Origin of the sequence: Bradyrhizobium nitroreducens (assembly GCF_002776695.1) — a bacterium.
GTDB lineage: Bacteria > Pseudomonadota > Alphaproteobacteria > Rhizobiales > Xanthobacteraceae > Bradyrhizobium > Bradyrhizobium nitroreducens.
This window is the reverse complement of record NZ_LFJC01000003.1, coordinates 4566739-4623229: the sequence shown is the minus strand read 5'-3', so window position 1 is coordinate 4623229 and position 56491 is coordinate 4566739. Positions and strand designations below refer to the sequence as shown.

52 protein-coding genes, 1 tRNA gene and 1 pseudogene (2 of these 54 running past the window's edge) are annotated in these 56491 nt (G+C 63.9%); 20 read left to right on the top strand and 34 right to left on the bottom strand.

Annotation, left to right across the window (positions count from 1 at the left end):
* A protein-coding gene (locus TSA1_RS22305; protein ID WP_100178208.1) for a hypothetical protein crosses the window boundary here: on the top strand, positions 1-827 show its 3' portion. It extends 217 nt beyond the left edge of the window; 827 of the gene's 1044 nt are visible here — the last part of the coding sequence; its start codon lies off the left edge, out of view; the stop codon is at positions 825-827.
* A 362-nt stretch (positions 828-1189) separates the two neighbouring features.
* On the opposite strand, the gene tenA is transcribed toward TSA1_RS22305, so the two are convergent.
* Positions 1190-1864, bottom strand: a complete 675-nt coding sequence (gene tenA, locus TSA1_RS22300) for a thiaminase II (RefSeq protein WP_100178207.1) — start codon at positions 1862-1864, stop codon at positions 1190-1192.
* Positions 1865-2181: 317 nt separating this feature from the next.
* Between tenA and TSA1_RS22295 the strand changes: the two genes are divergently transcribed.
* The 4 genes from TSA1_RS22295 to TSA1_RS38965 all read left to right on the top strand — a co-directional run bounded on the left by TSA1_RS22295 (position 2182) and on the right by TSA1_RS38965 (position 4905).
* Positions 2182-2679: a mobile mystery protein A gene (locus TSA1_RS22295; RefSeq protein WP_245448391.1), complete on the top strand. Its 498-nt coding sequence runs from the start codon at positions 2182-2184 to the stop codon at positions 2677-2679.
* On the top strand, positions 2676-3278 hold the full coding sequence (locus tag TSA1_RS22290; RefSeq protein ID WP_100178205.1) for a mobile mystery protein B: 603 nt from the start codon (positions 2676-2678) through the stop codon (positions 3276-3278). The genes TSA1_RS22295 and TSA1_RS22290 overlap by 4 nt, the downstream gene beginning before the upstream one ends.
* A gap of 119 nt (positions 3279-3397) precedes the next feature.
* Complete coding sequence (locus tag TSA1_RS22285; RefSeq protein WP_100178204.1) at positions 3398-4354, top strand: restriction endonuclease; 957 nt, start codon at positions 3398-3400, stop codon at positions 4352-4354.
* A 281-nt stretch (positions 4355-4635) separates the two neighbouring features.
* Positions 4636-4905 (top strand): hypothetical protein, encoded by a 270-nt coding sequence (locus TSA1_RS38965; RefSeq protein WP_145984357.1) that lies wholly within the window; start codon positions 4636-4638, stop codon positions 4903-4905.
* On the opposite strand, the gene TSA1_RS22280 is transcribed toward TSA1_RS38965, so the two are convergent.
* From TSA1_RS22280 to TSA1_RS22260, 5 genes are all read right to left on the bottom strand, one after another.
* Positions 4880-5587 carry an HNH endonuclease gene (locus TSA1_RS22280; protein ID WP_145984356.1) on the bottom strand — a complete coding sequence of 236 codons (708 nt, stop codon included), beginning with the start codon at positions 5585-5587 and terminating at the stop codon, positions 4880-4882. The genes TSA1_RS38965 and TSA1_RS22280 overlap by 26 nt on opposite strands.
* Positions 5588-5746: 159 nt before the next feature.
* Positions 5747-6244 carry a hypothetical protein gene (locus TSA1_RS22275; RefSeq protein ID WP_100178202.1) on the bottom strand — a complete coding sequence of 166 codons (498 nt, stop codon included), beginning with the start codon at positions 6242-6244 and terminating at the stop codon, positions 5747-5749.
* 419 nt (positions 6245-6663) lie between these two features.
* A complete protein-coding gene (locus TSA1_RS22270) occupies positions 6664-7218 on the bottom strand; it encodes a DUF1488 family protein (protein WP_100178201.1) in 555 nt (184 codons plus the stop codon).
* A gap of 132 nt (positions 7219-7350) precedes the next feature.
* Positions 7351-7427: transfer RNA gene (locus tag TSA1_RS22265), tRNA-His, on the bottom strand.
* A 423-nt stretch (positions 7428-7850) separates the two neighbouring features.
* Positions 7851-8285 carry a phasin gene (locus tag TSA1_RS22260; protein WP_100178200.1) on the bottom strand — a complete coding sequence of 145 codons (435 nt, stop codon included), beginning with the start codon at positions 8283-8285 and terminating at the stop codon, positions 7851-7853.
* 675 nt (positions 8286-8960) lie between these two features.
* Here TSA1_RS22260 and TSA1_RS22255 point away from each other — a divergent pair.
* Positions 8961-12395, top strand: coding sequence for a PAS domain-containing sensor histidine kinase (locus TSA1_RS22255; RefSeq protein ID WP_174719018.1), 3435 nt, complete (start codon positions 8961-8963; stop codon positions 12393-12395).
* Positions 12396-12528: 133 nt separating this feature from the next.
* On the opposite strand, the pseudogene TSA1_RS22250 reads toward TSA1_RS22255, so the two are convergent.
* The 4 genes and pseudogenes from TSA1_RS22250 to TSA1_RS40935 form a co-directional block, all read right to left on the bottom strand.
* A pseudogene (locus TSA1_RS22250) lies at positions 12529-14503 on the bottom strand (methyl-accepting chemotaxis protein).
* Positions 14504-14657: 154 nt separating this feature from the next.
* On the bottom strand, positions 14658-16214 hold the full coding sequence (locus TSA1_RS22245) for an FAD-dependent oxidoreductase (protein ID WP_100178198.1): 1557 nt from the start codon (positions 16212-16214) through the stop codon (positions 14658-14660).
* A gap of 289 nt (positions 16215-16503) precedes the next feature.
* A complete protein-coding gene (locus TSA1_RS22240) occupies positions 16504-17676 on the bottom strand; it encodes a thiolase family protein (RefSeq protein WP_100178197.1) in 1173 nt (390 codons plus the stop codon).
* A gap of 118 nt (positions 17677-17794) precedes the next feature.
* Complete coding sequence (locus TSA1_RS40935; protein WP_283814406.1) at positions 17795-18268, bottom strand: GntR family transcriptional regulator; 474 nt, start codon at positions 18266-18268, stop codon at positions 17795-17797.
* A 241-nt stretch (positions 18269-18509) separates the two neighbouring features.
* Here TSA1_RS40935 and TSA1_RS38955 point away from each other — a divergent pair, with 241 nt between their 5' ends.
* Positions 18510-19511 (top strand): alpha/beta hydrolase family protein, encoded by a 1002-nt coding sequence (locus TSA1_RS38955; RefSeq protein WP_145984355.1) that lies wholly within the window; start codon positions 18510-18512, stop codon positions 19509-19511.
* Positions 19512-19593: 82 nt separating this feature from the next.
* Here the strand turns inward: TSA1_RS38955 and TSA1_RS22225 are convergent, their stop codons facing one another.
* Positions 19594-20073 (bottom strand): MarR family winged helix-turn-helix transcriptional regulator, encoded by a 480-nt coding sequence (locus tag TSA1_RS22225; RefSeq protein WP_100178195.1) that lies wholly within the window; start codon positions 20071-20073, stop codon positions 19594-19596.
* 509 nt (positions 20074-20582) lie between these two features.
* On the opposite strand from TSA1_RS22225, the gene TSA1_RS22220 reads away from it, so the two are divergent.
* Positions 20583-22154 carry a porin gene (locus TSA1_RS22220; protein WP_100178194.1) on the top strand — a complete coding sequence of 524 codons (1572 nt, stop codon included), beginning with the start codon at positions 20583-20585 and terminating at the stop codon, positions 22152-22154.
* A 188-nt stretch (positions 22155-22342) separates the two neighbouring features.
* On the opposite strand, the gene serA is transcribed toward TSA1_RS22220, so the two are convergent.
* The 10 genes from serA to TSA1_RS39815 all read right to left on the bottom strand — a co-directional run bounded on the left by serA (position 22343) and on the right by TSA1_RS39815 (position 32191).
* Positions 22343-23932, bottom strand: coding sequence for a phosphoglycerate dehydrogenase (gene serA / locus TSA1_RS22215; protein WP_100178193.1), 1590 nt, complete (start codon positions 23930-23932; stop codon positions 22343-22345).
* Positions 23933-24102: 170 nt separating this feature from the next.
* Entirely contained in the window at positions 24103-25275 is a 1173-nt protein-coding gene (locus TSA1_RS22210; RefSeq protein ID WP_100178192.1) for a phosphoserine transaminase, read from the bottom strand.
* Positions 25276-25354: 79 nt separating this feature from the next.
* Positions 25355-25561 carry a hypothetical protein gene (locus TSA1_RS22205; RefSeq protein WP_100178191.1) on the bottom strand — a complete coding sequence of 69 codons (207 nt, stop codon included), beginning with the start codon at positions 25559-25561 and terminating at the stop codon, positions 25355-25357.
* 158 nt (positions 25562-25719) lie between these two features.
* The gene (locus tag TSA1_RS22200) at positions 25720-26184 is read right to left on the bottom strand and encodes a GNAT family N-acetyltransferase (protein WP_100178190.1); all 465 of its coding nucleotides are present in this window, start codon (positions 26182-26184) and stop codon (positions 25720-25722) included.
* Positions 26185-26200: 16 nt separating this feature from the next.
* On the bottom strand, positions 26201-26791 hold the full coding sequence (locus TSA1_RS22195; protein ID WP_100178189.1) for a glutathione S-transferase family protein: 591 nt from the start codon (positions 26789-26791) through the stop codon (positions 26201-26203).
* Positions 26792-26862: 71 nt separating this feature from the next.
* Positions 26863-27723 (bottom strand): outer membrane protein, encoded by an 861-nt coding sequence (locus tag TSA1_RS22190; RefSeq protein ID WP_100178188.1) that lies wholly within the window; start codon positions 27721-27723, stop codon positions 26863-26865.
* A 168-nt stretch (positions 27724-27891) separates the two neighbouring features.
* Positions 27892-28722: an outer membrane protein gene (locus tag TSA1_RS22185; RefSeq protein WP_100178187.1), complete on the bottom strand. Its 831-nt coding sequence runs from the start codon at positions 28720-28722 to the stop codon at positions 27892-27894.
* A gap of 228 nt (positions 28723-28950) precedes the next feature.
* Complete coding sequence (locus tag TSA1_RS22180) at positions 28951-30201, bottom strand: MFS transporter (RefSeq protein ID WP_100178186.1); 1251 nt, start codon at positions 30199-30201, stop codon at positions 28951-28953.
* 257 nt (positions 30202-30458) lie between these two features.
* Complete coding sequence (gene glmM, locus TSA1_RS22175; protein ID WP_100178185.1) at positions 30459-31802, bottom strand: phosphoglucosamine mutase; 1344 nt, start codon at positions 31800-31802, stop codon at positions 30459-30461.
* Between the two features lie 221 nt (positions 31803-32023).
* A complete protein-coding gene (locus TSA1_RS39815; protein WP_174719017.1) occupies positions 32024-32191 on the bottom strand; it encodes a hypothetical protein in 168 nt (55 codons plus the stop codon).
* 116 nt (positions 32192-32307) lie between these two features.
* Between TSA1_RS39815 and TSA1_RS22165 the strand changes: the two genes are divergently transcribed.
* Positions 32308-33444 carry an alpha-hydroxy acid oxidase gene (locus TSA1_RS22165; RefSeq protein ID WP_100178183.1) on the top strand — a complete coding sequence of 379 codons (1137 nt, stop codon included), beginning with the start codon at positions 32308-32310 and terminating at the stop codon, positions 33442-33444.
* A gap of 214 nt (positions 33445-33658) precedes the next feature.
* On the opposite strand, the gene TSA1_RS22160 is transcribed toward TSA1_RS22165, so the two are convergent.
* The 7 genes from TSA1_RS22160 to TSA1_RS22130 all read right to left on the bottom strand — a co-directional run bounded on the left by TSA1_RS22160 (position 33659) and on the right by TSA1_RS22130 (position 41934).
* Entirely contained in the window at positions 33659-34285 is a 627-nt protein-coding gene (locus TSA1_RS22160; protein WP_174719016.1) for a hypothetical protein, read from the bottom strand.
* 65 nt (positions 34286-34350) lie between these two features.
* Positions 34351-35190 carry a shikimate dehydrogenase gene (locus tag TSA1_RS22155; RefSeq protein ID WP_100178181.1) on the bottom strand — a complete coding sequence of 280 codons (840 nt, stop codon included), beginning with the start codon at positions 35188-35190 and terminating at the stop codon, positions 34351-34353.
* 78 nt (positions 35191-35268) lie between these two features.
* Positions 35269-37011, bottom strand: a complete 1743-nt coding sequence (locus TSA1_RS22150) for a SulP family inorganic anion transporter (RefSeq protein ID WP_100178180.1) — start codon at positions 37009-37011, stop codon at positions 35269-35271.
* 89 nt (positions 37012-37100) lie between these two features.
* Positions 37101-37373: a helix-turn-helix domain-containing protein gene (locus TSA1_RS22145; protein WP_100181278.1), complete on the bottom strand. Its 273-nt coding sequence runs from the start codon at positions 37371-37373 to the stop codon at positions 37101-37103.
* Between the two features lie 313 nt (positions 37374-37686).
* Positions 37687-39735 (bottom strand): elongation factor G, encoded by a 2049-nt coding sequence (locus TSA1_RS22140; RefSeq protein ID WP_100178179.1) that lies wholly within the window; start codon positions 39733-39735, stop codon positions 37687-37689.
* 212 nt (positions 39736-39947) lie between these two features.
* Positions 39948-40427: a DUF992 domain-containing protein gene (locus TSA1_RS22135; RefSeq protein ID WP_063197192.1), complete on the bottom strand. Its 480-nt coding sequence runs from the start codon at positions 40425-40427 to the stop codon at positions 39948-39950.
* A 304-nt stretch (positions 40428-40731) separates the two neighbouring features.
* Complete coding sequence (locus TSA1_RS22130) at positions 40732-41934, bottom strand: pyridoxal phosphate-dependent aminotransferase (RefSeq protein WP_100181277.1); 1203 nt, start codon at positions 41932-41934, stop codon at positions 40732-40734.
* Positions 41935-42513: 579 nt separating this feature from the next.
* Between TSA1_RS22130 and TSA1_RS22120 the strand changes: the two genes are divergently transcribed.
* From TSA1_RS22120 to TSA1_RS22100, 6 genes are all read left to right on the top strand, one after another.
* On the top strand, positions 42514-43164 hold the full coding sequence (locus TSA1_RS22120; protein ID WP_100178178.1) for a glutathione S-transferase family protein: 651 nt from the start codon (positions 42514-42516) through the stop codon (positions 43162-43164).
* A 157-nt stretch (positions 43165-43321) separates the two neighbouring features.
* Positions 43322-43498 (top strand): hypothetical protein, encoded by a 177-nt coding sequence (locus TSA1_RS39810; RefSeq protein ID WP_174719015.1) that lies wholly within the window; start codon positions 43322-43324, stop codon positions 43496-43498.
* A gap of 72 nt (positions 43499-43570) precedes the next feature.
* Positions 43571-43729: a hypothetical protein gene (locus TSA1_RS22115; protein WP_100181276.1), complete on the top strand. Its 159-nt coding sequence runs from the start codon at positions 43571-43573 to the stop codon at positions 43727-43729.
* A 128-nt stretch (positions 43730-43857) separates the two neighbouring features.
* Positions 43858-44682 carry a PAS-domain containing protein gene (locus TSA1_RS22110; RefSeq protein WP_100178177.1) on the top strand — a complete coding sequence of 275 codons (825 nt, stop codon included), beginning with the start codon at positions 43858-43860 and terminating at the stop codon, positions 44680-44682.
* A gap of 72 nt (positions 44683-44754) precedes the next feature.
* A complete protein-coding gene (locus TSA1_RS22105; RefSeq protein ID WP_097657589.1) occupies positions 44755-45210 on the top strand; it encodes a GNAT family N-acetyltransferase in 456 nt (151 codons plus the stop codon).
* A gap of 245 nt (positions 45211-45455) precedes the next feature.
* Positions 45456-46397 carry an aldo/keto reductase gene (locus tag TSA1_RS22100; protein WP_100178176.1) on the top strand — a complete coding sequence of 314 codons (942 nt, stop codon included), beginning with the start codon at positions 45456-45458 and terminating at the stop codon, positions 46395-46397.
* 16 nt (positions 46398-46413) lie between these two features.
* On the opposite strand, the gene hmuQ is transcribed toward TSA1_RS22100, so the two are convergent.
* The 3 genes from hmuQ to TSA1_RS22085 form a co-directional block, all read right to left on the bottom strand.
* On the bottom strand, positions 46414-46728 hold the full coding sequence (hmuQ, locus tag TSA1_RS22095) for a heme-degrading protein HmuQ (RefSeq protein ID WP_097657587.1): 315 nt from the start codon (positions 46726-46728) through the stop codon (positions 46414-46416).
* 245 nt (positions 46729-46973) lie between these two features.
* Positions 46974-48191: a DUF1501 domain-containing protein gene (locus TSA1_RS22090; RefSeq protein ID WP_174719014.1), complete on the bottom strand. Its 1218-nt coding sequence runs from the start codon at positions 48189-48191 to the stop codon at positions 46974-46976.
* Between the two features lie 2 nt (positions 48192-48193).
* Complete coding sequence (locus TSA1_RS22085) at positions 48194-49750, bottom strand: DUF1800 domain-containing protein (protein ID WP_100178174.1); 1557 nt, start codon at positions 49748-49750, stop codon at positions 48194-48196.
* Between the two features lie 115 nt (positions 49751-49865).
* On the opposite strand from TSA1_RS22085, the gene TSA1_RS40695 reads away from it, so the two are divergent.
* Entirely contained in the window at positions 49866-50084 is a 219-nt protein-coding gene (locus TSA1_RS40695) for a cysteine-rich CWC family protein (protein WP_100178173.1), read from the top strand.
* Between the two features lie 64 nt (positions 50085-50148).
* Here TSA1_RS40695 and TSA1_RS22075 read toward each other — a convergent pair whose 3' ends face one another.
* The 3 genes from TSA1_RS22075 to TSA1_RS22065 form a co-directional block, all read right to left on the bottom strand.
* Positions 50149-50847 (bottom strand): glutathione S-transferase family protein, encoded by a 699-nt coding sequence (locus TSA1_RS22075; RefSeq protein ID WP_100178172.1) that lies wholly within the window; start codon positions 50845-50847, stop codon positions 50149-50151.
* Between the two features lie 105 nt (positions 50848-50952).
* The gene (locus TSA1_RS22070; RefSeq protein ID WP_100178171.1) at positions 50953-51183 is read right to left on the bottom strand and encodes a hypothetical protein; all 231 of its coding nucleotides are present in this window, start codon (positions 51181-51183) and stop codon (positions 50953-50955) included.
* Entirely contained in the window at positions 51180-51959 is a 780-nt protein-coding gene (locus TSA1_RS22065; RefSeq protein WP_100181275.1) for a sulfite exporter TauE/SafE family protein, read from the bottom strand. The genes TSA1_RS22070 and TSA1_RS22065 overlap by 4 nt, the downstream gene beginning before the upstream one ends.
* A 278-nt stretch (positions 51960-52237) precedes the next feature.
* Here TSA1_RS22065 and TSA1_RS22060 point away from each other — a divergent pair, with 278 nt between their 5' ends.
* From TSA1_RS22060 to uvrB, 4 genes are all read left to right on the top strand, one after another.
* On the top strand, positions 52238-53152 hold the full coding sequence (locus TSA1_RS22060; RefSeq protein WP_100178170.1) for a LysR substrate-binding domain-containing protein: 915 nt from the start codon (positions 52238-52240) through the stop codon (positions 53150-53152).
* A 142-nt stretch (positions 53153-53294) separates the two neighbouring features.
* Entirely contained in the window at positions 53295-53519 is a 225-nt protein-coding gene (locus TSA1_RS22055; protein ID WP_100178169.1) for a hypothetical protein, read from the top strand.
* A 59-nt stretch (positions 53520-53578) separates the two neighbouring features.
* The gene (locus TSA1_RS22050) at positions 53579-53809 is read left to right on the top strand and encodes a hypothetical protein (RefSeq protein ID WP_100178168.1); all 231 of its coding nucleotides are present in this window, start codon (positions 53579-53581) and stop codon (positions 53807-53809) included.
* Between the two features lie 93 nt (positions 53810-53902).
* Positions 53903-56491, top strand: partial view of an excinuclease ABC subunit UvrB gene (uvrB, locus tag TSA1_RS22045; protein WP_100178167.1) — the 5' portion only. It continues 345 nt past the right edge of the window; the window shows 2589 of its 2934 coding nt (coding positions 1-2589); the start codon lies at positions 53903-53905; the stop codon falls past the right edge of the window.

The following is a 56491-nucleotide window of genomic DNA, read 5'->3' as shown; positions in this document are numbered from 1 at the left end:
CGGGACCAAGTGTCGCTCTACTGAACGTTGTATCCGTACCCAGAATGTCGGCCGACCAAGCGTTCAAGAACCTTGAAGACAACGCCGAAGTGAAGAGAGTCGTCCGCCTGATCGCCTATGATCCAGCGGAGGAGCCCGGTCTCGCGCTCGATCGTCTTACCAAGCTAGGACCTTCCGATCAGCTCTACTCCTTCGTCGCAAGCTATGATGAGTTGGTCGGCTACAAGGTAGCTGACGCCTTGGCCAAAGTCGGCCAAAGCAAGAAAAACATTAAACGAGTTTCAGCGATCATCTTTCCTTTGAACACAGGACTATTCCCTGCCAATTCGCGGGGCCTGATACAAGTGATCAAGGAAATCGAAGATCGCAGAGAGATACAGACGCAACTTACCAGAAAATTCTTCGATGGCACGAATGCGCTGGACCCCAACGAACAGCAGGATCTCGCGAATACCAGCATCCCGTCGTATAGATTGGATCGGTATGCGGACAAATATCCACACTACTGCTCTTTGACCTATAAGTTCGCCTGCAAGAATTCCGCGTACTCCGCGCATGCGTTCGTCGGAAATATTTCCAATGACTGGAACCCTCTCGGCTTCTCGCAGCAAACGAACGAAGACCGCTGCGGGCTATCTCCCACAAAATACTGTGAGTACACCAACTGGGATGCGGCTAGGCAAGAATATCGCAACAAGTTCGGAGCACGTGCATTCTTGATTAGAAATCTCGAGATCAACAAAATACCGGGGCGCGTGATGATAGATTTCGATAGGCCATACGACCAGACGCTTCCCAATGTGGGAAGCGAATACACTCAACGCTAATATCTGCAAATTGACTTCCCAAGGCGTGCGGCTCGACGCCGCTCCGCCTCGACGATTGCTTCTTCGGTCAGCGCAGGCCGATGAATGACAGCACCGCACCGATTACGACGACGAGTCCGACGAGATAAATAAGTCCGTTCATGTCTCAGCTCCCTTGCTTCATCCTGCCGCAGTTCCAAACACGCAAGCGGCCGAAAAGGTTCGGCGGGAGCAGTTGCTGTTTTCTGCTGAATAGGCGGAACGAAAACCAACAATGCCGCCGGCGTCTCAAGCCCTCGCGCCATCGCTGGGCGGGCTGCTGGCGGCAGTGACGCTGCCAAGTGGTGGCGGGACGGACGGACGCCTGACGATGGCCGAAACCGCTATTCGACACCCTGGCCCATGCGCCAGCCCATCTCCCAGAAATCCGCCTCGAGCCGGGTGGCTTCCTTGAAGATCTCAATCAGCTCGGCCTCGCGGGCCGGCGTGGCGTAGCGATCGGCGAGATGCTCCATATGCGCCTGCGCTTTGGCCGCGACCTCCTGGTACGGCGCGCCGGCGTATTCGGCGATCCAGACACGATAGGCGTTCGTCGCAGCATCCGCACCGGGCAGCGTGCCAAGCCGCGTTGCAATCTCCGCGTACCCGATCACGCAAGGCGCAAGCGCCACCTTGAGCGCCAGCAGATCGCCGCGCATGCCCGCATCGAGCACGTAGCGCGTATAGGCCAGCATCTCGGCCGCCGGAGGGGCGTGTTCAAGATCGCTCGGGGACAGGCCCCAACCGGCGCAGAGTTTGACATGCAGGTCCATCTCGACATCGAGGATGGCCGACAGGCCGGAAGCGGCCTCACGCATGTCGGCAAGCCCGGGCGACTTGTAGACCGCGAGCGCATAAGCGCGCGCAAACTCGATGAGGAACAGATAGTCCTGAACGAGGTAGTGCCGAAACGCAGTTTCGGGGAGCGAGCCGTCTGCCAATCCGTTCGTGAAGGGATGCTCGGTGTAGGCCCGCCACTCGACGGATGCTGCTGTCTTGAGACGCTCGAAGAAACTCACGATGTTTTCCGCCTGGCTTGCTTGTCCGTGAACGTCCCTGGCTTGCTAGCGATAGAGCATTGCGAACCAGGGAGCTACGGTGACCGCGAACATCGCGGGATCCGAGCGACCTGCCGATGGGGCACTCCGCGGCGAGAGTTTTTGAACTATCACCGGATCGCAGGGTGACGCTTGTGATCCCGCGGGCCCGACAGGCCGGGACAACCTGAATGTAAAGCCAGAGATTTTGCGGCCCGGAACCGGATACTTAAGTATATCACATTTACCAGATTTTGGATATATATTGGTATACATTATTTGCCTGTTAGGATATAAATATGTATCTTTCCGGCCAGCCGAGTCGACCAATGAGCGTCAAAAGAATCGTTCAGCTGCAGTACCGCAACATCGTCGACGCCGCTGCCGCAAGCCTTGCCGGCGTGAAAGCGCCGCCTGAAGGCTGGCTGCGCACAGTCCGCACCGCGCTCGGCATGTCCGGCGCCGACGTCGCGAAGGCGATGGGCGTGACGCGCGCGCGCGTGACCACCGCCGAACGCGCCGAACTCACGGGCGGCATCACCCTGAAATCAATGCAGGCGACAGCCGAGGCGATGGGATGCCGCTTTGTCTATGCGATCATTCCGGCATCAGGAGATGTCGAGGATCTCATTGCTGCCCAGGCTCGAAAAAAGGCCGCGGCCATCGTCGACGCGGCCAGCAAGCACATGGCCCTCGAAGACCAGCAACTGCCGGACGACAAGATCGCCCAGCAGGTCGACCGTCTCGCCCGTGAGCTCGCATTGGAAATGCCTCCGAATTTCTGGCGCGATCCATGATCGGAAATCTCCACTACCCCGAGGGCGCGACGCCGCTCGATCCCAACGAGCTTGACGGGCTGAAGCATAGGCACATCACGACGCAAGGCGAACTCGATCAGCTGGAGCAGGCCAACATCGTGTCCGGCCTGCTCTGGCTCGGTCGACAGAGGGCACACGTTCTGACCGACAACTTCGCCGTCACCTTGCACAAGCGCCTGTTCGGCGACGTCTGGGACTGGGCGGGTACGTTCCGAACGACCGGAAAGAACATCGGCGTCGATCCCGTCCACATTCCGGTCGAGCTTCGAACCCTCATGGACGACGCCCAGTATTGGGCCAACAACAAGACCTATCCGCCTTCCGAAGCCGCTATCCGGCTGCACCATCGCCTCGTCAAGATTCACCCGTTTCCCAACGGCAACGGCAGGCACGCCCGTATCATGGCGGATGCAGTGCTGGTCCGCGTCTATCATGCGAAGCCGATCGATTGGGCCGGCGGACATGATCTTCAGAAGATGAACGAGCGGCGTGCCGCGTACATCGCGGCGCTCAAGGCGGCGGATCGGGATGACATTGGGCCGTTGATGGAGTTTGTGGGGCGGAGAGATGATCTCTAGTTCTGGAGTTATGCGCAGTTCGCGAAATGAGCATAGCGCTCTCTTTCGCTCTCCTTGGAGTTTTATGCACTATCACCGCAAATACTAGGCTACCACGCTAATACATACCGGCGGGAACCATGACCGAGAAACCATCCACGACCTTCGAAAGACAAGTCGAGCGCATTCATCGGTTGCTCGAACCTCGATATTCGAAGGTTGTTTGGAACGACAGGATGCCTGACCCCGACAATCCTGATCAGTCACGGCAAATTGACATAAACATCGATCGAGACGGCGAGAAGATTCATGTTGAGTGCCGCGTCCACAAAAATCCTCAAGATGTAAAATGGATCGAAGAGCTAATTGGCCGTCGGGCGAGCCTTCGCCCGGACGCCATGATTGCGGTTTCGTCGTCTGGCTTTACGGAAGGCGCGATCAAGAAGGCTGCGGCATTCAGCATCCACCTGCGAACGTTGTCGACATTGACCGATGATGAAATTCGCCTTTGGGTTGATCCAGCAAGAGCACTGCTGGTCTTTTACGAATTCATCGATTGTCGACTGTCGATTGAGATCTTAGACGTGGCTCCTCCAGAGCCCACAGTCATTACTCAAGAGGATGGTAGCGCGGTTGACTGGCGCTCCTTGTTTGAACCGGCCATGGCGCGCTTCGATAAGAGCCCTGAACTCGACCATGAAACAAGACCCTTCGCGCTCGAAGGCCTCGCGGCCATCCTTGTTAATGGGAAAAGGCCGAATCGGATGAAATTGACTGCGCGAGCGCGGAGGGTCAAGCGACCACTGCCACTCAGCGCCATCCTCCAGTACGCTGATCCTCAGTTAAAGGTGAGCGATGTTGCAAGGGTCCAAAAGCATGCCAACGATGTCTTGGAGATAATCCAGTCGTCTGATCAGGTAGCGGTCGTATTCAACCCTGCCAGCATTGCGGTGCCGCCAAACTGCTTCTTTCACAACATCGCGATGGACTTTAGTGACCCTGTAAGCATGAATTGGGTGAAGCTTGCGAGTGCTCAAGTCCCCACACAATCACCGATCGAGATCGACGTCATGATCGGATATAATCCGAGAGAATAGTCGCGGAAGCAGATCACTAACACTTCAACCAAACTGCGAAGCGGATCGCGATCTATTCAAGATCATTGGTACAGTTGGGTGGGTACTGCCAACAGCCAACTTCAGCTTTGAAAAACCTAGCGAATTTGCGCGTCCTTGTGCCGGCTTTGCACCAACGTTTTGTATTCCTTGGAAGCCCTCACCAGGAGCAAGCACGACCTGGATACGGGCTTGAAACTGAAACACGGTGGCCTCATCCTCTCCTCATGTGACGTTGAGATTCGTTAGCGCAAGAGAAGGCCATGTCTTGGATCAGAAAGGAAATCCTAGATCGTATCCCAGAGTTGCCTGGCCGAGTCGATTTTGACGATTGGGAAAAGGAACGGGGCCTCGTCAACCTTCTCTCAGTGAAGAAGAAGTCGAAGCCGTGGCTGCCTGCTGGAGTTTACAAGAGGGTCAAGGGCGGCAAGCTGTGCGTTTTAGATGTTGGTCGAACGCTGAAGGGGGTCGCTCCATCTGTCTGGCTGGAAAGCCCCAAGGTCCGCGTTAAAGCCCAAACACAAACGATCTAATTTCTGTCCGCGTGCGCTTCATTGAGCGCATCTTGGCTCTCAGGAGGTATGCCTGCGCGACACCGGAATCAATCAGATCGAACGCCGTCATCTTTGCTTCGAGAACGGACCCAAACCGCTTCTTTCCAGTCTTACCGTTCATGCAGAGCTTATAGTTCGCTCCCTCCGGAACAATCGATAGCGCAACGCCTTTCTGTAGGATTGAAGCCGTTCCGGATTTGCCCTCAGCCCAGCGGCAAGAGAACACAAAACGAGTGCGGCGTTTGATATGTCTGATTTGGGTGACGGCATAGTTGCTTGAGGTCAGGTGGTCGCAACAGTGCTCCCCAACCTCCATCGCCCCCCAATTCGAGTGATGAACAGGAAAGACGTAGCGAATAGCGGTGCCACAAAGCTCACACTCACCATCAAGACCGCCAAGGTCAACAAAATCGTCGAAGTGCTCCCACCCGGTTTGCGGCATGATCTTCCCATGCTCTTCAGCGTGGCACCCCTTGCACAATGCCTCGCATGCTTCGTACGGGTACTGCCAAGGCATGCGCTTCGGTAGGTAGATTTTGTGGTGGACCTGAAGCGTCACTCCGTCGTCAGGCCCGCGTTCGCACCGATTGCAAACGCCATCATGGAGACGAAGGACTTCAGCTCGGAAGGCACGCCATTCAGGCCGGTTGTAGTGCTTCATCGGAGCGTCCGCTGCGAATCAATCGTGGAGACCGGTTTGCGAGAGCGGAGCTTACCAACAGGGTCACAGTTATGAAAGCGCCCTTAGTGCCACGGCCATTACACTTCTACGGTCTGACGCTTCACCATTTTCAACTGCCCAGACCGCCACTTTGATCTTCTACACTGGAGAGGCCGCAGACTTCGCCAACGCACGATTAGCAAGGCGCAGCACAGCGGCCAATCTTCGGAGCGTACGCTCGCCTTCTATGGAGTTCGGTGCAATGAATATGTCTTGCAGACCAGCATATCGCAGAAAATGTTTGGAGTAGAGATTGCTCAGGGCTTTAACCTCTGCATCAAGCGCGGGGCGCAAGGGATGAAGGTGGTAGCCCTCGATTGCCGCACAGATGACCTTGTTTAGGTCGTGGCCGAGTTTTCTTTGGAGCTTGTCGTACTTTTTATAATCGAGAAACAACAGCAGCGCTTTGAGGATGATTTCGAGGCCCTGGCAGAGAAGGTGTAAGACCACGTATTCGTCACCTCCGTTTTTCCGCAGGAGAATTGACGCCCCCACAAAGCTTCGCCCTTTTGAATATAGGGCGCTGGCGATGAGCTTTCTTCCGTGGTCCGTCAGATTCGACGCACCAAATTCAACGGCAGCAGAGGCGACAGCCATTTAGCTTTGTTCCTATGCAAGTTTCGAGGTTGAAAGATAGAGGCATCGAGACGCAAACCCAAGCCATGCAATTCGGAATCCCTTCGATTCCAAAATGCCAATACTCACTCCGCAAGCTACCCTGTTACAAATTGATCTAACGTTCGTAGCGACGTTCTGTAACACGGAGCATCTAGGTGGCTGTTCCGGCACGACATCCGCGCAGCACTGGCCGTCTAAGCGCTGTACTCACTCCATCTACCGCTGCCTTCTTCGGCGAGCCCCTAAACGAGGCGTTCAGCGAAGCGCTCTGCGAGATGGTCGATACGGTGTTCTCGGCGGAGGGCAAAGTGCCGCGGCTGGGGGCGAGGAAGTAGGCGGCGGACGCGTGGGCGGTCTCCATGAGGTCGCTCTAGCTCCGCCGCCGTTGCTCTAGGCGATCATATGCAGCGAATGTCGGGAAGATACTTATCTTCTACGTCAATGTTGCGGATCACGATGGTGCCGTTCTCGATATCATTGGCGTCAAACTTCCGCTGGGCGACTTCATAGAATGTCGACGCGTGATCTTGGAAATAGTTCAAGACGTTCTTGAACGGGCTAGACGGCACTCGGTCGTCTAGTACTTCCCGACTGAGGAAACAGCGAACAGGGCGGCCAGTCCTAGTGTGGAGGGCGAAATGCAACCCCCAACTATCTGGCATCGGAACAGCATTTGTGATCGGCTGAAGCTGCGACGCGTTAATCAGCTTGACCATCTCCTCGTCGAAATATTTGATCGTCAGCCACTGGCCTTGCGCATATTCGTGAATCTCGCGCCAGATGCCCGGCGGGATGGGATCTTCGCCGGAGGCCCACCGGCGCATGGTCCGATCGGCGACATTAGTCAATTTGGCGAGTTCCGCCTGCCAGGAAGAGCCGAAAAGGACTTCGCCAACTTGGCGAAGCAAAAGCGACTCAGCGGTGGGGCGGCTTTGGGGGATCTGTGACGTCATTTGAAGAGGACCTTTCGCCCAAGTTCGAGTTCGGACCGGGACAACTCCACGGGCCAAAAATAATATGGGTAATACTAGGCCGCGTTTTCAAGTGCTGAACTGCGCGACCCCGCAATGTCTGCATGCTGGAACTGGTACAGTTGGGTGGGCTCGAACCACCGACCTCCTGTTCCACAGACAGGCGCTCTAACCAACTGAGCTACAACTGCATCCTTGCGAGCCGCGCCTTGGGGGCCTGAAAAGGCATTGCCGAGGGGGCTGGACGGGGCGGAAACTAGGTGCAACGGCCCGGTTTGGCAAGGCCGCAATGGGGTGAAAAACCGGGTGAAATCACCGGTGGTGCGGAGAAATCGCGCTTGATGGCGGGCATCACCGGTTGGGCTCCCCCTCCTCCGCTCGCGGAGGAGCTTACCCGCGTATGCCTCCGACGCTTAGGCCGCTCAAGCTTCCACATCGTCATGGCCGGGCTTGTCCCGGCCATCCACGCCTTCGTGCCGCAGCTGAGAACGTGGATGCCCGGGACAAGCCCGGGCATGACGACCCTCGTGGCTATCAGCATACCCAAGCGCTGGAGGCGACAAAAAACCCGGGCACTTGGCCCGGGTTTCGCGCATTCAAACCTGCCTCAGCGCTCAGGCGGCGGGCGGCATGTACTTGGAGGCGCTGGCCTTGATCGGCTCGGCGGTCTCGGCGGCGACGCGCTGGGTGAGCTCGACCAGCTCCTTGGCCTGGGACTGCAGGGTCTCGAACTGCTTGCGGGTGTGGCCGGTCCACAGCTCCAGCGCTTCCGCCGGCGACTTCAGGCCGAACAGCTGCTGGGCGAAGTCCAGCTGGGCGCTGGTGTTGGCCTTCATGAATTCCACCAGCTTGGCAGTGTACTCGCTCGCGCCCTTGCTGGCGGAGGTGAACACGGCCTCGACCGTGCCGTTGTGGCTCTCGGCCGCGTCCTTGAACTTGGCGTAGTTCTCGCGGGCCTGCGCGGCGCCCTTTTCGGCGAACGCACGCATCTGCTCGGGGACCTCGAACGGAATGATCGAGGCAGAAAACGGATCAGTCGCACCTGTCATGGTCGTCCCTCACGATAATGAAAAAAATGGAGTGAGCCTTCTGGCGCGCCCGCCGGCCAACCGGGGCCTTGTCTTCGCTTTCAAGACTGGCGGGAACGGAGACTGGAAACGCGAAACAAACGAGATGGCTCGCCCAGCGCCAGCATTATTGCTGCCTATCATGTCAAGATTGTGCAGCGCAACGCGTCAGGGGCGTGCATTGCGAAATTTAATCTCGGTAAGGGTGAGGTTCCCCGGCGGGGGAACCGGGGGTTGAGGGGGGGGGCTGGCGGCCGAAGTCGTGCGACGTAAGTGGTGCCCATCCTCCCCTGGAGGGGGAGGATGGGTTCGCATGAAGCAAAGCGCAATGCGAACCGAGGTGGGGTGACGGTCCCTCCATGGCGCACACTGTGCGAATGGAAAGATCACCCCACCCCGGCTCACATCGCTGACGCGCTGCGAGCCGACCCTCCCCCTCCAGGGGAGGGTAAGAAGCCGCCGCGGATAGACTCCGAATCCCTTGGATGCAGCCGGGCGGCGGCTTGCGGGGGTGGCGGGTTAAGGTTATCGCGGCTTTGGGGACCCTCGCGGAGGGGGACCCGTGGACCTGCGCGCGGACGCGGGCGATACTAACCCTTTCTTAAGGCTGTCATTCCGGCAGCCGCCAGCTTCATGCGTGAGACACAAGCCGGTCGGATGAAGAGTTCGGATTTCCAGTTGCGAGGTGTGGGCGATCCCCGGCTGGCCGTGCATGCGACCTCGCAGCTCGCGACCTGGCTGTGGTCGATCGACGGCGCCCGCGTGCTGTGGGCCAATCCGGTCGGCGCGAGACTGTTCGGCGCCGCGCATGGCGCAGCGCTCGCGGCCAGGATTTTCGGCCCCGCCGACCCCCATCGCCGCCAGGTCGCCCGGCTCGCGCGCCAGCTGCCCGCGAACGGCACCGTGCGGCTCGAACGCCTGCGCGGCTTCGGCGCCCGGTTCGGCACGCTGATGACCTGCGCCTGCAGCCGGCTCGATTTTGCCGACGGCGGGCACGCGGTGCTCGTCACCGCGATGGACCCGGGCTTGCGCGCCATGCCGCTGATCGAGCGGCTGCATCGCCTGGTGGAAGGCGCCGACATGCCAATGGCGGCGTTCGCGCCCGACGGCCTGTTCGTCGGCGCCAGCGAAGCCGCCCGCACCCTGCTCGGCTTTCGCGATCTCGGCGAGGCCGGGCTCGAACAGGCGCGCAACGATGCGCTGCGCGAGGGCCGCGCCGAGATGGGAATCGGGATCGGACAGATGGTGCTGCAACGGGTCGGCCGGGGCGCCGATATCGGCCTGATCGCGCTGATCGAGCCGGCCGCCGCTGCCCAGGCAAAGCCCGCCGAGGCCGTGCCCGAGAGCACCGCGGATGATGTGCGTGAGGCGCCGGCCGAGCCCGCGCAGCAAGCCGTGATCGTGCCGAGCGAGCCGCCGCCACCGCAGGACGGATCGGCGGGGATAGCAATGTTCGATGCGTTCGCCGAGCCGGCTGAAGCAACCGGGACGCTCGCGTCCGGAGCGCAGGACAGTGCGACGGCCGAGCACGCGACCGGGGAGCCTGTGGAAGGGCCCGTTCGCGAAACCGCTCACGAGCCGCCCGACCAGAGCACCGCCAGCGCGGCAAAGACTCCGGTTGAAAACCCGCATCCAGCCATCGTGTCGCCGCAGGCGGCGCCGATCACGCCCCCCATGGTCGAGCCGCCGTCGGGTCCCACAGAACCGCCCGCACCGCGTCAGCATCCGCTGCGTTTCCTCTGGCAGGTGGATGAAGAGGGCCGCTTTGTGCTGCTCTCCGACGAGTTCATCCACCTGATCGGCGCACACACCGCGGCCGGCTTCGGCCGCCCCTGGCACGAGATCGCCGCGGCGTTCTCGCTCGATCCCGATGGCCGCGTGGCGCAGGCGCTGGCCAGCCACGACACCTGGGCCGGCATCACCGTGAACTGGCCGGCCGACGGCGGCGAGCATCTGCCGGTCGAGCTTGCGGGCCTGCCGGTCTACGACCAGTCGCGCAATTTCGCCGGCTTCAAGGGCTTTGGCGTCTGCCGCGATCTCGACGCGCTCAACCGGCTCGATGCGCTCAGGCGCTTCGCGCTGTCCGCGGAGCCGCCGGCGCAGCACGATCCGACCGCCGATGTGGTCGAGGCTGAGCCCGAGCCGGTGGTGGAGGCGCCGCCTCCGCCGATCGAGCCGCCTGAAGCCGAACCTTCGCCCGAGCCCGCAGCCGAAACACCCGAACCCACCAGCGACGCGAATTCACACCCAACCGAGCCGGACACACCAGTGGAAACGCCCGTCGAAACCCCTCTCAATGTCGTGCCGTTCCGCCCGCACGGCGATGCCAGGTCACTCAGTGATCAGAGATCGCCGACGCTGACGCCGGTCGAGAACAGTGCGTTCAACGAGCTCGCCCGGCAATTGTCCGAACGGCTGGAGCGCGAGCGCGAGACGATCGCGGCCGATGGCGCCGAGCCCGCGGCGGAGATCGAGCCCCCGGCGCCCGAGCCCGCGCCGCCGCAAGCCGCGGCCGAATGGCTGGCCGAGCCCGCCCCGCCGCCACGCGGGACGAGCGCGCGCGACCGCACGCTGCTCGATCTGTTGCCGACCGGCATCCTGATCTATCGGCTCGACCGCCTGCTCTACGCCAATCCCGCCTTCCTCACCCGCATGGGCCATGCCAGCATCAACGCGCTGGAGGATGCCGGCGGGCTGGATGCGCTCTATGTCGAACCGGGCGTGTCCGCGGCGAGCAGCACCTCGCAAGGCGGCACGCCCGTCACGATCAGCGCGACGATTGCGAACGGCGAGGCGCCGCTTGCGACCACGGACGCGCATCTGCACACGATCGACTGGGACGGCGAGAGCGCGCATGCGCTGATCTGCGCGCTGCCGCAGGCAGCCCCTGTCGTTGCGGCTCCTGCGATCGCACAGACCCTCGTCACCGAGACCGTCGTTGCCGAGTCCCTTCCCTACGGGCCCGAGCTTGAGACCGCGGCCGGCGAAGCGGAGGCGGAAGATCTCGCCGCGATCCTCGACACCACCGCCGAGGGCATCGTCATGTTCGATGCCGAAGGCAACATCCACGCCTGCAACCGCAGCGCCGAGGCGCTGTTCGGCTATGACGGAGAGGCGCTGCTCGAGCAGAACCTGGTGACGCTGTTCGCGCCCGAGAGCCAGCAGATCGTCCTCGACTATCTCGAAAGCCTGAAGAGCCAGGACATTGCGAGCCTGCTCGACCACGGCCGCGAGGTGCTGGGGCGCGAGAAGAAGGGCGGCGTCATTCCGCTCGCGATGATCATGGGCCGCACCCGGCCGGACGGCCCGAACTTCTTCGCCGTGTTCCGCGACCTCTCGCAGTCCAAGAAGGGCGAGAGCGAGCTGACGCAGGCCCGCCGCCTCGTCGACGGCGCTGCCAACGCCAAGGCCGACATGCTGGCGCGGATCAGCCACGAGATCCGCACGCCGCTCAACGCCATCATCGGCTTTGCCGAGGTGATGATCTCCGAACGCTTCGGCACGCTCGGCAACGAGCGTTACGGCGAATACATGAAGGACATCCGCGCCTCCGGCGAACGCGTCATCGCGATCATCGACGATTTGCTGGAGCTGTCGCGGATCGAGACCGGCAAGCTCGACCTGAATTTCGCGAATTTGAACCTCAACGACCTCGTCGAAGCCTGCGTGACGGTGATGCAGCCGCAGGCCAATCGCGAGCGCATCATCATCCGTACCTCGCTCGCGCATGCGCTGCCGCAGGTGACGGTGGACGCGCGCGCGATGCGGCAGATCACCATGAACCTGATCTCGAACTCGATCAGGCTCGCCAGCGCCGGCGGCCAGGTGATCGTCTCGACCGCGATGACCGACCGCGGCGAGATCGCGCTTCGCATCCGCGACACCGGCCATGGCCTTTCCGAGCGCGAGGTTGCCGCCGCGATGGAGCCGTTCCGCACGCCGCCGCCCGGCGATGCCGAAGACAATGCGGCGCTCAGCCTGTCGCTGACGAAGGCGCTGGTCGAAGCCAACCGCGCCCGCTTCAACATCAAGAGCGCGGCCCACGGCACGCTGATCGAAGTGGTGTTTTCGCCTGTCGTGGCGGGGGCGTAGGGGAAGTCGCTCAAGCCGTCATTCCGGGGCGCGCCTCTTGGCGCGAGCCCGGAATCCATCGGCCCGCAGCAATGGTGGTGCAATGGATTCCGGGCTCGTCGCTTCGCGACGCCCCGGAATGACGGCCGAGTGATTATGCCGCGCGCACGGTCTCCAGGAACCGGCTGACCTCGATCTTCAGCCGGTTGCTGTCGTTCGACAAGGACTGCGCCGCGGACAGCACCTGCGAGGAGGCGGATCCCGTCTCGGTCGCGCCCTGGCGCACGCTGGAGATGTTGGCGCTGACCTGCGTGGTGCCGGCCGCCGCATTCTGCACGTTGCGCGAGATCTCGCTGGTCGCGGCGCCCTGCTCTTCCACCGCGGCCGCGATGGTGGAGGAGATCTCGGACAGCCGCTCGATGGTGCCGCCGATGGTCTTGATGGCGCCGACGGAGTCCTGCGTGGCGACCTGGATGCTCGAGATCTGCTGGCCGATGTCGCCGGTCGCCTTCGCGGTCTGCTCGGCCAGGGCCTTCACCTCCGAGGCCACCACGGCAAAGCCGCGCCCGGCCTCGCCGGCGCGCGCGGCCTCGATGGTGGCGTTCAGCGCCAGCAGGTTGGTCTGGCCCGCGATCGCATTGATGAGCTCGACGACGTCGCCGATGCGCGCGGCCGCCTTCGACAATTCGCCGACGCGATCGTTGGTCTGTCCGGCCTGGGTGACGGCCTCGTCGGCGATACGCGCGGACGCCTGCACCTGGCGGCTGATCTCGTTGACGGATGCCGTCAGCTCCTCGGCGGCGGAGGCGACCGACTGGACATTGGTCGCCGCCTCTTCGGACGCGGCTTCGACCAGCGTGGCAAGCTCGGTCGACCGGCCGGCGGTCGTGGTCAGCGACGTCGCCGACGCCTCGAGCTCGTTGGCGGCCGAGGACACGGTCTCGACGATCTCGCCGATCGCGCCTTCGAAATCGTCCGCCATCCGGATCATGTCGGCGCGGCGGCGCTCGGCGGCGAGCTTGTCCTGCCTGATCTTCTCCTCGGCTTCCTCGCGCGCCTTCCGCTCGGCATTGATCTTGAAGGTCTCGACGGCTTGTGCGATCTCGCCGATCTCGTCGGCACGGCCGAGCCCCGGCAGCACGATGGCGAAATTGCCGTTGGCGAGCTCGATCATCGCCGCCCGCATCGCGGTCAGCGGCTTCGACACCGAGCGGCCGATGAAGATGCCGAGGCCAAGCACGGTGGATGCGATCAGCGCGATCGCGACCGTGATCCACCATTGAACGGAATCGCGCTCGGCGTCATTGAGACGATCGGCCTCGACGCGGATCGCCTCAACCGATTTCGAAACCTGCTCGATGACGGGCTCTACCGCCGAGAACGCTTCCGACATCTCCTTGAGTTCGACCGCGAGCTTGAGCGCCGTCTCCATCCACGCCGAGACGTCGCGCTGGTAATCGGAGAGCTTCTGCTTCAGCTCGACCTTGGTGCTGTCAGGAATGGTCGCGATGTCGAGGGCGGCCACGAATTCCGCCGCGCGCTTCCTCATGTCGTCGCGATACTTGGCGTCGCGGCGCAACATGAAATCCTTCTCATGCCGGCGCATCATCAGCATGATCACCTTGAGCTGCGAATTCTGCAGCTCGTCGACCTGGCTCTCGATGCCGTGGACGGAGCCGCGCAAGCGGCCTTCGAGCCCGGACTTCTCGTCGAGGCCAAGCTTCTGCCGTTCCTCGACAACCCCGACGAAGCGCGCCTGATAGGTCTTCAGCGAGGCGTTCATTGCATCGATCCGCGCGGCCAGCTCGGGCTTGCCGAGCACCGCGATTTTCCCCGCGCAACGTCTCGATGTCGGCGGCAACCTCCTTCCCGATCTCGACCTGGCGCTGCGCCTTGGCGGCATCGCTGCGCAGCAGGAAGTCCTTCTCGGCGCGGCGTCCCTCGAGCAGCTCGACGGCGATGCGGCTGTTCAGCTCGAACACCGTGCGCGCGTTCTCGGCGGCGTCGCGATAGACGCTCATCGCGCGTTCGCCATAAAGGTGGATGCCGCCGATCAGGACGACGCCGACGACGCCAATGACGCCGATTGCAGTGATCTTGTGAGTGAGCCTGAGCGAGAAGAGCCGCATCGAGTTGCCGGAGCTGGTGGTGGCCGATGCGGTTAATGAAGCGCGAATGCGTAAAACCTTCCGTTAATTTGCGGGCACGTATGAATACGTGCATTTGTCACAATACTCGCCTTTGTGCACGATGGAGTGCACAACGGCAGTTGCACCGCAACGCTTAGCCGGTGCAAGGCGGGCCGAACCATCGCGAGGCGGCCTCAGCAGCCTCCTTTTCACCGGAGGCGCCGTCACTGGCCCATGCGACAAAGCCATCGGGGCGCAGCAGCGCGGCGCTAAGACCCAATCGGTTCCTTGCGTCACCGGCCACGTAGACGATGTGCCCGTTCCAGCGGCCGGCAAGCGCGGCCAGCGACGCACGCACATCGAAGTCCAGCAAGATCCCCTTCGCACGTCTGAGGCGCTCTCCGACCGTCGTCCCGTCACGCAGCTCGAAATCGGGAGCACTGCGGCCGACCAGCGGATGGCTGCCGCCAAGATCGTAGCGGAGCGACACGCCACGGACGCGTTCGGCGAAATAGGTCACGCCGTCGCGGGTCGCGACGAGATCGGCGATGATGCCCCTGAGTGCGCGCGGGCCCGGCGCCGGCCGCATGATCGCGACCTGCGCCCGCGACCAGTCGAGGATCTCAGCGCCGACGGGATGCCGCTCGTGCGAATAGCTATCCAGCAGGCCGGCCGGTGCCGATCCGCGGATGGTCGCCGCCAGCTTCCAGCCTAGATTCATCGCATCGCCGAGGCCGAGATTGAGGCCTTGCCCGCCCAGCGGCGAATGGATGTGGGCAGCATCGCCCGCGAGAAGCACGCGCCCCCGGCGATAGCAGGAGGCCTGATGCGCCCGGTCGGTCCAGGTCGCCGCCAGCCGAAGCGCCTTGACGGTGACATCGGTGCAGGAGACGCGGCGCAGGACGCTCTGCACATGTTCGCGCGTGAGCGGCGCGGTCCGGTGAAAGGCACCGCCGTCGAAGTCCACCATCGCGATCGTTCCCGGCTGGGCATAAGTGTACATGCCCGCCGGCGTGTCGTTGCGGCCCGCATGGAGCTTCGCGGGGTCGGCGAGCTCGACCTCGATGGAATAGCCGGTGAATTCGGGATCGGTGCCGACGAAGTCGAATCCGCCCATCTTGCGCACCGTGCTGCGGCCGCCGTCGCAACCGACGAGCCAGCGGCCGCGGAAAGTCTCCCCCGCCGCATGCACCGTCACGTCCTCGTCCGAAGCGGCAAAGGCAGTGACGCCAAAGCCGCGCCGGATCTCGGCGCCCAGACTGCATGCACGCGCGGCCAGAACGGTTTCCAGCGTTTGCATATCGACGGCCACCGCGGCATCGGCCGGCGTCGGCAAGCGCCAGGGCCATTTCGCGGCATCGATGTCATCCTGAAAGAACTGGAGGCCGGCGAAATGACCGGCGGGCCGTCGCGCCTGCTGCATCCAGTGCGCCGCACTCCTGATCGCGCCGGAGCTCGCGCGTTGCGCTGCCACGATCTCGTCCAGCAAGCCGCGCCGGTGAAAGGCTTCGCAGGTCGGGATCGACAGGCCACGCAGGCCGAACGGGAGTTGTTTCAGCGCCGAATGCGGATCCTGCGCCTGCTCCAGCACGAGGACCGAGACACCGGCGAGCCGCAGCTCGCACGCGAGAAACAGGCCGACAGGGCCCGCGCCGGCAATAATGACGTCGTGGAAATGCGAGGGTTGAGAAATCGAGAAGTGATCGCGCATGAGACGCTCCTGTGGTCGATGTTCGACCGGAGCGTTCCCAGCGCTTGAGAATCACACGGACGAACAATTGAACGCCCGCATGGCGTCCGCTGTTCGTCGTGGGGATCTCGTGCACGAGGCCAAAGACCAGAGCTTTCGTGACCGAAAGGATTTGGGCTTACCAGACCAAATCTGCCTTTTCCGACGGGGGCTGTATAATTTCCCAGCGAGGGATGCGCAATGAAAAAGGCACGGCGCCCGCGACGCCGTGCCTTTCCCATTCACGTGGCCTTGATCGGCCTGATCTTGCTCAGCTGTAGATCTCGAACAGGCCGGCGCCGCCCTGGCCGCCGCCGATGCACATGGTCACCACGCCCCACTTGGCCTTGCGGCGAGCGCCTTCCTGCAGCAGATGGCCGGTGAGACGGGCGCCGGTCATGCCGAAGGGATGGCCGATCGCGATCGAGCCCCCATTGACGTTGTACTTGGCGGGATCGATGCCGAGCTGGTCGCGGCAATACAGGCACTGGCTGGCGAAGGCCTCGTTGAGCTCCCACAGATCGATGTCGTCGATCTTGAGGCCGGTGCGCTTCAAGAGCTTCGGAATCGCGAACACCGGGCCGATACCCATCTCGTCGGGCTCGCAGCCGGCGGTGGCCCAGGCCACGAAGCGGCCGAGCGGCTTGAGACCGCGCTTCTCGGCGTCCTTGGCTTCCATCAGCACCACGGCGGCGGCGCCGTCCGAGAGCTGGCTGGCATTGCCGGCGGTGACGAACTTGCCCGGGCCCTTGACCGGCTCGAGCTTGGCAAGGCCCTCCAGCGTGGTCTCGGGGCGATTGCATTCGTCGCGGTCGACGACATAGTCGACGATGCTCTCCGCCTTGGTCTGCTTGTCGACGACCTTCATCTTGGTCTTCATCGGGACGATCTCGTCCTTGTACTTGCCGGCCTGCTGCGACGCCGCCATGCGGCGCTGCGATTCCAGCGAGAACTCGTCCTGGTATTCGCGGCTGAGCTTGTAGCGCTCGGCGACGATGTCGGCGGTGTCGATCATCGCCATGAAGATGTCGGGTGCGACCTTGAGCAGTTCAGGATCGATCGATTCCTTCGGCGTGCCGCCGCCCGGCATCGAGATGCTCTCGACGCCGCCGGCGACGATGCAGTCGGCGCCGTCGGAGCGGATCGAGTTGGCGGCCATCGCGATGGTCTGCAGGCCCGAGGAGCAGAAGCGGTTCACCGAGACGCCGGCGGTGGTCTTCGGCAGGCCGGCGAGCAGCGCGGCCTGGCGGCCGATGTTCGGCGCGCCATGGGCGCAATTGCCGAGATAGCAGTCCTCGACATAGTCCTTCTCGACGCCGGCGCGATCCACGGCATGCTTGATGGCGTGCGCCGCGAGCGACATCGGCGGCGTGATGTTGAATCCGCCGCGGCCGGATTTCGCCAGGCCGGTGCGCGCATAGGAAACGATGACGGCTTCACGCATTTTCTTGCCTCCCTTGAAGGTACGTTGGTGACAGCTCGGAAGCAGTCTTCGTACACATGGGGACGCAAGGCAACAGAAATAGGCAGCAACAAATACCGCGCTGCGGAACGACCCGATATCATCGCCTGCCGCTCGACAGCCGTATCTTGATAGCTCCGTAGAGTGCGCTGGCGGCAGGCGACAGCGTGTCGTTGCGCCGCCGCACCAGGGCGATCGTGCGGTACAGGACCCGATCGACCAGCGGCACCTCGACCAGGCCGGTCGCGACTGAGGTCGCGTTCATCGCCGCGAGCAGGATTGCCGCGCCGACATTGTCGCTCGCCAGCGCGATCGCGCTCGGCGTGCTCTCGACCACGAAACGGCCTCGCGTCTCCAGCCGCGGCCCTGACGAGCTGCGTTTCGACGATGCGGCGGCTGCCGCTGGCGCCGAGGTTCGAGAAGAGGACGAAATTCCATCAGCTCTGGTGCGATCGCTCGATAGATCCGAGACGAAACAACCGCGGTTGTGATGGAGGACGGCGAGCCCTTGCGAAACCAGAACCTTGAGCGCCTCGCGCACCGGGGTATGGCTGACGCCGAACTCGGCCGCGATCTCGTCCTCTCTCCGCTGCAGATCGCGTCCCGAAGAGAGTCGACGATCATCTCCGTACTGCCTACGGCTCGCAGAGCATAAATAGGAAATAGCTCGCTAAAATTGGAAAAGGACCGAACATCTTCGCTCCTCATTTCGGACTATCGCTGAGCTCTAGAGCGCGTTCGACCGAGGTTTCAAATCGAATAGAGAAAGTGGGTCGGCTATGGACGACGATTGGTGGCTACAGGGATCGTTGAGCATGGCGAACGCCAACCTGGCTGCCGTGCGAAACAGCGCTGCTGTGTTTCTTGAGGGGCTGTCGGCTTGCACTTCCGATAGGCGAGAGCGTTGGACTCTCGAGTGGATAACTGTCGGTGATCGATACCATGCATCTGCCGAAGCCGCCTTCGAGAACAACCTGCGAGATTTAGCCATTGAATTATGGCTTTCCGCACTCACTGCATTCGAGGTGGCGAGGCAGCTCGCCTGTTCGGAGAACCCAGCCGGCGTAAATGTTTCTAACGCGATCGAGAGAAGTTTTACTGCCCTAAGGTCTTGTGCACCTCAACAAGTCGAACGGGTAGAGATCGAGCTTTTCGATCGCGTGTATTCCGTCGGCTATTTTTGCCCGACGGCACACCACGAACGACCGGGACCTGTGGCAATTGTTATTAGCGATGAGGAGTCCTCTCCCGAGGCAGTGGTAGCTCGCCTATTACCTGCCGTAAATAATCGTATCTTGTCGCTTATGGTTGTCAGCGGTGAAGATGTATCGAAGCATCGTATGCTCAAACCCGAGGCCTTCTTGGCGATTTGGCTAGACTATTTGCAATGTCGACCGGACGTTGACGCCGACCGAATGGCTGTCGACGGCGAGGGAATGGCCGCAAGTTATGCGACGTGCATAGCCGCATCCGATCGCAGGGTAGCGGCAGCAGTATGCGATGGCGGCCTCTGGGCTTCGCTCCGTCATCGAGCCAACGTGGCCTGGATGACCGGAGTTTGGGATTTGGTCAGCGAGAGCGCGCGAACGTCCAGTCTGCCGTTGGTGCACCGAATTCCGTGCCCAATTTTCATTGTTGTGGGTGGCCGAGGGCCGCTCGACGAGCAAAATGCGCTTGAATTTAAAGCAGGCTGCAAGCTTGCTGGATGGGACTGCTCTGTCGTGGTATCTCAAGTCGCAGGCGAAGTTGAAAACTTCGTCATAAACGACGACCTTACCCTCGACTGGCTCGAACAGAAGCTGCAATTACGTCGGTAAGTCCGTCCTTGGACTTGTAGAAGAGCAGCTGGATTGAAAAGCTGTAGTTCTCCCCTACGTCTGAGAGGTGACGGTTTCTTGCTCAAGCAATATCTATGGCTAGTAGCCGGGATGCCAACCTGCCATTTTTCGCAATAGCCGCTAAGGACACATTTAGCTCCGCCAGGGATTTCTCGTCGAATTCGTTGAACATCGTCGAATTGAGAGCGAGCTTTCTCTTTGCGAGTTTAGCAAGCTCCGTCTTTGCTTTAGCCGTAAGTGACATCAAAACGTAACGCCCGTCGTCTGCACGGGGCTGTCGTGAAAGCAGTCCGCGCTTCTCGAGGCTCTTCGTTTGGTTGGTGACGAATGGCTGATAGAATTGCAATTTCTGCGCGATGTCCACACCTGCGACACCGCGTCCATCATCTAGCTCTTCGACCGCCATCAAGATCAACCATTGCGGCTCGGTTATTTGGAGGAGCTCGGCCCAGCTTTTGTGGATCTCCTCTAGGTGCGAGTAGATCTCTCTTATGTTCCAAATGAAGTCCTTGATTGCTCGGTCAGGCTTCTTTTCGGTCATGTCAATTCCGACGTGTAGGGAGGGCGGCCGCGAGGTGTTCTAGCTAGATTCTTCCGGCCCGTCTCCAATGTTTCCAGAGTTCATCGAGATGGCCCATGCTGTCCTTAAGCACCTGCCGGCCTGATTGTTGACAAAAGTACTTAATTATCATAATCACATTGGTGTTTAGGAGCGCTTCTTAAATACCACGCAACTAAACCTCCAAAGAAACCCCCGGGGTGCCCACCGGGGGTTTCTCGCGTTCAAATGCCTTAAATTTCCGAAACTTTCAGCAAAAGTCGCCGCGTGGCCCATCGGCAACAGGCCGGCAGGGACGTGTGCTTATGGAAGATAATTAATTGCAGTAATTAATTTTCGGGATTACGTAGAGTGGGTGCGATGGAGGGGGACACCTCGAAGTCGTTTCCGTTCCGCATCCGGAGATCGGATTCGAGCGGACTGCCAATTGAGGAGGGGCGCGCTTCCAAAGCGTAAGGGCTCCGCCAATACAAACCTGGAGGGTAAAGCAAATGAAGTTGACGAAGGGCCTTTTGCTCGGTTCGGTGGTGGGGCTGGTCGCGGTTGGCGGAGCGCGGGCGGCCGATCTCCCTTTGAAGGCCAAGCCGGTCGAATACGTGAAGATCTGCTCCCTGTACGGTGCGGGTTTCTTTTACATCCCGGGCACCGATACCTGCATCAAGCTGGGCGGTTACCTGCGCGTTGATCTCGCGCTGAACACGAACTCGGACTACAATGGTCAGTTCACCTCGGCCAACGGTGCGCGCAACCGCCTGACGAACTACTACACGATGCGCGCTCGTGAAGATCTCAACATCGACACGCGTACCGCGAGCGAATACGGCGTCATCCGTACCTTCTTCGATGGCGTGTTCTCCTGGACGACCGGCAACTATTCCGGCAGCGGCAGCAGCACCGGCTCCACCGTCTATAGCGGTAACCTGGGCCTCAACACCTCAGGTACGACGGCTTCGCTCGTCGGTTCCTCGGTGAACGGAACCGATGGCAACACCTCGGCCGGCTCGCTCGGCGTGTACTATGCCTTCATCCAGTTCGCCGGCTTCACGATGGGCAAGGCCGTGTCGCAGTTCGATGCACCCTGGACCAATTATCCCGGCAACAACTATGACGGTCTTGTCGGCGGTAGCGGCACGGTCACTGGTGTGACGCAGTTGGCCTACACGGCCGACTTCGGACAGGGCGTGACGGCAGCGCTCTCGGTTGAAGATGCGACCGCCTATTATCAAGCGGGAAATATCAATATGTCCGGCGCCTCTTCGGCTGGGATTCTTGGCGGTTCATACGGCTCCAACGACACCGGCGGTAGCCGTTCGCCGAACCTGACAGCTATGGTCCGCGTCGATCAGGCCTGGGGTCTGTTCCAGGCGTCGGTGGCTGCGCATGACAACCACGTCGCCTATTACGGCGCGACTGAGACGACCGGGCATCCCGACGACAAGTGGGGTTGGGCGATTCAGCTCGCTCTGTCGATCAAGAATATCCCGACCGGTCCGGGTGACGTGATCAACATCTCGGGCGTCTACACCGACGGTGCAACCCGTTACAACTTCCAGAATCTGGCGGGTAGCAGCTACTCGATGTTCGGTAGTTCAAGCAGCGCCTACGGCAGCATCGGCTTTGCTTCTGCCCCGGACACCGTGTTCGTCACTGGGAGCCAGCAGGAAACCGTCAAGACCTGGGGCTTCCGTGGTGCCTACACACACAACTGGAATCCCTCCTGGAACACCGCGCTCTACGGCGCTTACGCTCAAGCCCAGTACGGCACGCTCGCCAAGACCACGATCTGCGGCGCGAATGGCAACGGTGGCGTGTTCGGTTCGCTCGCCGGCGTTACCGGATGTAACCCGGACTTTGCGATTGGCCAGCTGGGTATCATCACCCGCTGGACTCCCGTCAAGAACCTGACGTTCTCGGCGGATCTCGCCTGGACCCATCTCGACCAGAAGTACTCCGGCACAGTAAACGCCTCCGCCTTCGGCGTGCAGGGCAAACCTGCGGCGACCTATGAATTGAAGGACCAGGACACCTTGACTCTGCTCCTGCGCGCTCAGCGCAACTGGTAAGTTCGGTCTAGCGGACCAGACGGAAGAGCCCCGGCGGGAAACCTCCTGGGCTCTTCTTCTGCGGATACCATTTGAATTTCGTCTCAAGAACCCACTCGCGACGCAATCCTGTCGACAATCCGGCGCGGCTTTATGGGTTCGACCGCTGACGCTACCGCAGTAGCGCCAGCGCGTTCCGCCAATAGACCTCAGAACGTCAGCGCCTTGGCCTGCTTGACCTGCGGCAGGGCCTGCACCTTGGCGAGCAGGTCGGCCGGCACCGCGCCGTCGACCTCGACGAGGGCGATGGCATCGCTGCCGGGCGCGACGCGGCCGAGATGGAAGGTGGCGATGTTGAGCTTGGCGTCGCCGAGCAGGCTTGCGAACCTGCCGATGAAGCCCGGCTTGTCCTCGTTGGTCACGTAGATCATCGACTTGCCGAACTCGGCGTCGACCCGGATGCCCTTGATGTCGACGAGACGCGGCTTGCCGTCGGCATAGACGGTGCCCGAGACCGACCGCTCCTGCCGCTCGGTGGTGACGGTGACGGTGATCAGGCTCTCATAGTCGCTCTGGGCGGCGCGGACGATCTCGTCCACCACCATGCCGCGCTCCTTGGCGATGACGGGCGCGGACACCACGTTGATCTCGCCCAGCATCGGCCGCAGCAGGCCCGACAGCACGGCCGAGGTGATCGCCTTGATCTTCATCTCGGCGACGTGGCCCTCATAGGTGATCTCGACCTTGAGGATGCCGCTCTCGGTGAGCTGGCCGGCAAACGAGCCGAGCTTCTCGGCGAGCGAGATGAACGGCTTCAGCTTCGGCGCTTCTTCCGCTGTGATGGAGGGGAAGTTGACCGCGTTCGAGATCGCGCCCGTGAGCAGGTAGTCCGACATCTGCTCGGCGACCTGAAGCGCGACGTTCTCCTGTGCTTCCGTGGTGGAGGCGCCGAGATGCGGCGTGCAGATCACGTTGGGATGGCCGAACAGGACGTTCTTGGTCGCGGGCTCCTCGACGAAGACGTCGAAGGCGGCGCCGGCGATGTGCTTGGAGTTGAGCGCATCGACCACCGCCTGCTCGTCGACCAGACCGCCGCGGGCGCAGTTGATCAGGCGCACGCCCTTCTTCATCTTGGCGATCGCGGCCGCGTCGATGATGTTCTTGGTCTTCTCGGTGAGCGGAGTGTGCAGCGTGATGAAGTCGGCGCGCTTGAGCAGATCGTCGAGCTCGACCTTCTCGACGCCGATGTCCTTGGCGCGCTCCGGCGACAGGAACGGGTCGAACGCGACCACCTTCATGCGCAGGCCGAGTGCGCGGTCGGCGACGATCGAGCCGATGTTGCCGCAGCCGACGACGCCCAGCACCTTGCCGGTGATCTCGACGCCCATGAAGCGGTTCTTCTCCCACTTGCCGGCCTGGGTCGAGGCGTCGGCCTGCGGGATCTCGCGGGCCAGCGCCAGCATCAGGGTGATGGCGTGCTCGGCGGTCGTGATCGAATTGCCGAACGGCGTGTTCATCACGATGATGCCCTTGGCCGTCGCGGCCGGGATCTCGACATTGTCGACGCCGATGCCGGCGCGGCCGATCACCTTCAGCTTCGCCGCCTTCTCGAGGATCTTGGCGGTCGCCTTGGTCGCGGAGCGGATCGCGAGGCCGTCGTAATTGCCGATGATCTCGGCAAGCTTGTCCTTGTCCTTGCCGAGATTGGGCTGGAAGTCGACCTCGACGCCGCGATCCTTGAAGATCTGCACGGCAGCGGGCGAGAGGGCGTCGGAGATGAGAACTTTGGGCTTGGTCATGGGATGTCTTCCTTCACACCCTCCCCTGGAGGGGGAGGGTCGGCGCGAAGCGCCGGGGTGGGGTGAAGCTGCAACAGAGAAAATCGCCGGTGCGCCGTGTGGAGAGATCACCCCACCCCGCCGCACCTGACGGTGCGTCGACCCTCCCCCTCCAGGGGAGGGTCAGAACATCAGGCTGCCTTGGCGAGCTGCGCCTTGGTCTCGGCGAAAGCCCAGTCGATCCACTGCGTCAGGATCTCGACGTCCTTGGCCTCGACGGTGGCGCCGCACCAGATGCGCAGGCCGGCCGGCGCATCGCGGTAGTAGGCGAAGTCGTAACCGGCGCCTTCCTTTTCGATCAGCGCGACCAGCTTCTTCGAGAACTCCGCCTGGGCGTCGTCCGAGAGCGAGGTGATCGCGGGATCGGTGAACTTCAGGCACACCGAGGTGTTGGAGCGGATCGAAGCGTCCTTGGCCAGGAAGTCGATCCACGGCGTCTTCGCCTTCCAGTCGGCGAGCACCTTGGTGTTGGCGTCGGCACGCGCAATCAGCGCCTTGAGGCCGCCGATCGACTTGGCCCAGTTCAGCGCGTCGAGATAGTCCTCGACGCAGAGCATCGACGGCGTGTTGATGGTCTCGCCGACGAAGATGCCTTCGTTGATCTTGCCGCCCTTGGTCATGCGGAAGATCTTCGGCAGCGGCCAGGCCGGCTTGTAGGTCTCGAGGCGCTCGACGGCGCGGGGCGAGAGGATCAGCATGCCGTGCGCCGCCTCGCCGCCGAGCGCCTTCTGCCAGGAGAAGGTGACGACGTCGAGCTTGGCCCAGTCGAGCGGCTGCGCGAATGCAGCCGAGGTGGCGTCGCAGATGGTCAGGCCTTCGCGGGTCGCACTGATCCAGTTGGCATCAGGCACGCGCACGCCGGAGGTGGTGCCGTTCCAGGTGAAGACGACGTCGCTCTTGGGATCGACCTTGGAGAGGTCGGGGATTTCACCATAGGCTGCGTTGAGCTTGGTGACGTCCTTGAGCTTCAATTCCTTGACGATGTCGCTGACCCAGCCTTCGCCGAAGGATTCCCAGGCGAGCGTGGTGACGGGCCGCGCACCGAGCAGCGACCACAGCGCCATCTCGACCGCCCCGGTATCGGAGGCCGGCACGATGCCGATGCGGTAATCGGCGGGCACTTCAAGCACTTCGCGAGTCAGATCGATCGCCAGCTTGAGCTTGGTCTTGCCGACCTTCGCGCGATGCGAGCGGCCGAGCGCTGCGTCCTTGAGATTTTGGGCGTTCCAGCCGGGGCGCTTGGCGCAGGGGCCGGAGGAGAAATGCGGCACGTTCGGCCGCGAAGCGGGCTTCGCTACAGTCATAGTCTACCCTTCCAGATAGTAAGCCTCCCGTTGGGGGGAGGTGTCCCGCCGCGGCTGATACGGGAAACGGGTAGTTCAGTCAAGGAAGTTCCGGGGCTTCACGCGCGAGTGATGGCGCCTCGGGGGCAATATCCGGTGATTCCACCACGGCAAGCGCATTCAGCAAGTCCGTGGCATCGCTGATCAATTGCGCGGCCCGCCGACGGCTGCCGACTTTCAAAATGCGTTTGTCATTGGCCAGCACGACGTAGTCGTTGCCGACCTTGATGATGGAATAGCTTGTCATCGAAATCCCCGAACCGACCGAGCTCGGTGCCCGACGCTGCCCTAGCACCGTTCGTTCCCCGTTCAACATGAACGACAGCTGGGTAGTTTACCGGCTCTTAACATGAACGAACGCGCGATCCGATTTCGCTGTTCGAGCAACGGGCGCGGGATGCTGGCTCAAAAGCGGACAGTCATACCGACGTGGCTGCCTGTGAATCCGAGCCGCTTGTAGAAGCGTTGCGCGTCGACGCGGCTCGCATGCGTCAGCAGCTCCACGAGATTGCAGCCACGCGCCTTCGCTTCCGTCACCGCCCATTGCACCAACTGCTCGCCGATGCCGCGGCTGCGGCAATCGGTGGCGACACGCACGTCCTCGAGCAGACCGCGCACGCCGCCTTGCGAGCTGATGCCAGCAAGGACGGCGAGTTGCAGGCAGCCGACCACCCTGCCCTCGCTCTCGGCGACGACGAGCGTCAGGTTCGGATCGCGCTCGACGCGCTCGAATGCCGCGTAATAAGGCGCGGGCAGCGGATCCTCGACGCGCTCGCGGGCGCGCCCGAGATGGTCGTCGGCGAGCATCGCCACGATCGCCGGAACGTCCTCGCGGCGCGCGGGACGGATCGAGACGGACTTGTCGTTCATACGGGAAACTCCGGAGTCAGCGTGCCGGCGGCAGACCGAGAATGGCCTCGACTTCGTCAATCCAACGGCGAAGCGAAGCGTACCGGCCGAGATCGAAGCCGCCCTCATGCGCCACGCGGGTATAGGCGAGCAGCGAGATGTCGGCGAGCGATACCGCCTCGCCGGCAAAGAAGCGGCTGGCTGAAAGATGCTGCTCCATGCGGTCGAGCGCCGCATAGCCGCGCTTGACCTTTTCCGGATCGAGCTCGGAGGCGTCCTTGCCGAGATAGACGAGAAGGAAGCGGCACACCGCGATATAGGGCTCGTGGCTGTATTGCTCCCAGAACAGCCATTCGTCCATCTTGGCGGCCGTGAAGGCGTCGCGCGGGACGAGTGCGCTGTCGCGGGCGAGATAGCGGATGATGGCATTGGACTGCGCCAGCGTGCGGCCGTCGTCGAAGGCGACGGTGGGCACCTGGCCGGCACCGTTCATGGCGAGGAATTGCGGCGTGCGGGTCTCGCCCTTGCGGGTGTCGACCTCGATCCACTGATAGGGCAATGCGAGCTTGTCGCACACCCACTTCACCTTCAGGCAATTTCCGGAATTGCTGTCGCCGTAGATCTTCATCGCTCCGCCCCGCTGTGGAGCGACAGAGCATCAGGACGACGCAGCCGTGTCAACCGGCTGCAAACGCGGGCCTAGAATTTGTAACCGGCGCCGACGCGGAAATTGTTCAGGTTGACGGAGATGTTCTTGGCGTTCGAGAAGCCGACATGCTCCCACTCGCCGCGCAGGATCACGCAGTCGAGCAGCGCGTATTCGATACCGATGCCGCCCGTCCATCCATAGATGAAGCTGTTCACGCGCTGCTCGGTCTGCGTCATCGTGCCGGAGCCGATGGTCGTACGCGTCGTGACGCCGGTGTTGGGATCGGTGAAGTCGTCGTATTTCAGATACGACACCGTCGCGAACCTCGACACGTCGGCGCGTCCGATCGCAAGGCCGCCGAACGCATAAGGCATGAAGTCTCCGCCGGACCAACCAATCCGACCGCGGAAGGTCGCATAGTCCTTGAGCTGCAACGCAGCGCCGCCGCCGAGAGTCGTGTTGTAGGTGTAGAGGTGATTGGTCGGCGCGGTTTCACCGGCGATCAACCGCGTCATGGAATCGCTTGCGGTGCTGCCGAGATTGTTCATGTAGCTGTAATTGGCTTCAACGCCCATCACGGCGTCGTAGAACTGCCAGTTGCGACCGACATACGCACCGAACCCCGTGGCCTGGACGTGGTTCTTCGGCAACAGCGACCACCCTCCAACCGGAGCCTGCAGGATGCTGTCGCGCAGCATGAAATCCGTCATCGATTTCGGCGCGCGACTGAAGTCCATCTCGGTCGTGGCATATCCAAACTGACCGCCGACGTAGAAGCCATCCCAATTGACGGAGGACTTCGACAGACCGTCGGTAAAGCCGCCGCGCAGGATCGGCAGATCCGGCATGTCAGCCGCGTGCGCGGTAGACACCGTCCCCAACATCACCGCCGCCAACAAAAGCCCACGCATCGCAACGCTCCATCGAACTCGAACTTTCGCTCGTGATCATGGCTCGTTAACCTTAACCAATGGTTGCGTCGGGCGCCTTCGTCGCTACTCGCCATGAAAAATACGCAAAGCAAAACGGCGCGGGATGCTCCCGCGCCGTTAAGAAGTCCTAACCGATGAGGCCGACGATCAGCCCTTGGTGACCAGCGGCGGCGGCATGTAGGCCGGCGGGCTGTTGAGGTCCCAGCGCACGCCGAGCTTGATGTCGTGCGAGGTGAGCTCCTTGATCTTGATCGAGGTCGGGCCGGAAGCGCTGTTGTCGAACAGGCGGTAGTTACCGGGCGCGGCGTCGCCGAGGTTCATGTAGCTGTAGGCCAGTTCGACGGTGAACCCGGGATTGACCTTGTAGGCAAGACCGGCGTGAGCGGCCCAGGCGAAATTCCACTTACCGTTGTCGGCGAAGTAGGCGACGCTGTTGTTGAGCAGCGGGTTGTAGGACACGCCGTCGTCACGGAAGCCGCTGATCTTGTTGTACGAGCCGCCGACACCGGCACCGATGAACGGGGTGATGCACCACCAGGTGCCGAGGTCGACATAGGCGTTGGCCATCACGACCCACTCGGACTTGCTGCCGCTGTAATTGTTGACGCCGACGAAGCCGGGGCCGACGACGTTGTCGCTGCCGTGCAGATTGGATTTGCCACGGTACTGGCCGATCACGTCGGCGCGGAACCAGTTGTTGAAGCGATAGCCGACGCCGAGATCGAACAGCCCAGCCGAGTCGAAGCCGAGGCCTTCCGTCGACTTCGAATATCCGGCCGGCAGGGCGCTATCGATGCGCTTGGCGCTCTGATTGGTCATACCGACGTCACCGCGCAGATACCAGCCGCCGAAATCGGCGGGCGGAGCGGGCGGCGCGTACATCGGAGGGGGCGGGGCGATCGGCATGTCGGCGGCGAACGCCATCGACGAGATCAGGGTTGCCGCACCCGCGGCAAGGAGAGACATAACGCTACGCATTGGCTTCGTCCTTATGGCCGGTGAGGCTCAATACGATCGCCTCACGTTCTGGAAACTCACGGACGGGACGATGCCATCAAATGTTTAAGCGCCACTTAACCCTAATTTTTAAGGTTGATTTTTTCTGACTGCTCGCGCGGACGGATGGAAAGCGTTGCAAAAACGCATCGCCTCGCGCCAGCAATTGCTAACGATGTGTGAAGCTGCGCTGCAACGAGAGAGGAAAAATTAACGCACGTGCCGCGGCAGCTTGGGCAGGAACACCGCAAGCAGGCCGATCGCCGGCAGATAGGCACAGACCTGGTAGACGAACTCGATCGAGGTGTGGTCGGCGAGCTTGCCGAGCACGGCGGCCCCCAGCCCTCCGATGCCGAAGGCGACGCCGAAGAACACGCCCGAGATCATGCCGAAGCGATGCGGCACCAGTTCCTGCGCGAACACGATGATCGACGACGTCGTCGAGGAGATGATGAGGCCGATGACGACGCTGAGCACGGCGCTCGCATGGAGGCCGGCATAGGGCAGCGCCAGCGTGAACGGCAGCGCGCCCAGGATCGAGATCCAGATCACGATCTTGCGGCCGAAGCGATCGCCAAGAGGACCGCCGAAGAACGCACCGACCGCATTCGCCGCAAGGAAGATGAAGAGATAGATCTGGGCGGCCTGGGTCGACACGCCGAAACGGTCGATCAGATAGAAGATGTAGTAGCTCGACAGGCTCGAGACGTAGAGCTGCTTGGAGAACAGCAGCGCCACCAGCACGAGCAGCGCGAGCACGACGCGGCGCGAGCTCGGCGCGTCGGGATGGGCCTGAACCGCCGCCGTCTTCCTGGCCTTGATCTGCGGCGCATACCAGCGACCGATGCGCCAGAGGATGAGAATCGCCAGGAACGCGATCGAGGAGAACCAGGCGATGCTGCCCTGCCCGAACGGCACCACGATCAGCGCCGCCAGCACCGGCCCCATCGAGGTGCCGAAACTGCCGCCGAGCTGAAACACCGATTGCGCAAAGCCGTAGCGGCCGCCGGAAGCGAGCCGCGCGATGCGCGCCGATTCCGGGTGAAACACCGCCGAGCCGAGGCCGACGAAGGCCGCCGCAACGAGAATGACCAGGTATTGCTGCGCGACGCTGAGCAGCAGCAGGCCGAAGAAGGTCGAGGCCATGCCGATCGCCAGCGAATAAGGCTGCGCCTTCTTGTCGGTGTAGTGCCCGACCACCGGCTGCAGCAGCGAGGCCGTGAACTGGAAGGCCAGCGTGATCATGCCGATCTGCGCGAAGTCGAGCGCGTAGGTGTCCTTCAAGATCGGATACACCGAGGCGATCAGCGACTGCATGGTGTCGTTGAGGAAGTGCGAGACGCTGATGCCGGCGAGCACGACATAGGCCGGCCCCGCTGCCTTGGCAGCGGCGGGCGCGACGTCGGCGACGACGACGGGCTCGGTCAGCGTTTCCTCTGAGACGACGACAGGCTTGTTCAACGCAGCATCCCGGCGCGGCCGATTGCCGCGACCTCGTAGGTACGATGCAGGCGGCGGAGGAACCAGCGCCAATCGCAAATGGCTGGGATGCGCTCTTCTGCCCCTCTCCCCTTGTGGGAGAGGGTGGCTCGCCGCGTAGCGGCGAGACGGGTGAGGGGTATCTCTCCGCGAGCAATGCTGCCGAATAGAGTTTTCGGATGCATACCCCTCATCCGGCGCTTCGCGCCACCTTCTCCCACAAGGGGAGAAGGAAGAATTCAGGCCGCGGCCTGCCCCAAGGCGGAGACGATGGTGTCGACGACGTCCTCGACCAGGATGCGGTCCTCGCCCTCGCCCATGACGCGGATCACCGGCTCGGTGCCGGAGGAGCGGATCAGGAGGCGGCCGTGGCCGTTGAGGCGCTTCTCGCCGTCGGAGATTGCCGATTTGACGTCGGAATCGTCGAGCGGCTTGCCGCCCTTGTGGCGGACGTTCTTGAGGATCTGCGGCAGCGGATCGAAGCGGTGGCAGACTTCCGAAACCGGCCGGCGCAGCTTCTGCACCACCGCGAGCACCTGCAGCGCCGCGACGAAGCCGTCGCCGGTGGTGGCGTAGTCTGACAGGATGATGTGGCCCGACTGCTCGCCGCCGAGATTGTAGCCGCCGCTCAGCATCTGCTCGAGCACGTAGCGATCACCGACCGGCGTGCGCACGAGATCGAGCCCCTGCCCTTTCAGGAAGCGCTCCAGCCCGAGATTGGACATCACGGTGGCGACGATGCCGGGACGCGACAGCCGGCCGTCTTCCTTCCAGCTCTGCGCGATCACCGCGAGCAGCTGGTCGCCGTCGACGATGTGGCCGCGCTCGTCGACCAGGATGACGCGATCGGCATCACCGTCGAGCGCAATGCCGATGTCGGCGCGCATCTCGCGCACCTTCTTCGACAGCGCCTCCGGCGAAGTCGAGCCGCATTCCTTGTTGATGTTGAAGCCGTCGGGTTCGACCCCGATCGGCACGACGTCGGCACCCAATTCCCACAGCGCTTCCGGCACCACCTTGTAGGCCGCGCCGTTGGCGCAATCGATCACGACGCGCAGGCCGTCCAGCGACAGATCGCGCGGCAGCGTGCGCTTGGCGAATTCGATGTAGCGGTCATGCACGCCGTCGATGCGGCGGGCCCGGCCGAGGCTCGCGCTTTGTGCGAGACGCTTGTCGATGGGCTCGTCGAGCAGTTGCTCGATCTGCCGCTCGACGTCGTCGGAAAGCTTGAAGCCTTGCGGCCCGAACAGCTTGATGCCGTTGTCCTCGAACAGATTGTGCGAGGCCGAGATCATGACGCCGAGATCGGCGCGCATCGACTTGGTCAGCATCGCGACCGCCGGCGTCGGCATCGGGCCGACCAGCAGCACGTCCATGCCGACCGAGGTGAAGCCCGCGACCATGGCGTATTCGATCATGTAGCCTGACAGGCGGGTGTCCTTGCCGATCACGACCCGGTGGCGATGGTCGCCGCGTTGAAACGCAAGGCCTGCGGCCTGGCCGACCTTGAGCGCGAGCTCCGGCGTGATCAGTCCGTTGGCGCGGCCCCGAATCCCGTCCGTCCCGAAATATTTGCGACTCATATCGTCCCCCAACGCAACAACCAGGGGATCCCCTCGACAACCACGGGATGCCCGAACGGACCCCGCATCCCTGATTTGCTGGCGTCTTATAAGCCTTGCGCGGCTAACTTGGCTTCAAAAAATATGATGAATCATTACGGAACCGGGCACGCGACCATCCCGGTAACGCATTGTTAACACTGTATTTCCTGCGATAACGTCGGAATGAGGCGGAACCGGCCCTAGCCGCTGCGCTTCACATGGCCGTCCTGGCGGCTCGGCGCCGGCTGGGTGACGTTGACGGGATCGGACCCCGGAAAAGTCTCCTCCAGCCCCTCTTCCAGGGCTTCCTCGAGATCATGCTTTTCCTTGATCTCTTCCGGCGAAGGTCCGGCGTGCGGCTTGGTCATGGCGCTCTCCTGCAAAACCTTCTGCAAACGATTTGGCTGCGCATCCAACCATGCTAGATGACCCCGAAATCTTCCGATGCAAGACTGTTGGGTCAAGGACGGGCCGGGGAACGATCATGAAACATATCACCTGTATCGACGATCTTCGCGCGCTGCATAAACGCCGCGTGCCGAAGGCCTTCTTCGACTATTGCGACCGCGGCTCCTATGCCGAGGAGACGCTGCGCGCCAATCGCGAGGACATGCAGGCAATCAAGTTCCGCCAGCGCATCCTGGTCGACGTCTCCAAGCGCGACACCTCGACCACGATCCTCGGCGAGCCCTCGACCATGCCGCTGATGCTCGCACCCGTCGGCTTGCTCGGCATGCAGCATGGCGACGGCGAGATCCACGCCTGCCGCGCCGCGCAGGCCGCCGGCATCCCGTTCACGCAATCGACCATGTCGATCTGCTCGATCGAGGACATCGCCGCCAATGTCGAGAAGCCGTTCTGGTTCCAGCTCTACGTGATGAAGGACCGCGGCTTCATCAAGGAACTGATCCAGCGCGCGATGGCGGCCAAGTGCAGCGCGCTGGTGCTCACCGTGGACCTGCAGGTGATCGGCCAGCGCCACCAGGACATCAAGAACGGCATGACGGTGCCGCCGGAATGGTCGCTGTCGAAGCTGCTGGATTTCGCCAGCAAGCCGGCCTGGGTGTCGGGCGTGCTCCAGGGCAAGCGCCGCACCTTCGGCAATCTCGCAGGTCACCTGAAGGTCAGCGACGACATCACCTCGCTGTCGACCTGGATCAACTCGCAGTTCGACACCTCGCTGAACTGGAACGACATCGAGTGGATCCGCTCGATCTGGCCCGGCAAGCTGATCCTGAAGGGCATCCTCGACGTCGAGGACGCCGAGCTCGCCGCAAAGACCGGCGCGCAGGCGCTGGTGGTCTCCAACCATGGCGGCCGTCAGCTCGACGGCGCGCCGTCCTCGATCGAGGTGCTGCCGGAGATCGCCGATGCCGTCGGTGACAAGATGGAGATCATGTTCGACGGCGGCATCCGCTCCGGCCAGGACGTGATGCGCGCGCTCGCGCTCGGTGCCAAGTCCTGCATGATCGGCCGCGCCTATGCCTATGGCCTCGGCGCCGGCGGCCAGGCCGGCGTCGCCAAGGCGATCGACATCATCCAGAAGGAATTGCTCACCACCATGGGCCTGTGCGGCGTCAACAAGATCGACGAGATCGACGATCAGATCATTGCGGTGTGAGGCGTCTGCCGGGATGCCGCAGCAGTAATCACTGTCGTCCCGGACAAGCGCGCCCGAAGCGCGCGAAGATCCGGGAACCATAGCCACAGGCGGGTGTGGCTACGAGGACTCGGAGTGACCTGCTTCGCGTAACAACTTTTTCCTGTGGTCATGGGTCCCGGATCTGCGCTGACGCTTGTCCGGGACGACGGCGAAGGTGTGGCTGTAGCTCCGCTCACATCGGCGGCGTCAGGCCGTCGCGGCCGACGCTGACGCGGTTGGTCTCGAACGAGCCGTCCGGCAATTGCTTCATGAAGGCGATGACTTTGGCGCCCGGCTTCAACTCGGATTTGTCGCTCGGCACGAAGGTCACCACCGGCGTGTTGTCGGCGACGAAGACTTTCTTCTCACCGTCCTTGTACTTGACGAGCAGCGTATGACCGTCATTGCCGACGACGCTTTCCGCCACCGTCGCATTGGTCATGCTCGAATTCGGCTTGAGGTCCCAGGGCCGCGAGCCCTCGCCGGTGCCGCGCATGCTCTCCGGAAAGACGTGCACCTCGACGGCGTTCTGGCCGCCGTCCGGTCCCGGCACCGTGGTGGCACCGATGAACGAGCCCGGCTTGATGTCGGCGAGTGAAATCTTGGTAATGCCAGATACGTTCACGTCCGCAGCGATGTGCAGCTTGACGTCCTCGCCGCTGCGCGACTTGACCTGCATCGTGTCGCCGTTGACGGCTTCAATGGTGCCGCGCACCCGCGTCGGCACCGGCGCCCTTTGGGCGAAGGCGCAGTAAGTCGAGACGGCCACCATCGCGACGGCGATCAGTGGACGTGTGAAAGTTGCACGTTGAATGGCCATAACGGTCTCCGATTGTCCCACGACGTTAGAACTCCGGAGATAGGGTGCTATTCGCCGCGCCCCTCTCAAGTCTTTGTGAGATCGGCCTCGACCAGCGCCCGCAACTCGGCGGTGACCTCCGGCCGCCGGCCGAACCACAGCTCGAAGCCGCGCACCGCCTGATGCAGCAGCATGCCGAGCCCGTCGGCGGTCTTCAGGCCACGCGCAGTTGCGGCGGCGAGCAGCGGCGTCACCAACGGCACATAGACGAGATCGGCGACGACCGCAGCCAGCGGCAGGCGCGCGACGTCGATATCCAGTGACGGCTGGCCGTGCATGCCGAGCGAGGTCGTGTTCACGAGAAGTTTGGCGCGCGGCAGCACGTCGTCGATCGCGTTCCATGTCACGGGATGCACGTTCGGCCCGAACTGCTGCGCCAGCGTCTCGGCTCGCGCGATGGTGCGGTTGGCGAGATGCACGCGCTTGATGCCGCGCTCGAGCAACCCGAACACGACCGCACGCGAGGAGCCGCCGGCGCCCAGCAACAGCGCCTCGTCGGCTGCGTCCCAGCCAGGCGCGCTGGCATCGAGATTGTTGATGAAGCCTTCGACGTCGGTGTTGGTCGAGCGCAGCTCGCCGTCGGCAAACCAAAGCGTATTGGCCGCGCCCACGGCCCTGGCGCGGGCATCGGGCGTCGACAGCGCCAGCACGCCTTCCTTGTGCGGGATGGTGACGTTGGCGCCGACGAAGCCGCGCAAGGACAGCCGCAGCACGAAATCCCTGAGGTCCTCGGGCGGCACCGCCTCGATCAGATAGCCGCCTTCAATGCCGAGCGTACGCAACCAGTAATGATGGATCAGCGGCGAGCGCGAATGCGCGGCCGGCCATCCGATCAGACAGGCTGCAGGAGCTTTGGGCGCGGTCATCTTGTCCTCGGGGTCGTATTCCCGAGGCGATCCATTTCGCGTCGCGCCCGCTCTGTCAAGCGCGCGGGCGCCGCAGCGTCAGGTCGGGGCTGCCTCGTCGGCCACCCCGCCCTTGATATCGGCAATGGCACGCTCGAGGCTCTGGCGATAACGCGCGCGCGGCGGCGTTACGCCGTGGGTGAGCAGCGCGCGGCGGACCGCGGGCGAGGCCCCCGTGATGAACAGCCTGATGCCCTGGCGGTGCGCCTTGGCGGCGACGCGGCCGAGCACGTTGGCCGCCGTCGAATCCAGGAACGGCACCGCGGCGAAATCGATCACGAAGGCCTTGCGCCTGTCGGCGACCTCGTCGAGCACGCTGCCGATGGCGGAGGCGGCGCCGAAGAAGAACGCACCGGTGATGCGATAGACCAGCACGTCACGATCGACCGCGAGGGCGGAATCGTAGGGAACGCGATCGCCATTGCCGTCGTCGGGACGGTCGGTCTCGACCAGCGGCGAGCGTTCCTCGATGCCGGTCATCTCGGCCATGCGATGGATGAACAGCACCGCGCCGAGCGCGAAGCCGACCAGGATGCCTTCGGTGAGATCGCGGAAGATCGTCAGCAGGAAGGTCGCGAGCAGGACGACGGCATCAGCCCATGACGAACGCAGCAGCGTGGCGAACTCATGCTTCTCCGCCATGGTCCAGGCCACCACGACCAGCACCGAGGCGAGCGCGGCGAGCGGAATGTAGCTCGCAAGCGGCGCCGCGATCAGCATGAACAGCAGCAGGAAGACCGAATGCAGCATGCCCGCAAGCGGCCCTCGGGCGCCGGCCCGGATGTTGGTCGCGGTGCGCGCGATCAGGCCGGTGACGCAGATGCCGCCGAACAGCGCCGAGCCGATATTGGCCGCGCCTTGCGCCACCAGCTCGCAATTGGAGCGGTGACGGCGCCCGGTCATGCCGTCGGCGACCACCGCGGATAGCAGCGATTCGATGGCGGCGAGCAGCGCGAACGCGATCGCATCCGGCAGCACTGCGGTCACCTTCGCGATCGAGAACGCCGGCAGCGCAGGTGACGGCAATTCGCGCGGAATGCCGCCGAAGCGCGAGCCGATGGTCTCGACCGGCAGCGAGAACACCGCACACACGACGGCCGCGAACACGACCGCGATCAGGATCCCGGGCCAGGAGGGCCGCCAGATCCGCAAGGCCGCGATGATGGCAATACTGACGACGGCGACCGCGACGGCGAACGGATTGATGGTGGGAAGGCCAGCCGCCAGCGCGACGAGTTTCGGCACGAACTCACTGGGTTCTTTCCCCGCGAGAGTGATTCCGCCGAGATCGCGAAGCTGGCTGGCGAAGATGATCACGGCGATGCCGGCAGTGAAGCCGACCGTCACCGGATAGGGAATGAACTTGATGTAGGTGCCGACCCGCAGCAGGCCCGCGGCGATCAGGAACAGGCCCGCCATCAGAGTGGCGAGGATGACCCCGTCGACGCCGTGGCGCTCCGCGGTCGCGGCGACGAGGACGATGAACGCGCCCGCAGGTCCCCCGATCTGGAAGCGGCTGCCGCCGAGCAGGGAGGCGATGAAGCCGCCGGCAACGGCGGTGTAGAGGCCGCGGTCCGGCGTGACACCCGAGGCGATCGCGATCGCCATCGAGAGCGGCAGCGCCACGATCGCAACCGTCAGACCTGCGAAGACGTCGGCGCGCAGATCCGCAAGCCCATAGCCCTCGCGCCATACGGTCACGAGCTTTGGCAGATAGAGTTCGGTAAAGGTCGGCTGCCGAAGCCCGTGCAGCTTGCCTGCGTGTTCGCCCGTGATGCTCATGCCCACAATGCTCCGATGCATCGTGCGGCCGCGTATCGGGGCGCGACGGTGCGTTGGTTCAACCTGCTCCGAGCATGATCATCGCGGGATCACGCTCCCACCCGGCGTGGAGGCCCCGGCTCTTTCAGCCGAACACCACGTCCGCCGCCTTCGCTGCGCGCCTGTTCGCCGATCAGCTCGACGCCGGCCCGCTCGAACGCCTCGACCACCCTCATCAGGGTCTCGACCACGCCGCGAACGTTGCCAGTGCTCGCCTCCATCCGCTGGATGGTCGGCAACGACACGCCTGCGAGTTCCGCCAAGGCTCTCTGGTCAATGCCGAGCAGCGCGCGGGCTGCCCGCATCTGGAATGACGTGATCACCTTAGCCTCACGTATCAACGCTTATAAGTGATATCTAGAACGTGCACAATGATGTAAAATACATCATTGTGCGATAAACGCAAGGGCCGCCTGCGTGATGCAGCCGTGCGCGGAGACCCCGCTCTCGTGTCCCGACGCAGCGCAGCACGAAATGATGAGCTGCAGAGCCGGGACCCAAGCAGCGGCGAACTCCGTGGCTTTCTGGGTCCCGGCTCTGCGCAACAATGCTGCGCAGAGCAGCGCGTCCGGGACACGCTGCAGGGATCAGCGCACCCTCCCCCCGCGAGTGCGGAGAGAGTTGCGTCTCGTCAGATCACGCCGCGTGCTGATGCGCGGCGATGATCTGGTCGGCGGCACGTCCCGTGACTTCGGCCATGTGGTCGAACGTTCGGATGAAGCTGCCGGCGCCGGCGGTGGCGGAGCGCAGCTCCACGATCAATTCGCCGATTTCGGCCTCCGGCATCATGGCGCGGACGCAATCCCAGCCGCTCCAGCCCTCGCGGGTGTCGAAGCCGAGGATCTGGCCGCGCCGCGCCGACAGGATCGCGTTGATCTTGGCGGTCGCATCGGTCGGGCAGACGATCTCGACCACGTGGATCGGCTCCAGCAGCACCGGCTGGCATTGCGGCAGGCCTTCGTTGAGCCCGATCCGCGCCGCGGTACGGAAGGCGAGATCGGAGCTATCGACGCTGTGATAGGAGCCGTCGGTCAGCGTCACCTGCACATCGGTGACGGGGAAGCCGAGCGGACCGCGCGCCAGCCCGTCGACGACGCCCTCTTCCACCGCTCCGATGTAGTTGCGCGGCACAGCGCCGCCGACGACTTTCTCCGCGAACTTGAATCCCTCACCACGCGGCAGCGGCTTGATGTCGAGCACGACGTCGCCGAACTGGCCGTGGCCACCGGACTGCTTCTTGTGGCGGCCACGCTGGACGATCGGCTTGCGGATGGTCTCCTGGTAGCCGATCGCAGGAGGATGGGAGTTGATCTTGACGCCGAAGCGGTCGCGGAGCCGCTCGCTTGCGACGCGCAAGTGCATCTCGCCCTGTCCCCACAGCACGGTGTCGTGGGTCTGGGCGTTCATCACGATGACGAGCGAGGGATCCTCCTCGTGCAGCCGCGTCAGTGCCTGGCCGAGCTTCACATCATCCTTGCGATCGATCGCCGCAACGGAAATCGCGAGCACCGGGGGCATGGGTTCTGCCGCGGCGAGCGCGGCCGGCGGGGTCTTGCCGCTCGAGACCGTGTCGCCGGTCTTGATGGGGTCGAGCTTGGCGAGCGCCACCGTGTCACCGGCTTCGGCCGAGGCACGCTTGGTGTCGTACGCGCCGTTGACGGCGAGGATGCCGGAGATGCGCCCTGCCCCGCCGGAGGCGGATTGCAACGTCGCACCGTCATCGAGATGGCCGGCGAGCAGCCGCGTCAGCGACAGCTTTCCACCATGCTGCGAATGCAGCGTCTTGAACACGAAGCCGAGCGCGTCCTTGCTCTCGGTTACGCCGAGTCGTTTTGCGGTCTCGGCAATGCCGGGCGCCTCATGGCGCAGCGCCTTCATCAGGCGCAGCACGCCGTTTTCGCGCGCGGCCGCCCCGAGAAGAACGGGGCAGATCAGCCCCTCGCGCAATTCGCGGGCGAGGTCGTCGAACACGGCATCGCGCGGCGGCTGAATGTCCTCGAGCAATTGCTCCATCAGCGCATCGTCGTGATCGGCGAGCTTCTCCAGCATCGAGAAACGGGCTTCCTTCTCGCGATCGAGATTGCCGCCTTCGAGCGCGACCACCTCGGAGGCCTTGTGCTCGCGATAGATGAAGGCGCGCTCCAGCGCGAGATCGACGAAGCCCTCGATCAGCTCTCCCTTCCAGATCGGGATCTGGCGCAGTACCAGCGGCACGCGGGAGGCGGGCTGTAGCATTGCGAGCGTCTCGCGGATACGCTGGCTCGCGCGGTCGATCTTGTTGAGGAACAGGAAACGCGGGATCTTCAGCTCCTCCAACTCGCGCAGGATGATCTGAAGCTGCGGCAGCTTCTTCTCGTCGGCTTCGCAGACCACGACCGCGGCATCGACCGCGGGCAGCGCGGCGCGCATGTCGTGGGCGAATTCGACGGAACCGGGACAGTCGAGGAAGGTGTAGCTGTCGCCCATGAAACTCGTGGTGGCGGCAGTCAGCCCGACGGTCATCTTGTGATGACGGGCCTCGGGCGTGGCGTCGCCGACGGAAGTTCCGGCATCGACGCTGCCGGCGCGCGGGATCGCGCCCGTTCGCGCCAATATTGCTTCGAGAAGTGTGGTTTTACCGCTTTGGAAAGGGCCCACCAGCGCGATGCACCGTGGACCTCGGGGACTTCTGACGTCATGTCCCATTCGCCGCCTCCTTGGTGTGGAGCTCGGCCCATGATTGGGTCGGCAAGCGCAGATGCTCTGCCCGTCCCCGAGATTTGGCAAGCGTCAAACGTCGCTGCGGTGCGTCGTCAGTTCGATCAAGTTTTATAGTGCCTGATGAGATCAGGTCGGCCCGTCGGCCATGTTTCACCTCTCCCCAGCGGGAGAGGTGAAAGCAGCTCCGCCCTTGGCGCTCAGCGGCCCGGACGGAGTTCCAGGCTTTCGAGGCCGGCGGCGACGTTGAGGCCGACCTGCCCCTGCACGCTGAGCGGCTGGAGCGCGATCGAATTGTTGGAGCCGCCGACCAGCACGTTGCCGCCCAAGCCGACACCGACCGAGGCACTGCCCTGCGCACCGGCATAATTGCCGGAGAGATCGCCGGGGCCGAGCCGGTCGACCGGCGCGAACACGCCCCACGCCAAAGCCGTCTCCTGGGTAATGCCGATGTCGAGACCCACTTTGCGGATCGTCGCCACGTAGCGATCGTCGGGCAGACCGTCGGCGCGCAGCACGCAGCCGAGATGGGTCACCGATCCCACGATGAAGCCGACGCTGGCGCCGCCACGGCATTCGAGCACGCCGACCCGCGCCATCCGCTGCTGCGCACTGCCGCTGACGCTGGAGGCAACGAGGCTGGCGACGGCGAGCCCGGCAAAGATGAACGAACGGCGCATGAAATATCTCCGGCAATGATGTGATGCGAGCAGAGAGCGCCCACCCGCATTGCGCGTCTATGCCACAAGAGTCTTGGGGGTGCCAGATTGAACGAGGCGAATTGGTGCCGTCTTCCCTTCTCCCCTTGTGGGAGAAGGTGGCGCGAAGCGCCGGATGAGGGGTATCTCTCCGCGACTGCAATTGGCAGAAGGACTCGCGGAGAGGACCCCTCACCCGTCTCGCCGCTTCGGGGGAGATTGCGCACGGCACACAAAAAAGACCCGCCGAAGCGGGCCTTTCCAGTTTGCGCCTGTCGCGCCAAGCTTACCGCAGATTGCCGCAGAAGCGCTGGATGCGCTTGCAGGCGTCTTCGAGATCGGAAGTCTTGGTCGCGTAGGAGATGCGGAACGCAGGTCCGAGGCCGAAAGCCGAACCCTGCACCACGGCGACGCCTTCGGTCTCCAGCAGCTCGGTGACGAAGTCCTCGTCATTGGCGATCACCTTGCCCGACGGCGCGGTCTTGCCGATCGTTCCGGCGCAGGACGGATAGACGTAGAACGCGCCCTCGGGACGCGGGCATTCGATCCCCTTGGCCTGGTTGAGCATGGAGACGACGAGGTCGCGCCGTTCCTTGAACACCTTGTTGTTGGCGGGGATGAAGTCCTGCGGACCGTTCAGCGCCTCGACCGAAGCCCACTGCGCGATCGAGCAGGGGTTCGAGGTCGACTGCGACTGGATCGTCGCCATCGCCTTGATCAGCTGCGCGGGGCCGCCGGCATAACCGATGCGCCAGCCGGTCATGCAATAGGCCTTCGACACGCCGTTCACGGTGAGCGTGCGATCGTAGAGTTTCGGCTCGACCTGCGCGACCGTGGTGAACTGGAAGTCGTCATAGACGAGGTGCTCGTACATGTCGTCGGTCATCACCCAGACATGGGGATGCTTCACCAGCACATCGGTGAGCGCCTTCAATTCCGAACGGGTGTAGGCAGCGCCGGTCGGGTTCGACGGCGAGCACAGGATCACCCATTTGGTCTTCGGCGTGATGGCGCGCTCGAGCGCTTCGGCCTGGAGCTTGAAGCCGGTCGCGGCGGTGCAGACCACCGGCACCGGCTCGCCGCCGGCGAGCGCGACCATTTCAGGGTAGCTGACCCAGTACGGCGCGGGAATGATCACCTCGTCGCCCGGATTGATGGTCGCCATCAGCGCGTTGTAGAGCACCTGCTTGCCGCCGGTGCCGACGATGATCTGGTTCGGCTTGTAGGTGACGCCGTTCTCGCGCTGAAACTTGGCGATGATCGCGTCCTTCAGCTCGGGAATGCCGTCGACGGCGGTGTACTTGGTCTTGCCGGCTTCGATGGCGTGGATCGCCGCCAGCTTGATGTTGGCGGGCGTGTCGAAGTCGGGCTCGCCGGCGCCGAGGCCGATGACGTTGCGGCCCGCCGCTTTCAGCGCGCGTGCTTTATCCGTGACCGCGATGGTCGCGGACGGCTTCACACGGTCGAGCGCAGCGGCAAGGAAGGGCATCGTCATCTCCTGACAAGTGTCGTGAACCCAGGCATCGTGAACCCATGGGTCGTCACGACTCTGATTGTGGGAATGGAGCCACCCTAAAACGTGTGCCGCTGCGCCGCAAGAAACTTCGGTCCGATCTCGCAAAAGTTTACGGATCGGGAGCGGTTCGAGCCGCGATTTCCAGCAATTTTCCGCAACTTTGCCTCCGGAATTGCTCATATCCGACAAGGCGTGCCCTCGGAGCAATTTTGCGACGTTCGCGATCGAGCAGAGGGTGGTCATGCCCGGGCTCGTCCCGGGCATCGATGTTCTTCGCGCCGCATGGCCAGGACGTGGATGCCCGGCCAGGACGATGGCGGAGACGTTTGCGTTTCATCACGCGCGGCGCACCGCCTCCACGCGTTGACGCAAGCGTGAACTGATTTGCATCATCGCGCGGAAATGATCTTCCGCAGCGTTGCAGTGCGGTAGGGTTTTCGAGTTTTTCTATTGGCCGGCCCTTGCGGCGGATTCGCATCGGCATCATTCTTGAGCGGCGTCGCGGGGCAACCGGGCGTCGCATCTTCCCGTCCTCGGATTCGAACTCTCAGAATGTACAAGCTCTATTCGATGCAACGCTCGGGCAACAGCTACAAGGTTCGCCTTGCGCTGGCGCTGCTCAACGTGCCCTACGAGGCCGTGGAGGTGGACATTCTGCGCGGCGAGAGCCGCACGCCGGACTTTCTGACCAAGAACCCTTCGGGACAGGTGCCGCTGCTCGAGGTCGGCGAGGACCGCTATCTCGCCGAGTCCAACGCCATCCTCTGGTACGTCGCCGTCGGCACGCCGCTTGCGCCGGAGAATCGCATCGACCGCGCCGAAGCTCTGCAATGGATGTTCTTCGAGCAGCACGCGCTCGAGCCGAATATCGGCGCCGCCTATTTCTGGCTCTCGCTGGTCAAGGGCGGCCGCGACCTGCAGACCCATTCGCTGGAGGATTGGATGGAGCGCGGCTATGGCGCCTTGCAGGTGATGGAAAACCACCTCAAGACCAATTCCTATTTCGCCGCGCGCCAGCTCACGGTCGCCGACATCGCGCTCTACGGCTACACCCATCTGGCCGACCGCTGCGACTTCGACCTCCAGGCCTTCCCGGCGATCCGCGACTGGCTGAAGCGGGTCGAAGCCGCGCCCGGTTTCGTGCCGATGGATTGGCGGCCGGCCGACATCGACGACCCCGCCAGCATTGCCGCCGGCGCCTGACGGCATAGCCGCCGCTGGGCCGAATAGCGGGCATAAAGGTAATATTTGCCGCAATCCGGCCATTTTCAGCGCGATAGCCGCCGCAATGTTGCCGGTTGAAACTGGGAAATTGCGGAAAGTTGCGGGTGATTCGCTCGCGCGTTGAAGGATTTAGACCATGATACGGGCGTCCGGCACGGCAGGCTTTCAGGGCCATCCCGCGACCGTCGCGTCTTCCCGGCTCACCAATGCAGTCGCGGCCTCACTGGCGATCGCTGCGCTCTCGCTCTGCCTGATCGTCACCCTGACGGTGTTGTCGACCAAGGCGACCATGGCGATGGGCCTGCCGGCCTGATTCCCGTTTCATCCTGGTCCGGCCTTCAAGGCGCCGCATGACCCGCGCCGGCCGGATCGCGACAGGATGTCGATGAAATCACCTGTGGTAGTCGTTGCAATCACATTGACTGCGGCCATCCTGGTCGCGGCGTCACTGTTGATCGTCGTCGGCACCCGCAAGAGCCCGGGAACGTCGACGCTGAATGCGCCTGCGCTGCAACAGTCCTTCAAGCACGCGCACCTGGTCTAAAATCATCTGAAAGCCTTACGCTTGCGGGCAAGCGTATCTTAAGCACGCCGCGCGAAAACGCGTTGGATGAGTGCAACGATCGGCCAATGTTGCGGCCTTACCTCGTTCGGGAGGAGCGAGACTGGCCCATGCGGTTCGGATGGCGTGCGATCTCCGGTCCGGCGGCGACGGCAGCGACCCTGCTGCTGGCGATGCTGCTCGAACGCGCGATCACCCTTCCCTCACCTGCCCCGCTGTTCATCTGCATCGTGGCGCTGGCCGGCGCGCTGTCGGGTGTCGCCTCGGCCATGGTCACCGCGGCTGCCGCGGTGATCGGCGCTGCGCTGCTGTTCCTTGACCGGCATGGCGTCGACCAGCACGGCTTCTCCTATGCCGCCGCGGATCTGATCCGGCTCGGCCTCCTGGCCGTGACCGCGGCGCTCACCGCAGCAGTCACAGGCCTGATGCGCGAACGGCTGCTCGGCACGTTCGCGGCCGAGCGCCGCAGCCACGCCTCCGCCGCGCGGCTCTCGGCCGCGCTCGACCAGGTCGACATCGGCATCGTGCTGCTCGACGCCGAGACCCGCGCCGAATTCATCAACCGCGCGTTCCGCGATTACTTCGCGGTGCCGGACGAGATCGCCGACGGCAAGCCGCCCTTCATCGCGCTGATGTATCACGGCCGCGACACCGGCGCGTTCGAGCTGCCCGAGGAGGAGCTCGGCACCTTCATCGCCCAGCGCATGGAGATGGTGCGGACCGGCGATGCCACGCCGATCAACATCGCCTTGCGGACCGGCGAGGTGCTGCGTTTCGTCTGCACGGCACTGCCCGACGGCGGGCGCATGCTCAGCTACACCCCGGTGACCGACCTCGTGCGTCACACCGACGCGCCGGCCCGCGCCGACTACTACCGCTCGCTGCGCGATCCCACAGGCCGCAGGCTGATCCGGTATCTTCGCGTCGCGGAGTGATGCGACGGCGCGATTGATCGGCGCGGCCGTCATCACGTATGAAGGACGCTTCATCGATCGTGGGAATTCCAGATGTCGCTCACCATTCGCTCCGTCACCAGGCAGGACTACGATCAATGGCTGCCGCTGTGGGACGGCTACAACGCCTTCTACGGCCGCTCCGGCCCGACCGCGCTTGCGCCCGAGATCACGAAGGTGACGTGGCAGCGCTTCTTCGACGGCTACGAGCCGGTGCATGGGCTGGTCGCCGAGAGCGACGGCAAGCTGCTCGGCATGACGAACTATCTGTTTCATCGCAGCACCACCGCGATCGAGCCGTCCTGCTATCTGCAGGACCTGTTCACGTCCGAGAGCGCGCGCGGCAAGGGCGTCGGCTCGGCACTGATCCATGGCGTGTATGAGCGGGCGAAGCTGGCGGGATCGCCGCGAGTCTATTGGCAGACGCACGAGACCAACCTCACGGCGCAGCGCCTGTACGACAAGGTCGCGGAGCGTTCCGGCTTCATCGTCTATCGCAAGATCTTCTGAACCGGCGCCTGTGGATAAGTCAGCCTGTCACCCGCGCGTAACATAGCGGGGCTACGCTCCCGCCTGCGTCTGATCTGGCCCCCCGTCACCGATCAAGCGCCCCAAGCGGTCCCCGTCAGTCGCCGCGTCTGACAGGGGCCGCATTTTTTTGTCCGCGCTGCCGGCATGGCAGCAGCGCGGCGGGCAGCTTGCAGCTCGCGAGCGCGGTGGTCACAATGCCCGCGCTCATCTGACAGGATCTCTCCATGGAAATTCGCAATCTCGGCGCCTCCGGCCTTCGCGTGTCCGCGGTCGGGCTCGGCTGCAACAATTTCGGCCAGCGCACGGATCTGGAGACCTCGCGCAAGGTGATCCATCGCGCGCTGGACCTCGGCATCACGCTGTTCGACACCGCCGACATCTATGCCGACATGGGCGGCTCGGAGAACGTGCTCGGCGCAGTCCTCGGCGATCGCCGCAAGGACATCGTGCTGGCGACGAAATATTCCAAGCCCATGGCCGAGGACGGCACCAAGCAGGGCGCCTCGCGCCGCTACATCATGGCGGCCGTGGAAGCGAGCCTGAAGCGGCTCAAGACCGACTATATCGATCTCTACCAGCAGCACGATTACGACCCGCTGACGCCGATCGAGGAGAGCCTGCGCGCGCTCGACGATCTCGTCCGGCAGGGCAAGGTCCGCTACATCGGCAATTCGAACTTTCCGGCCTGGCGCGTCGCCGAAGCCGAGTACGTCGCGCGCGCCATGAACGTCAGCCGCTTCGTGTCGTGCCAGGACGAATACTCGCTCGTCGTGCGCGACATCGAAAAGGACCTGCTGCCGGCGGCGCAGGAATACAAGCTCGGCCTGTTGCCGTTCTTCCCGCTCGCAAGCGGACTGCTCACCGGCAAGTACCGGAAGGGCGAGGCCGCGCCGGGCGACACCCGCTTCGGAAAGGTGGAGCGGCTGCGCGACCGCTACGTCACGCCGCGCAACGAGGACATCGTCGAGAAGCTCCAGGCCTTTGCAAAGGCGCGCGGCCACAGCATGCTCGAGCTCGCCTTCTCCTGGCTCGCCGCCCGCCCGCAAGTGTCGAGCGTGATCGCGGGCGCGACCCGCGTCGAGCAGATCGAGCAGAACGTGAAGGCGATCGCCTGGAAGCTCAGTGCCGAGGAGATGGCGGAGATCGACAAGATCACGCTGGGCTGACGCTCGCGGTGCGGCGCTACTTCGCCACGGTCTGGATCACCTCGAAGCCTTCGAACTGGGGATGGCCGAGATAGGCCGGCTTGGTGTCACCGGCCCGCGCATGCGCCGCCCGAAACGCCTCCGACTTGGTCCAGGCCTCGAACGCGGCGTGGTTCGCCCACACCGTGTGCGAGGCATAGAGCGTGTGATCCTCGGCTTCGGGTCCGCGCAGCAGATGGAATTCGACGAAGCCCGGCACCTTGTCCAGATGGGTGTCGCGGCCGAGCCAAACCTGCTCGAAGGCGGCCTCGGAGCCCTTGACGACACGGAAGCGGTTCATGGCGATGTACATGGGAGGTCTCCTGATCCGGAACTGTAAGGGACGCACCGCCCTCTCGCTCCCTCGCCCCGTTCTTACGGGGAGAGGGTGGGGTGAGGGGGGCCTCCGCGAGTTCGGTCTCGATTGTAGGCGAAGTGCGTGACGCATGCACTGACGTTGTACGAGTCGGATAGGCTGTCACTTTGGCAACTGTGTGCCTTGCCCCTCACCCGGATGGCTTCGCCATCCGACCTCTCCCCGCAAAGAGCGGGGAGAGGTCAAGCCACCAACCCCTTCATCGGCCGCGCGCTCGCACTGTCCGGGAACACCGTCTCGGCCAGCACGCGATCGGACAGGCCGAACTGGCCCTGCAGCACGCCCTTGATCACCGCGCGCAGGTCTGTCGTCGGCTTGAGGTCGCGGGCCTCATGGAGGTTCGCGAGTTTCAGGCCCGGCCAGTCGGCGATGACGCGACCGCCTTTCACCGCGCCGCCGGCGAGCAGCGCGATGGTACCGGTGCCATGATCGGTACCGTCGGTGCCGTTGATGCGCGCGGTGCGGCCGAATTCGGTGGCGACGACGACGACGGTGTCGCGCCAGCGATCGCCCAGGCCGCTTTCGAATTCGGCGAGGGCGCCATCGAGCCCGCCGAGCAGGAAGGCGAGACGCCCGACCGGGCCGCCTTCATTGGCATGCGTGTCCCAGCCGTCGAAAGCGAGCGCAGCGATGCGTGGGCCGTCATCGGCCGCCATCAGCTTGGCCGCGCCACGCGCGACCTGGCGCATCTGCGCGGCCTGATTGCCGGGCTTCGGCTTCATGTCGTCGCCGCTGGCGGCCTTCTCGAGCTGAAGGCCTTGCGACAACGCCGAGGCCAGCGCGGGATCGCGATGACGATAGAGATCGACGAGCCGCATCGCGGTGTCGTCATCCGCCTGCGGCAGCGCCACCGGCGCCCAGCCGACGGTCGGCGCGTTGCCGCGCAGCACCAGCGGCGTGGTGGGCCCGACCGCAAGACCGCTCGACACGCGCTCGCCGCGCGGAAGCACTTCCAGCGCGCGGTTGAGCCAGCCGGACTGCACGCGGCCCGGCCCGGCATAGCCGCTTTCGAGCACGTCCTGGCCGTCGAAATGCGAGCGGTCGCGATAGGGCGTCGCCACCGCGTGGATCACCGCGGCGTGCTTGTCGCGATACATGCGCGAAAACTCGGGCATGGCGGGATGCAGCGCGAAGAAGGAATCGAGCATGATCGCGGGATGGGCGCCATCCGCGGCGAGCGCGATCGAGCCGTGCAGGCCGGCATAATCGGGATCGCCGATCGGGGCGACGGTCGCGAGCCCGTCGAGCGCGCCGCGCAGGATCACCACGACCAATCGGGGATCGCGCCCATCGGCGGCGCGTGCGAATTTCGGCAGGTAAGCCCAGGCCGCGAAGGAGGCGCCGCCGAGCAGAAGGCCGCGGCGCGAGGTGAGGAGCCGGTTCTCGACGCAGTCGATCATGATCATCTCCTCTGCATTTCCGGCGACATCAGGAGCAGCGCGAGCGCCTGCTGGCGCGACTCCGCGCGCTCGATGGCTTTGCGCGTGTCGATGGAGGCCGCATCGGCCGCCGCAAATTCCAGCAGGTCCAGCGGATCGATGTTGTTGCCGAGCCGCGCACCCATCTGCGCCGCGATATCGAGCCTGAGCTTCATCCCCTCGGGCGCAGCCCAGGCCGCGTTGGTATCCGGGAAACCATTCGGCCCCGCCGGCGACCACAGCGGCTGTCCCAGCAGGTTCAGATTGTTCAGATAGGCGCCGGGATCCTCCGGCACCCGCGCGAGCAGCCTGCCGCTCGCGACGAGGAAATCATAAGGGCTGCGCATCTTGGTCAACGGTGCCTTCCACGCCTCGTCGGAATCGACCAGCGCCGTCGCAAGCGCCTTGAGATCGCCGTCGGTCTTGATGAAGACGTCGCGCAGGCGCGCAACGAGCGCCGGAGGCGGTTCGTCGGCAACGAAATGGCGGACGAATTTGGTGGCGATGAAATTCGCGGTCGAGGGATGCCGCGCGATGTCGGCGAGCGCGGCTTCGCCCTGCGCCAGCCCCGTCGGCTCGTAGGTCCTGCCGAGCAGCATCTGCGGGCCCGGCTGGTGCGCATTGGTGTTGAACACGAAGGAGCCGGGCGCCCCGAGCTGCCCCTGTCGTCCGGCGAAGGTCCAGCCGGTGATGATGCGGGCGAGCGAGGTGACGTCGGCCTGCGTATAGCCGCCCCCGACCCCGAGCGTATGCAGCTCCATGATCTCGCGTGCGAGATTTTCGTTCAGCCCGCGCTTGCGATTCTGGCCTGCGCGCGAATCCGGACCGAGCGATTGCTGGTTGTCGAGGAAGAACAGCATCGCGGGATGCTGCTCCACCGCTTTCAGCATGTCGGCGAAGCGTCCGAGCACGTGCGGCCTGATCGCCTCGCGTTCGAACGCGCCGGCCCAGATCCGCGCCAGCTCGCCCTTGCCCGCGGAGATGCAGAAATGATTGGACCAGAACACGACGAGACGCTCGGTGAAGCCGCAGGTGGCCAGCGTCGCGCGCTGCAGACGCGCCAGCGCCTCGGCGCGGAAGGTTTTCTGGATCACGTTGAGCGGCTGCGGTGCAGGCTTTGCGGGCTGCGGCGCAGCCATGTTGGGCTGCATGGTCTCCGGCTTCGCCGCATTGTCGGCGGGCCTTGCATCGGCCATCTGGCCCGCAACTTCGGTCGCCGCTGCGTTCAGCGACAGATTGCGGCGCAGAGCAGGCTTCTGATCGGCAGGCGCTTGTGCCGGCGCTTCAGTGGACGCGGCTGCCTTCGCCGCTTCGCGTGCCTGCTTGACCTGATCCTGATAGGCGAACACGGCCTGCCCGAGTTGCTGCGTCGATTGCAGGCCGGGCGCCTCCAGCAGCACACCGCTGGGACGCGCAAGCTCCGCCTTCACGAAACCGCGCGGATCGGAGGCCGCGTTGATGAGATCGCCGGACGCTCCGCCGCGGGCACCGAAGCCAAAACGGTTGAGCGCAACGAGCGCGGCTTGCGAATCGCGGGCCATCAAATTGTCCTTCGCGCCGTCGTGACGCGCTTTCCGATATCACGCACGTCGCGTAATATACGGTGTCGGGAGATGAACCCGACATTAAAATGACGGCGAAGCTTCGGCGCAGACCATGACAATTTCGAAAGAATTTCCGTTGCAGGAACCGCGTCGCCTGGCCTGCTCCCGCTGCGGCGCCGAGTTTGCTTGCGACCTCTCGGGCAATTGCTGGTGCGCGGAAGAAACAGCAAAGCTGCCGATGCCGATTGAGGGTGAGGACTGCCTGTGCCGGGAATGCTTGCGCAAGGCAGCGGCGGAGGCCGTCCGTAGCCCGGGTGGAGCGCAAGCGTAATCCGGGAATCCCTCCACAGGCACCGGCCCCCGGATTTCGCTGCGCTCCATCCGGGCTACGAAGTTTAGACCTCAAACCCCGGCGATCGCCTTGCCATGCCGTCGAACGCGTCGAGCAGTTTTTCGCGCCAGGCATAAACCGGGTCATCGGCTTCCAGCAGCCTGAACGGGCTCACCACGCGCGCCCACTGGAAACCGCCGAACACGACGTAGTCGGCATAGTTCGGCGCAGCCCCACCGAGATAGGGCTGCTTCTTCAAGGTCTGGCGCATGATCTCGAGCGACTTGCGGAAGGCGACCACGCCGGTGTCGCGGCTCGCCATGACCTCTTCAAGGCTCTTGCCGCCGAAGCGCGCCTCGCGCGACTTGCGGAAATAGGCCGCGTCGATCTCGGCAAGATTGTTCGGGATGTCGGCAACGATGAGCGGAAAGATGCCGCCGACGATGGCGATGTCGCCGAAGGCGTTGATCATGCGCGCCATGGCCCGGCCGCCCTCGCCGCCGAACAGCGACGGACGGTCCGGGAAAGTGTCCTCGAGATAGGTCGCGATCGTCCAGGAATCGACCACCGGCTTGCCGTCATGCAGCAGCACCGGGACCTTTTCCGAGCCGTGCGGCGCAAGCGCGCTCTTCTCGGTGAAGCGCCAGGGCAGCGATTCCGCCGACAATCCCTTATGCGCCAGCGCCATCCGCGTGCGCCAGCAATACGGGCTGAACGGGCGCGAGGGGTCGATGCCGACGAGTTCGTAGAGCTTGAGTGACATGGCGGTGTTCCGTCATTGCGAGCATAGCGAGGCTGTCCAGACTGCCGCCGCGAAAGACATTCTGGATTGCTTCGCTGGCGCTCGCAATGGCGATGTGGCGAGGCGTTACCGCCCGTTCGCGCGCAGCAGCCTCTCGCCGCCTTCCGTCACCGCGATGACCAGCCCGAGGCCTGCGATCGTCTGGCGTGCGACGTAGCCGCGATCGGCGGCGTCCTCCCAGATGGTGAGGCGCGGGCACGAGGTCTTCCAGGTCGCGATCACCTCGGCATAGGCGCGCGGCTCGCGCGCCACCCATTCGACGAAGTCCAGCACCAGCGGATCGGCAGTCTCGCTCATTGCAAACCTCCCTTGTCGAAGGCGGCCAGCACCGGCGCACGAAGCAGCAGCCAGCCGCCATAGGCGATGTAGTAGCAGGCAATGGTGGTGATCAGCTTGTTGGACCAGGCGATGAATTGCTGGTCGGTCATCGCTTCCAGGATGCGCCGCGCCAGCGTGGTGCCGAGCATCGAGGCTGCAATCGCGACGCCGGCGAGCACGGGATCGAGGCTCGCCGCCTGGTCGATGATGCCGCCGAAATAGATCAGCTTGGTGAAATGGCTGACGAGCTGGCACATCGCTTTCGTCGCCACCTTCTCGCGCCGGCCGAAATCGCCGCCGAGGAAGAAGGTGTCGAGCAGCGGCCCGGAGACGCCGGTCATCAGCATCAGGCCCATGCAGATCGTGCCGTAGACCGTGCCTTGCCAGAGACGATCGGGATCCGGCTTGATGTTTGACGGCAGCAGCCGCGCCATGAACGGGGTGATGCCGAGCAAGAGCAGCGCCGTCGGCTTGTCCGGCACGTAACGGGTGAGCGACCACGCCGTGAGCGCGACGGCTGCGCCGACCATGTAGTTCACCACCGGCCGCCAGCGGATATGCGCCCGCCACAGAAACGCGCGCCAGCCGTTCGAGGCCATCTGCGTGATCGCGTGCAGCACCATCGCCGTCGGCAGCGGCATCAGGGCGAGCAGCACGCCGATCAGGATCAGCCCGCCCGCCATGCCGAACAGCCCCGACAGGAACGCGGTGCCGACCATCAGCAATCCGAGGGCAGCGATCATGATGGGCGTCACGGATTGAATCTCCTGAAAGCGCGTGAGGGACGAAGACTGCTCATTCCCCCTCGCCCCGCTTGCGGGGAGAGGGTTGGGGTGAGGGGGAGCCTCCGCGGAGACGGTGGCAGTTGGACTCGCGGAGACTCCCCCTCACCCGCCACGCTGCGCGTGTCGGCCTCTCCCCGCACGCGGGGAGAGGCGAAGGGGAACGTGCCTCGCTTGCCCGCCCTTCGCAAACTGAGTTATCTTGGCCTGGCCTCAGCTTTCCTGAGGGTATCGTCCAAGGGGCCCTGCATTTGCGACGTCTGCTGTTTCTCAACGGCATCAAGGCATTCGAGGCGGCGGCGCGGACCGGCAGCTTTGCCGCGGCCGGGCTGGAGCTGAGCGTGTCGGCGGCCGCGGTCAGCCGCATGGTGCATCTGCTCGAAGAGCGGCTCAGCGTCGCGCTGTTCGAGCGCAAGGCCAACCGCCTGGTGCTGACGCAGGCCGGCCGCGCCTATCAGAGCGGGCTGACGCCGATCTTCGACGCGCTGGCCAGCCTCACCGCGCAGGTGACGGCTCCGACGAGCGTCCGCGTGCTCACCATAGGCGTCGGCCATACCTTCGCGATGCGCTGGCTGATCCCGCGCCTGTCGGAGTTTCGCAGCGAGGAGCCCGACATCGAGGTGCGCTTCACCACCGGCGGCGCGTCGGTGCCGTTCGGCGAGGACTGGAGCTGCGGCATCAAGCTCGGCACCGGCGATTGGCCCGGCCTCGTCGCCGAGCCGCTGTTCGCCGGCGACCTCACGCCGGTCTGCGTGCCCCGCCTCGCCAGCGGCCTGAAGCGCCCGGCGGACCTCAAGGGCCCCAGCCTGATCCGCGTCGAACATTCGCCGGAGGACTGGCCGATCTGGCTGAAGGCCGCGAACCTCCCCCGCATCAATCCGCGCGGGCCGGAGTTCCAGTTCTACGGTCAGGCGCTGCAGGCCGCAGCCGACGGGCTCGGCATCGCCATGGGCATCCGCCCCTATATCGACGACGACCTCGCCGCCGGGCGGCTGGTGGCGCCGTTCGACCTCTCCGTGCCCAAGGGCATGCGCTGGTACCTGCTCTATCGCAGCTTCCAGACCGAGCAGCGCGACTTTGCCGCGTTCCGCCGCTGGATCATGCGCGCCGCGGCGGAACCCGCCGCGCGCCCGCGGCGGATGGGCCGCGCCACCGCCCGGAACTGACACCCCATCGGCAAGCCTCCAGGCAAAAAAGCCGGCCGCTTGTGAACGGCTTCACACACGCAAATCCGCAAACGTGGTCCCCTGACCCTCCAACAAGGCGCTCGAGCAAGACACGCGAACCAGGACACTTTCGGGGACTGCAATGACGACCCTCTACGACGGCTTTGACATCGAATCTTTTGAGGCCGGCAAAGGCCTCTGGCACGCCCGCATCCGCCGCGCCGATCTCAGCCCGGTCGCGATCGACGGCGTGCTGTTTCCGGCCATGGAGGTCGGTTTCGCCTGGCCCGATCAGAACGCGGCGATCGCCGACGCCAAGCATCACATCGACCGCTTCCGCCGCCGGACCGACAGCGACGACGAATAAGCGGGCGGGACGGCCAGCGAACCAGGGACAGCGCAGCGCTCAAAGGGGGTAAACCGGTCATGTCAGTCATCGACTTCGAAGACACGTCACGGCCGAGGATCTACACCCGCACGGTGCTGTCGAACTGCCCGGAATGCGACGGCGATCTGACGGTGCTCCGCGTGATCGGCGGCCGCGCCGGCTGCGAGTACTGGACCATGCGTTGCACCGATTGCGGCGGCATCCATCTCGACATCCTCAAGCCCTATCAGGCGAGCGAAGACGGCGAGGGACCGCTGCCGGCGGCGTGAGGCCAAAGGCTGCTGCCAACCTGCTGTCAGCAGCCTGCATGGCGAGGACCATTCGCCCTTTATTGCGGGGCGGACTCGTCCCATATTCGCCTCATGGCGAAGAAACCTGCATCCCCCGAAAAATCCGGCAAATCCCCCAAATCCAAAGCCCACCGGCCTGACGTGCAGCCGATCGGGCCGGCGCTGGCCGAGCTGCTCAATCCCGCGATCAATCGCGGCGATGCCGGGCTGGGATCGGGGACCGGGCTGCAGCCGCCGCCGGATAATTCGCGCGATCGCCGCGCCGGGGGCGAGGCCGCCGCACATCGCGCGCGGGCCTCGACGCCGAAGGACTTCCCTCCCCCTCCCAACCCTCCCCCGCGTGCGGGGGAGGGAAAGGGTGGGGGCGGACTGGAGGAGGCACCACAGGCGAATTACGGAACCGCGGCCACCATCCCGACGCTCGATCCGGAACTGGCGCGGCAGCTCGGCCTGCCCACCGAGGAGGACGATGCCGAAGCGTTGGCGCGTCCGCCGCGCAACAAGATGGAGGCGCTCGGCGTCAAGGCGACCGCGGAGGCGCTGGAGTCGCTGATCCGCGAGGGCCGGCCGGAGTTCCGCAAGGACGACGGCTCCACCAAGGTTTGGACGCCGCACCGTCCGCCGCGCCCGGAAAAGTCCGAAGGCGGCGTGCGCTTCGAGATCAAATCGTCCTATGAGCCGAAGGGCGACCAGCCGACCGCGATCGCCGAGCTGGTCGAAGGCATCCAGCGCAACGACCGCACCCAGGTGCTGCTCGGCGTCACCGGCTCGGGCAAGACCTACACCATGGCGCAGGTGATCGAGAAGACGCAGCGCCCGGCGCTGATCCTGGCGCCGAATAAGACGCTGGCCGCCCAGCTCTATGGCGAGTTCAAGAACTTCTTCCCGGACAACGCGGTCGAGTATTTCGTCTCCTATTACGATTACTACCAGCCGGAAGCCTACGTCCCGCGCACCGACACCTATATCGAGAAGGACTCCTCGATCAACGAGCAGATCGACCGCATGCGCCACTCCGCGACGCGCGCGCTGCTCGAACGCGACGACGTCATCATCGTCGCCTCGGTGTCCTGCATCTACGGTATCGGCTCGGTCGAGACCTACACCGCGATGACCTTCGCGCTGAAGAAGGGCGAGCGCATCGACCAGCGCCAGCTGATCGCCGACCTGGTCGCGCTCCAGTACAAGCGCACCCAGGCCGACTTTACCCGCGGCACTTTTCGCGTGCGCGGCGATGTGATCGATATTTTCCCGGCTCACTATGAGGACCGCGCCTGGCGCGTGAACCTGTTCGGCGACACCATCGAGACCATCGAGGAGTTCGATCCGCTCACCGGCCACAAGCAGGACGAGCTCGAATTCATCAAGATGTACGCCAACTCGCACTATGTGACGCCGCGCCCGACGCTGGTGCAGGCGATCAAGTCGATCAAGTCAGAGTTGAAGCTGCGGCTCGATCAGCTCAACAACCAGGGGCGCCTCCTGGAAGCGCAGCGGCTGGAGCAGCGCACCACCTTCGACCTCGAGATGATGGAGGCGACGGGCAGCTGCGCCGGCATCGAGAACTATTCGCGCTATCTCACCGGCCGCCGGCCCGGCGAGCCGCCGCCGACGCTGTTCGAGTACGTGCCCGACAACGCGCTGATCTTCGCCGACGAAAGCCACGTCACCATCCCGCAGATCGGCGCCATGTTCCGCGGCGACTTCCGCCGCAAGGCGACGCTGGCCGAGTACGGCTTCCGCCTGCCCTCCTGCATGGACAACCGCCCGCTCCGCTTCGAGGAATGGGACATGATGCGGCCGCAGACGGTCGCGGTGTCGGCGACGCCGAGCGGCTGGGAGCTGAACGAGAGCGGCGGCGTGTTCGTCGAGCAGGTCATTCGCCCTACCGGCTTGATCGATCCGCCCGTCGATATCCGGCCCGCCCGCACCCAGGTCGACGACCTCGTCGGCGAGGTCCGCGCCACCGCGCAGGCCGGCTATCGCTCGCTGATCACGGTTCTCACAAAACGCATGGCGGAGGACCTCACCGAATATCTGCACGAGCAGGGCATTCGCGTCCGCTACATGCACAGCGACATCGACACCATCGAGCGCATCGAGATCATCCGCGACTTGCGTCTCGGCGCCTTCGACGCGCTGGTCGGCATCAACCTCTTGCGCGAAGGCCTCGACATTCCCGAATGCGCCCTGGTCGCGATTCTCGATGCCGACAAGGAAGGTTTTTTGCGCAGTGAAACGTCCTTGATTCAGACCATCGGCCGCGCCGCGCGCAACGTCGACGGCAAGGTGATCCTCTATGCCGACCAGATGACGGGCTCGATGGAGCGCGCCATCGCGGAAACCAACCGCCGCCGCGAGAAGCAGGTCGAGTACAACACCGCCAACGGCATCACGCCGGAGAGCGTGAAGAAGCAGATCGGCGACATCCTCAACTCCGTCTACGAGCGCGACCACGTGCTGGTCGAGGTCGGCGGCCACGACATGACCGACGACGTCATCTCGATCGGCCACAATTTCGAAGCCGTGCTCGCCGATCTGGAAACGCGCATGCGCGAGGCCGCCGCCGACCTGAACTTCGAGGAAGCCGCCCGCCTCCGCGACGAAGTCAAGCGCCTGCGCGCGACGGAGCTCGCCGTGGTGGACGATCCCACCGCCAAA

Excerpts from the sequence above, each read along its gene's own strand:
- TSA1_RS22295 (WP_245448391.1), top strand. The coding sequence starts at position 2,182 with ATGTATCTTTCCGGCCAGCCGAGTCGACCAATGAGCGTCAAAAGAATC.
- TSA1_RS22290 (WP_100178205.1), top strand. The coding sequence starts at position 2,676 with ATGATCGGAAATCTCCACTACCCCGAGGGCGCGACGCCGCTCGATCCC.
- TSA1_RS22285 (WP_100178204.1), top strand. The coding sequence starts at position 3,398 with ATGACCGAGAAACCATCCACGACCTTCGAAAGACAAGTCGAGCGCATT.
- TSA1_RS38965 (WP_145984357.1), top strand. The coding sequence starts at position 4,636 with ATGTCTTGGATCAGAAAGGAAATCCTAGATCGTATCCCAGAGTTGCCT.
- TSA1_RS22280 (WP_145984356.1), bottom strand. The coding sequence starts at position 5,587 with ATGAAGCACTACAACCGGCCTGAATGGCGTGCCTTCCGAGCTGAAGTC.
- TSA1_RS22275 (WP_100178202.1), bottom strand. The coding sequence starts at position 6,244 with ATGGCTGTCGCCTCTGCTGCCGTTGAATTTGGTGCGTCGAATCTGACG.
- TSA1_RS22270 (WP_100178201.1), bottom strand. The coding sequence starts at position 7,218 with ATGACGTCACAGATCCCCCAAAGCCGCCCCACCGCTGAGTCGCTTTTG.
- TSA1_RS22260 (WP_100178200.1), bottom strand. The coding sequence starts at position 8,285 with ATGACAGGTGCGACTGATCCGTTTTCTGCCTCGATCATTCCGTTCGAG.
- TSA1_RS22255 (WP_174719018.1), top strand. The coding sequence starts at position 8,961 with ATGAAGAGTTCGGATTTCCAGTTGCGAGGTGTGGGCGATCCCCGGCTG.
- TSA1_RS22245 (WP_100178198.1), bottom strand. The coding sequence starts at position 16,214 with ATGCGCGATCACTTCTCGATTTCTCAACCCTCGCATTTCCACGACGTC.
- TSA1_RS22240 (WP_100178197.1), bottom strand. The coding sequence starts at position 17,676 with ATGCGTGAAGCCGTCATCGTTTCCTATGCGCGCACCGGCCTGGCGAAA.
- TSA1_RS38955 (WP_145984355.1), top strand. The coding sequence starts at position 18,510 with ATGGCGAACGCCAACCTGGCTGCCGTGCGAAACAGCGCTGCTGTGTTT.
- TSA1_RS22225 (WP_100178195.1), bottom strand. The coding sequence starts at position 20,073 with ATGACCGAAAAGAAGCCTGACCGAGCAATCAAGGACTTCATTTGGAAC.
- TSA1_RS22220 (WP_100178194.1), top strand. The coding sequence starts at position 20,583 with ATGAAGTTGACGAAGGGCCTTTTGCTCGGTTCGGTGGTGGGGCTGGTC.
- serA (WP_100178193.1), bottom strand. The coding sequence starts at position 23,932 with ATGACCAAGCCCAAAGTTCTCATCTCCGACGCCCTCTCGCCCGCTGCC.
- TSA1_RS22210 (WP_100178192.1), bottom strand. The coding sequence starts at position 25,275 with ATGACTGTAGCGAAGCCCGCTTCGCGGCCGAACGTGCCGCATTTCTCC.
- TSA1_RS22205 (WP_100178191.1), bottom strand. The coding sequence starts at position 25,561 with ATGACAAGCTATTCCATCATCAAGGTCGGCAACGACTACGTCGTGCTG.
- TSA1_RS22200 (WP_100178190.1), bottom strand. The coding sequence starts at position 26,184 with ATGAACGACAAGTCCGTCTCGATCCGTCCCGCGCGCCGCGAGGACGTT.
- TSA1_RS22195 (WP_100178189.1), bottom strand. The coding sequence starts at position 26,791 with ATGAAGATCTACGGCGACAGCAATTCCGGAAATTGCCTGAAGGTGAAG.
- TSA1_RS22190 (WP_100178188.1), bottom strand. The coding sequence starts at position 27,723 with ATGCGTGGGCTTTTGTTGGCGGCGGTGATGTTGGGGACGGTGTCTACC.
- TSA1_RS22185 (WP_100178187.1), bottom strand. The coding sequence starts at position 28,722 with ATGCGTAGCGTTATGTCTCTCCTTGCCGCGGGTGCGGCAACCCTGATC.
- glmM (WP_100178185.1), bottom strand. The coding sequence starts at position 31,802 with ATGAGTCGCAAATATTTCGGGACGGACGGGATTCGGGGCCGCGCCAAC.
- TSA1_RS39815 (WP_174719017.1), bottom strand. The coding sequence starts at position 32,191 with ATGACCAAGCCGCACGCCGGACCTTCGCCGGAAGAGATCAAGGAAAAG.
- TSA1_RS22165 (WP_100178183.1), top strand. The coding sequence starts at position 32,308 with ATGAAACATATCACCTGTATCGACGATCTTCGCGCGCTGCATAAACGC.
- TSA1_RS22160 (WP_174719016.1), bottom strand. The coding sequence starts at position 34,285 with ATGGCCATTCAACGTGCAACTTTCACACGTCCACTGATCGCCGTCGCG.
- TSA1_RS22155 (WP_100178181.1), bottom strand. The coding sequence starts at position 35,190 with ATGACCGCGCCCAAAGCTCCTGCAGCCTGTCTGATCGGATGGCCGGCC.
- TSA1_RS22150 (WP_100178180.1), bottom strand. The coding sequence starts at position 37,011 with ATGAGCATCACGGGCGAACACGCAGGCAAGCTGCACGGGCTTCGGCAG.
- TSA1_RS22140 (WP_100178179.1), bottom strand. The coding sequence starts at position 39,735 with ATGGGACATGACGTCAGAAGTCCCCGAGGTCCACGGTGCATCGCGCTG.
- TSA1_RS22135 (WP_063197192.1), bottom strand. The coding sequence starts at position 40,427 with ATGCGCCGTTCGTTCATCTTTGCCGGGCTCGCCGTCGCCAGCCTCGTT.
- TSA1_RS22130 (WP_100181277.1), bottom strand. The coding sequence starts at position 41,934 with ATGCCCTTCCTTGCCGCTGCGCTCGACCGTGTGAAGCCGTCCGCGACC.
- TSA1_RS22120 (WP_100178178.1), top strand. The coding sequence starts at position 42,514 with ATGTACAAGCTCTATTCGATGCAACGCTCGGGCAACAGCTACAAGGTT.
- TSA1_RS39810 (WP_174719015.1), top strand. The coding sequence starts at position 43,322 with ATGATACGGGCGTCCGGCACGGCAGGCTTTCAGGGCCATCCCGCGACC.
- TSA1_RS22115 (WP_100181276.1), top strand. The coding sequence starts at position 43,571 with ATGAAATCACCTGTGGTAGTCGTTGCAATCACATTGACTGCGGCCATC.
- TSA1_RS22110 (WP_100178177.1), top strand. The coding sequence starts at position 43,858 with ATGCGGTTCGGATGGCGTGCGATCTCCGGTCCGGCGGCGACGGCAGCG.
- TSA1_RS22105 (WP_097657589.1), top strand. The coding sequence starts at position 44,755 with ATGTCGCTCACCATTCGCTCCGTCACCAGGCAGGACTACGATCAATGG.
- TSA1_RS22100 (WP_100178176.1), top strand. The coding sequence starts at position 45,456 with ATGGAAATTCGCAATCTCGGCGCCTCCGGCCTTCGCGTGTCCGCGGTC.
- hmuQ (WP_097657587.1), bottom strand. The coding sequence starts at position 46,728 with ATGTACATCGCCATGAACCGCTTCCGTGTCGTCAAGGGCTCCGAGGCC.
- TSA1_RS22090 (WP_174719014.1), bottom strand. The coding sequence starts at position 48,191 with ATGATCGACTGCGTCGAGAACCGGCTCCTCACCTCGCGCCGCGGCCTT.
- TSA1_RS22085 (WP_100178174.1), bottom strand. The coding sequence starts at position 49,750 with ATGGCCCGCGATTCGCAAGCCGCGCTCGTTGCGCTCAACCGTTTTGGC.
- TSA1_RS40695 (WP_100178173.1), top strand. The coding sequence starts at position 49,866 with ATGACAATTTCGAAAGAATTTCCGTTGCAGGAACCGCGTCGCCTGGCC.
- TSA1_RS22075 (WP_100178172.1), bottom strand. The coding sequence starts at position 50,847 with ATGTCACTCAAGCTCTACGAACTCGTCGGCATCGACCCCTCGCGCCCG.
- TSA1_RS22070 (WP_100178171.1), bottom strand. The coding sequence starts at position 51,183 with ATGAGCGAGACTGCCGATCCGCTGGTGCTGGACTTCGTCGAATGGGTG.
- TSA1_RS22055 (WP_100178169.1), top strand. The coding sequence starts at position 53,295 with ATGACGACCCTCTACGACGGCTTTGACATCGAATCTTTTGAGGCCGGC.
- TSA1_RS22050 (WP_100178168.1), top strand. The coding sequence starts at position 53,579 with ATGTCAGTCATCGACTTCGAAGACACGTCACGGCCGAGGATCTACACC.